52 protein-coding genes (2 of these 52 running past the window's edge) are annotated in these 56,794 nt (G+C 65.5%); 36 read left to right on the forward strand and 16 right to left on the reverse strand.

The window, feature by feature from the left end; translation table 11 throughout:
• The 7 genes from JY96_RS03425 to JY96_RS03455 all read left to right on the forward strand — a co-directional run.
• On the forward strand, positions 1-593 hold the 3' portion of the coding sequence (locus JY96_RS03425) for a glycosyltransferase family 2 protein (protein ID WP_052162089.1). The gene continues 439 nt to the left of window position 1, outside the view; only the last 593 of its 1,032 coding nucleotides appear in the window; its start codon lies off the left edge, out of view; it ends in the stop codon at positions 591-593.
• Positions 594-624: 31 nt separating this feature from the next.
• Positions 625-2,421, forward strand: a complete 1,797-nt coding sequence (locus JY96_RS03430; RefSeq protein ID WP_081961005.1) for a glycosyltransferase family 39 protein — start codon at positions 625-627, stop codon at positions 2,419-2,421.
• Entirely contained in the window at positions 2,411-3,172 is a 762-nt protein-coding gene (locus JY96_RS21905; RefSeq protein WP_052162090.1) for a phosphatase PAP2 family protein, read from the forward strand. The genes JY96_RS03430 and JY96_RS21905 overlap by 11 nt, the downstream gene beginning before the upstream one ends.
• Positions 3,169-4,311 (forward strand): quinolinate synthase NadA, encoded by a 1,143-nt coding sequence (gene nadA / locus JY96_RS03440; protein ID WP_081961007.1) that lies wholly within the window; start codon positions 3,169-3,171, stop codon positions 4,309-4,311. The genes JY96_RS21905 and nadA overlap by 4 nt, the downstream gene beginning before the upstream one ends.
• Before the next feature lie 70 nt (positions 4,312-4,381).
• Complete coding sequence (gene nadC / locus JY96_RS03445) at positions 4,382-5,290, forward strand: carboxylating nicotinate-nucleotide diphosphorylase (RefSeq protein WP_035034975.1); 909 nt, start codon at positions 4,382-4,384, stop codon at positions 5,288-5,290.
• 143 nt (positions 5,291-5,433) lie between these two features.
• Positions 5,434-5,718 carry a late competence development ComFB family protein gene (locus tag JY96_RS03450; protein ID WP_035041034.1) on the forward strand — a complete coding sequence of 95 codons (285 nt, stop codon included), beginning with the start codon at positions 5,434-5,436 and terminating at the stop codon, positions 5,716-5,718.
• A gap of 106 nt (positions 5,719-5,824) precedes the next feature.
• Positions 5,825-6,739: a hypothetical protein gene (locus JY96_RS03455; protein ID WP_152606349.1), complete on the forward strand. Its 915-nt coding sequence runs from the start codon at positions 5,825-5,827 to the stop codon at positions 6,737-6,739.
• Positions 6,740-6,773: 34 nt separating this feature from the next.
• On the opposite strand, the gene nadB is transcribed toward JY96_RS03455, so the two are convergent.
• A complete protein-coding gene (gene nadB / locus JY96_RS03460) occupies positions 6,774-8,408 on the reverse strand; it encodes an L-aspartate oxidase (RefSeq protein ID WP_035034977.1) in 1,635 nt (544 codons plus the stop codon).
• Positions 8,409-8,601: 193 nt separating this feature from the next.
• Here nadB and JY96_RS21910 point away from each other — a divergent pair, with 193 nt between their 5' ends.
• On the forward strand, positions 8,602-11,085 hold the full coding sequence (locus tag JY96_RS21910) for an ATP-binding protein (RefSeq protein WP_161784232.1): 2,484 nt from the start codon (positions 8,602-8,604) through the stop codon (positions 11,083-11,085).
• Here the strand turns inward: JY96_RS21910 and JY96_RS03470 are convergent.
• Positions 11,082-12,641 carry a glycosyltransferase family 39 protein gene (locus tag JY96_RS03470; protein ID WP_035041043.1) on the reverse strand — a complete coding sequence of 520 codons (1,560 nt, stop codon included), beginning with the start codon at positions 12,639-12,641 and terminating at the stop codon, positions 11,082-11,084. The two genes, JY96_RS21910 and JY96_RS03470, sit on opposite strands and share 4 nt — an antisense overlap.
• A gap of 91 nt (positions 12,642-12,732) precedes the next feature.
• On the opposite strand from JY96_RS03470, the gene JY96_RS03475 reads away from it, so the two are divergent.
• From JY96_RS03475 to JY96_RS03490, 4 genes are read left to right on the forward strand one after another with little or no spacing between them, the layout of a single operon-like run.
• Positions 12,733-13,626, forward strand: a complete 894-nt coding sequence (locus JY96_RS03475; protein WP_035034979.1) for a neutral zinc metallopeptidase — start codon at positions 12,733-12,735, stop codon at positions 13,624-13,626.
• 17 nt (positions 13,627-13,643) lie between these two features.
• A complete protein-coding gene (locus JY96_RS03480) occupies positions 13,644-14,621 on the forward strand; it encodes an NADPH:quinone oxidoreductase family protein (protein ID WP_035034982.1) in 978 nt (325 codons plus the stop codon).
• Between the two features lie 33 nt (positions 14,622-14,654).
• A complete protein-coding gene (gene yghU / locus JY96_RS03485) occupies positions 14,655-15,509 on the forward strand; it encodes a glutathione-dependent disulfide-bond oxidoreductase (RefSeq protein ID WP_035034985.1) in 855 nt (284 codons plus the stop codon).
• On the forward strand, positions 15,506-16,138 hold the full coding sequence (locus JY96_RS03490) for a glutathione S-transferase family protein (RefSeq protein WP_035034988.1): 633 nt from the start codon (positions 15,506-15,508) through the stop codon (positions 16,136-16,138). Before yghU ends, JY96_RS03490 begins: the two co-directional genes overlap by 4 nt.
• A gap of 20 nt (positions 16,139-16,158) precedes the next feature.
• On the opposite strand, the gene JY96_RS03495 is transcribed toward JY96_RS03490, so the two are convergent.
• Genes JY96_RS03495 through JY96_RS03505 form a run of 3 tightly spaced genes read right to left on the reverse strand, consistent with a single transcriptional unit; the run spans position 16,159 to position 19,931 of the window.
• On the reverse strand, positions 16,159-17,202 hold the full coding sequence (locus JY96_RS03495) for an XdhC family protein (protein ID WP_035034990.1): 1,044 nt from the start codon (positions 17,200-17,202) through the stop codon (positions 16,159-16,161).
• A 4-nt stretch (positions 17,203-17,206) separates the two neighbouring features.
• Positions 17,207-19,447, reverse strand: coding sequence for a xanthine dehydrogenase family protein molybdopterin-binding subunit (locus tag JY96_RS03500; RefSeq protein ID WP_035034993.1), 2,241 nt, complete (start codon positions 19,445-19,447; stop codon positions 17,207-17,209).
• 10 nt (positions 19,448-19,457) lie between these two features.
• Positions 19,458-19,931, reverse strand: a complete 474-nt coding sequence (locus tag JY96_RS03505) for a (2Fe-2S)-binding protein (RefSeq protein WP_035034995.1) — start codon at positions 19,929-19,931, stop codon at positions 19,458-19,460.
• 209 nt (positions 19,932-20,140) lie between these two features.
• Between JY96_RS03505 and JY96_RS03510 the strand changes: the two genes are divergently transcribed.
• Complete coding sequence (locus JY96_RS03510; RefSeq protein WP_035034998.1) at positions 20,141-21,037, forward strand: AraC family transcriptional regulator; 897 nt, start codon at positions 20,141-20,143, stop codon at positions 21,035-21,037.
• Between the two features lie 4 nt (positions 21,038-21,041).
• Here the strand turns inward: JY96_RS03510 and JY96_RS03515 are convergent, their stop codons facing one another.
• Complete coding sequence (locus tag JY96_RS03515; RefSeq protein WP_035035000.1) at positions 21,042-21,929, reverse strand: LysR family transcriptional regulator; 888 nt, start codon at positions 21,927-21,929, stop codon at positions 21,042-21,044.
• Between the two features lie 75 nt (positions 21,930-22,004).
• Here JY96_RS03515 and JY96_RS03520 point away from each other — a divergent pair, with 75 nt between their 5' ends.
• The gene (locus tag JY96_RS03520) at positions 22,005-23,210 is read left to right on the forward strand and encodes an MFS transporter (protein ID WP_052162094.1); all 1,206 of its coding nucleotides are present in this window, start codon (positions 22,005-22,007) and stop codon (positions 23,208-23,210) included.
• A 185-nt stretch (positions 23,211-23,395) separates the two neighbouring features.
• Complete coding sequence (locus JY96_RS03525) at positions 23,396-24,724, forward strand: lytic murein transglycosylase (protein WP_035035002.1); 1,329 nt, start codon at positions 23,396-23,398, stop codon at positions 24,722-24,724.
• A 12-nt stretch (positions 24,725-24,736) separates the two neighbouring features.
• On the opposite strand, the gene JY96_RS03530 is transcribed toward JY96_RS03525, so the two are convergent.
• Positions 24,737-24,973: a hypothetical protein gene (locus JY96_RS03530; RefSeq protein ID WP_035035006.1), complete on the reverse strand. Its 237-nt coding sequence runs from the start codon at positions 24,971-24,973 to the stop codon at positions 24,737-24,739.
• Positions 24,974-25,096: 123 nt separating this feature from the next.
• On the opposite strand from JY96_RS03530, the gene JY96_RS03535 reads away from it, so the two are divergent.
• From JY96_RS03535 to JY96_RS03570, 8 genes are all read left to right on the forward strand, one after another.
• On the forward strand, positions 25,097-28,021 hold the full coding sequence (locus JY96_RS03535; RefSeq protein ID WP_035035007.1) for a hypothetical protein: 2,925 nt from the start codon (positions 25,097-25,099) through the stop codon (positions 28,019-28,021).
• 95 nt (positions 28,022-28,116) lie between these two features.
• Entirely contained in the window at positions 28,117-28,440 is a 324-nt protein-coding gene (locus tag JY96_RS03540) for a helix-turn-helix transcriptional regulator (protein ID WP_235334020.1), read from the forward strand.
• Positions 28,427-28,906 (forward strand): SRPBCC family protein, encoded by a 480-nt coding sequence (locus JY96_RS03545; protein ID WP_035041048.1) that lies wholly within the window; start codon positions 28,427-28,429, stop codon positions 28,904-28,906. The genes JY96_RS03540 and JY96_RS03545 overlap by 14 nt, the downstream gene beginning before the upstream one ends.
• 64 nt (positions 28,907-28,970) lie before the next feature.
• Positions 28,971-29,336, forward strand: coding sequence for a YciI family protein (locus tag JY96_RS03550; RefSeq protein WP_035035009.1), 366 nt, complete (start codon positions 28,971-28,973; stop codon positions 29,334-29,336).
• Between the two features lie 127 nt (positions 29,337-29,463).
• Entirely contained in the window at positions 29,464-29,889 is a 426-nt protein-coding gene (locus tag JY96_RS03555) for a VOC family protein (RefSeq protein WP_200883427.1), read from the forward strand.
• A 12-nt stretch (positions 29,890-29,901) separates the two neighbouring features.
• On the forward strand, positions 29,902-30,327 hold the full coding sequence (locus tag JY96_RS03560; RefSeq protein ID WP_035035018.1) for a YciI family protein: 426 nt from the start codon (positions 29,902-29,904) through the stop codon (positions 30,325-30,327).
• Between the two features lie 30 nt (positions 30,328-30,357).
• The gene (locus JY96_RS03565; protein WP_035035020.1) at positions 30,358-30,768 is read left to right on the forward strand and encodes a VOC family protein; all 411 of its coding nucleotides are present in this window, start codon (positions 30,358-30,360) and stop codon (positions 30,766-30,768) included.
• Between the two features lie 21 nt (positions 30,769-30,789).
• Complete coding sequence (locus JY96_RS03570) at positions 30,790-32,058, forward strand: RNA polymerase sigma factor (protein WP_035035023.1); 1,269 nt, start codon at positions 30,790-30,792, stop codon at positions 32,056-32,058.
• A 97-nt stretch (positions 32,059-32,155) separates the two neighbouring features.
• On the opposite strand, the gene queG is transcribed toward JY96_RS03570, so the two are convergent.
• Complete coding sequence (gene queG, locus JY96_RS03575) at positions 32,156-33,247, reverse strand: tRNA epoxyqueuosine(34) reductase QueG (protein ID WP_052162095.1); 1,092 nt, start codon at positions 33,245-33,247, stop codon at positions 32,156-32,158.
• 78 nt (positions 33,248-33,325) lie between these two features.
• On the opposite strand from queG, the gene tsaE reads away from it, so the two are divergent.
• Together tsaE and JY96_RS03585 are read left to right on the forward strand one after the other, a co-directional pair.
• A complete protein-coding gene (gene tsaE / locus JY96_RS03580) occupies positions 33,326-33,931 on the forward strand; it encodes a tRNA (adenosine(37)-N6)-threonylcarbamoyltransferase complex ATPase subunit type 1 TsaE (RefSeq protein ID WP_081961009.1) in 606 nt (201 codons plus the stop codon).
• A complete protein-coding gene (locus JY96_RS03585) occupies positions 33,924-35,510 on the forward strand; it encodes an N-acetylmuramoyl-L-alanine amidase (RefSeq protein WP_035035032.1) in 1,587 nt (528 codons plus the stop codon). Before tsaE ends, JY96_RS03585 begins: the two co-directional genes overlap by 8 nt.
• An 87-nt stretch (positions 35,511-35,597) precedes the next feature.
• Here JY96_RS03585 and JY96_RS03590 read toward each other — a convergent pair whose 3' ends face one another.
• On the reverse strand, positions 35,598-36,251 hold the full coding sequence (locus JY96_RS03590) for a VTT domain-containing protein (protein ID WP_035035033.1): 654 nt from the start codon (positions 36,249-36,251) through the stop codon (positions 35,598-35,600).
• 68 nt (positions 36,252-36,319) lie between these two features.
• Here JY96_RS03590 and mutL point away from each other — a divergent pair, with 68 nt between their 5' ends.
• From mutL to JY96_RS03615, 5 genes are all read left to right on the forward strand, one after another.
• Positions 36,320-38,482 carry a DNA mismatch repair endonuclease MutL gene (gene mutL / locus JY96_RS03595; RefSeq protein WP_035035034.1) on the forward strand — a complete coding sequence of 721 codons (2,163 nt, stop codon included), beginning with the start codon at positions 36,320-36,322 and terminating at the stop codon, positions 38,480-38,482.
• Between the two features lie 28 nt (positions 38,483-38,510).
• Entirely contained in the window at positions 38,511-39,962 is a 1,452-nt protein-coding gene (locus JY96_RS03600; protein ID WP_052162096.1) for a pseudouridine synthase, read from the forward strand.
• The gene (locus tag JY96_RS03605) at positions 39,962-41,272 is read left to right on the forward strand and encodes a multidrug effflux MFS transporter (protein WP_081961010.1); all 1,311 of its coding nucleotides are present in this window, start codon (positions 39,962-39,964) and stop codon (positions 41,270-41,272) included. The genes JY96_RS03600 and JY96_RS03605 overlap by 1 nt, the downstream gene beginning before the upstream one ends.
• The gene (gene miaA / locus JY96_RS03610) at positions 41,269-42,276 is read left to right on the forward strand and encodes a tRNA (adenosine(37)-N6)-dimethylallyltransferase MiaA (RefSeq protein WP_052162097.1); all 1,008 of its coding nucleotides are present in this window, start codon (positions 41,269-41,271) and stop codon (positions 42,274-42,276) included. The genes JY96_RS03605 and miaA overlap by 4 nt, the downstream gene beginning before the upstream one ends.
• 146 nt (positions 42,277-42,422) lie before the next feature.
• Positions 42,423-43,193 (forward strand): MBL fold metallo-hydrolase, encoded by a 771-nt coding sequence (locus JY96_RS03615; protein WP_035035035.1) that lies wholly within the window; start codon positions 42,423-42,425, stop codon positions 43,191-43,193.
• A gap of 38 nt (positions 43,194-43,231) precedes the next feature.
• On the opposite strand, the gene JY96_RS03620 is transcribed toward JY96_RS03615, so the two are convergent.
• From JY96_RS03620 to JY96_RS03635, 4 genes are read right to left on the reverse strand one after another with little or no spacing between them, the layout of a single operon-like run.
• Positions 43,232-44,731 (reverse strand): DHA2 family efflux MFS transporter permease subunit, encoded by a 1,500-nt coding sequence (locus tag JY96_RS03620; protein WP_081961576.1) that lies wholly within the window; start codon positions 44,729-44,731, stop codon positions 43,232-43,234.
• A 55-nt stretch (positions 44,732-44,786) separates the two neighbouring features.
• The gene (locus tag JY96_RS03625) at positions 44,787-46,040 is read right to left on the reverse strand and encodes an efflux RND transporter periplasmic adaptor subunit (RefSeq protein WP_081961011.1); all 1,254 of its coding nucleotides are present in this window, start codon (positions 46,038-46,040) and stop codon (positions 44,787-44,789) included.
• Positions 46,037-47,548, reverse strand: coding sequence for an efflux transporter outer membrane subunit (locus JY96_RS03630; RefSeq protein WP_161784233.1), 1,512 nt, complete (start codon positions 47,546-47,548; stop codon positions 46,037-46,039). Before JY96_RS03630 ends, JY96_RS03625 begins: the two co-directional genes overlap by 4 nt.
• 34 nt (positions 47,549-47,582) lie before the next feature.
• Positions 47,583-48,125 carry a MarR family winged helix-turn-helix transcriptional regulator gene (locus JY96_RS03635; RefSeq protein ID WP_081961013.1) on the reverse strand — a complete coding sequence of 181 codons (543 nt, stop codon included), beginning with the start codon at positions 48,123-48,125 and terminating at the stop codon, positions 47,583-47,585.
• Positions 48,126-48,199: 74 nt separating this feature from the next.
• Here JY96_RS03635 and JY96_RS03640 point away from each other — a divergent pair, with 74 nt between their 5' ends.
• From JY96_RS03640 to JY96_RS03655, 4 genes are all read left to right on the forward strand, one after another.
• Positions 48,200-50,047 carry an ABC transporter transmembrane domain-containing protein gene (locus tag JY96_RS03640; protein ID WP_052162100.1) on the forward strand — a complete coding sequence of 616 codons (1,848 nt, stop codon included), beginning with the start codon at positions 48,200-48,202 and terminating at the stop codon, positions 50,045-50,047.
• 90 nt (positions 50,048-50,137) lie between these two features.
• Positions 50,138-50,797, forward strand: a complete 660-nt coding sequence (locus JY96_RS03645) for an OmpA family protein (protein ID WP_035041068.1) — start codon at positions 50,138-50,140, stop codon at positions 50,795-50,797.
• Positions 50,798-50,871: 74 nt separating this feature from the next.
• Positions 50,872-51,702: a thymidylate synthase gene (locus tag JY96_RS03650; protein WP_035035038.1), complete on the forward strand. Its 831-nt coding sequence runs from the start codon at positions 50,872-50,874 to the stop codon at positions 51,700-51,702.
• Between the two features lie 22 nt (positions 51,703-51,724).
• Positions 51,725-52,216, forward strand: a complete 492-nt coding sequence (locus JY96_RS03655; RefSeq protein ID WP_035035039.1) for a dihydrofolate reductase — start codon at positions 51,725-51,727, stop codon at positions 52,214-52,216.
• Between the two features lie 236 nt (positions 52,217-52,452).
• Here JY96_RS03655 and JY96_RS03660 read toward each other — a convergent pair whose 3' ends face one another.
• Both JY96_RS03660 and JY96_RS03665 read right to left on the reverse strand, forming a co-directional pair.
• Positions 52,453-53,331: a pirin family protein gene (locus tag JY96_RS03660; protein ID WP_035041070.1), complete on the reverse strand. Its 879-nt coding sequence runs from the start codon at positions 53,329-53,331 to the stop codon at positions 52,453-52,455.
• 74 nt (positions 53,332-53,405) lie between these two features.
• On the reverse strand, positions 53,406-54,023 hold the full coding sequence (locus JY96_RS03665) for an FMN-dependent NADH-azoreductase (RefSeq protein ID WP_035035040.1): 618 nt from the start codon (positions 54,021-54,023) through the stop codon (positions 53,406-53,408).
• Positions 54,024-54,162: 139 nt separating this feature from the next.
• On the opposite strand from JY96_RS03665, the gene JY96_RS03670 reads away from it, so the two are divergent.
• Together JY96_RS03670 and xth are read left to right on the forward strand one after the other, a co-directional pair.
• Positions 54,163-55,140 carry a LysR family transcriptional regulator gene (locus tag JY96_RS03670; protein WP_052162102.1) on the forward strand — a complete coding sequence of 326 codons (978 nt, stop codon included), beginning with the start codon at positions 54,163-54,165 and terminating at the stop codon, positions 55,138-55,140.
• Positions 55,141-55,188: 48 nt separating this feature from the next.
• The gene (xth, locus tag JY96_RS03675) at positions 55,189-55,980 is read left to right on the forward strand and encodes an exodeoxyribonuclease III (protein ID WP_035035043.1); all 792 of its coding nucleotides are present in this window, start codon (positions 55,189-55,191) and stop codon (positions 55,978-55,980) included.
• A gap of 3 nt (positions 55,981-55,983) precedes the next feature.
• Here the strand turns inward: xth and mutY are convergent, their stop codons facing one another.
• Positions 55,984-56,794, reverse strand: partial view of an A/G-specific adenine glycosylase gene (gene mutY / locus JY96_RS03680; protein ID WP_052162103.1) — the 3' portion only. The gene runs 287 nt beyond the window's last position; only the last 811 of its 1,098 coding nucleotides appear in the window; its start codon lies beyond the right edge, outside the window — the gene reads right to left on this strand; it ends in the stop codon at positions 55,984-55,986.

The raw sequence follows: 56,794 nt of genomic DNA on the forward strand, positions 1-56,794 counted from the left end.
GGCTGCGCAAGGTGCCCTCGCGCATCGCCAACCGCCTGATCCGCAAGATCACGCAACTGGAGTTCCAGGATCTGGGTTGCAGCCTGAAGGCCTACCGCGCCAGCGTGCTCAAGCGCGTGAGCCTGTATGGCGAGATGCACCGCTTCATCCCGGCCTGGATGGCCACGGTGACCTCGCCTGCGCGCATGGCCGAAGAACCGGTGAGCCACCATGCCCGCACGCGGGGTGAATCCAAATACGGCATTTCGCGCACGCTGCGCGTGGTGCTGGACTTGCTGGCCGTGAATTTCTTCTTGCGTTTCTCCGGGCGCCCGGGCCACTTCTTCGGTGGCGTGGGCCTCGCGGTCGGGCTCGTGGGTGGCCTGATCCTGAGTTACCTGGCCGTGCTGAAAATGCTCGGCCAGAACATCGGCGGGCGACCGCTGCTCTGGCTGGGCTTCTTTTGCGTGCTGGGTGGGCTGCAGTTCCTCACCACAGGCGTGCTGGCCGAGTTGCTGATCCGCATTTACTACGACCGAGGCGAAGTGGCGCCGTATCACACCAGTGAAGCGCCCCAGCTGCATGCCGACACCGCCTGGCACCAGCCGCATTGACGCTGTTTGTTGTTGTCATTGACCCCACACCATGAACCAACCCACCAATGCATTAGTTGTCTCCACTGGCGCTGCACCAGTGGCCAAACGCCCATCCGGGCAACGCTGGCCCAAGATCTGGGGGCCACGCATGTGGAAACTGCTGGCGCTGGTCGCCGTGCTGTTTGTGTACCGGCTGTGGGTGGTCAAGCACTCGGGCATCTCGCTGTTCTTTGACGAAGCCCAGTACTGGGATTGGTCCAAGCACCTGGCCTGGGGTTACTTCTCCAAGCCGCCCTTGATCGCTGGCTTGATCTGGCTGAGCACGGCCCTGTTCGGCTCGGGCGTGCTGGGGGTCAAGGCCATCGTGATGCTGCTCTACCCGGCCACCGCATTGAGCATGGTCGGGCTGGCGCGCGCGCTCTGGCCAACCAGCAGCGGCGTGCGCACCGGCATGGTGGCGGGCGCCCTGTTCATGACCATCCCCATGGTGGGCCTGATGGGCATGTTCGCGTCAACAGACGCACCCTTGATCCTGTGCTGGACCCTGGCTTCGTGGGCCTTGTGGCGCGCGCAGGTCACCAACCGGATGAGCCACTGGGCGCTGCTGGGCGTGGCATGCGGCATCGGCCTGATGGGCAAGTACACCATGGCGGCGTTCGCCTTGACCGCCGTCTGGACCCTGTGGGCCGTGCATGGCCCCGAGCGCGGCGTGTTCCGGCTCGGGCCCTGGTTGGCCGCTGCCATTGCCTTGGCGCTGCTGTCGCCCAACTTGATCTGGAATGCCCACAATGGCTTCCCGACCATGCAGCACACCGTCGAGCTGACGGCCCAATCCGATCGCTCGGGCGGCATCCTGCCGACGCTGGTCTTTCTGGCCGGGCAGGTGCTGATGCTGGGCCCCGTGGCAGTGATCGCCGGCCTGTGGCTGTTCAAGAGCACCCCCGCACCGAGCAACCCGAACACGGCGCCGACCAGCCAGTGGGCATCATCCAGCCAGATGATGCCGCCCAGCCAGTGGAAGCACTCCACCCAGGCGCAGCCTTCGAGCCAACCGGGCGCCACAGCTGATGGCACGCCTGTCAAACGCCCGGTGGTGCGCAACTCGGCTTACTACCTGGCCTCGGTGTCGAGCTACCGCTTCCTGTGGGCCATGAGCCTGCCGCTGCAGATCGTGGCCATCGTGCAGGCGCTGTATGCCGATGCGCATGTGAACTGGGCTGCGCCGTCCATGGTGGGCTTCACGCTGCTGATCGCCTCGCGCCTGAGCCGGCCACTGGTGCCGCTGGCCTCGCCCCGCCCCACCGGCTGGCTGGTGGCCGTGCTGGCCTCCAACCTCGTGCTGACGTCCATCACCCTGCACCTGCGCGATATCGTCGGGCCCACGCTGCCTTCCAAGTTCGATGTGCTGGTGCGCATGCGCGGCTGGCAGGAGGCTTTTGCCGACCTGGCGCCTGAGCTGGAAGACCCCGTGGTGACGGGCCTGCCAGTGCTGACGGATTCACGCCTGCTGATCACCGAGGCGGCTTACCACTGGCGCCGCTACAACGTGAAGACGCTGGCCTGGAACCCCAAGGGGCAACGCCACGATCACTACGAGATGACGCGCAGCCTGCCCAACAAGGTGGGTGCCGATGTGCTGCTGCTGACCAGCGACCCCAAGCCTGACGAGATCACCAAGCGCTTTGCCATCATCCGCCCGCTGAAGTCGACCCAGATCGCGGTGGGGCCTGATCGCAATGTGGAAATGCACCTGTTCTTCCTGCGTGGCTTCCTGGGCTATGACCAGAAGAGCTACCTGGAACAAAGTGGTGCGGACAGACCTGACACGACACCTGATGGACAGTGAGTTCCGGCGTCGTTCGCGGCGTCATCTTGAGGCAGACAACCCTGATGAGCTGGACACCCGGCTGATCTGGGCGGGCCTGTTCTTTTCGCTGGCGATCTTTGCCCAGTTCCCGGGGCTGGATCTGCTGGTGTCCGTGAACTACTACAGTGCCGAGCACGGCTTCTTTCACCGCGATGACGCCTTGGTGCGCGCGCTGTATGACTGGACGCCCTGGCTGGGCCGTGGCTTGATCGTGGTGCTGGCGCTGTTTGCGCTGCTGGCCCCGTGGATCGGCCGATTGTTCCGCAAGACGGGGCATCCGGATCTGGCTGAGCGCAGCACAGGCCCCTGGCGCCACCTGGCTACCGTGTCCGTTTGCGCGGCCTTGCTGGGCAATGGGCTGGTCATCGAGGGGCTTTGCAAGGGCCTCATGGGCCGCCCTCGCCCGGTTCAGGTCGAGCAATTCGGCGGGCAGGAAACCTACCGCGGCCCCTTCAACCCGGGCAGTGACCCCGCCCACCACCGCAGCTTTGTCAGCAGCCATGCCGCAGCAGGTTTCGCCTTGATGAGCCTGGGGCTGACCTGTGGCCCCGTCTGGCGCCGCCGCTGGCTCTTGATTGGCACACTCGCTGGTGGCATTGTGGGCATGGGCCGCATGATGCAGGGGGGGCACTTCCTCAGCGACATCATCTTTGCCTTCTACGCCATATGGTTATCGTGTGAACTGGTAGCCTGGGTTGATCGACGCCGTCTTTCCCGTTCGAGATCATGAGTTCCGCTCCTACCTCCGCCAACACCGCCAATTCGGTTTCATACGACTACGACCTGCAGGACGCCAATGGTGCGACCTGCACGGCCCACGCCTGGGCCAAGGTGCCCGCGCCCTTGAGCGCCGAGGCCAAGGCCGAGATCAAGGCGCGCATCAAGGCCCTACTGAAAGAGCGCAATGCCGTGCTGGTGGCCCACTATTACGTGGACGGCGACCTGCAGGACCTGGCCCAGGAAACCGGCGGCTGCGTGTCGGACTCGCTGGAGATGGCGCGTTTTGGCCGTGACCACAGCGCCCAGACCCTGATCGTCGCGGGCGTGAAGTTCATGGGCGAGTCGTCCAAGATCCTCAGCCCCGGCAAGCGCGTGCTGATGCCCGACCTGGACGCCACCTGCTCGCTGGACCTGGGCTGCCCTGCTGAAGACTTCGTCAAGTTCTGCGATGCCCACCCGGACCGCAAGGTGGTGGTCTACGCCAACACCAGCGCAGCCGTGAAAGCCCGCGCCGACTGGATGGTGACCAGCTCGTGCGCCCTGTCCATCGTCAAGCACCTGAAGGACCAGGGAGAGAAGATCCTGTGGGCGCCTGACCGCCACCTGGGCCGCTACATCCAGAAAGAAACCGGCGCCGACATGCTGATGTGGAACGGCGCCTGCATCGTGCACGACGAGTTCAAGGGCCTAGAGCTGGACCTGCTCAAGAAGGACCACCCCAAGGCCCTGGTGCTGGTGCACCCCGAATCGCCCGAAAGCGTCGTGGCCCAGGCCGACGTGGTGGGGTCGACCTCGCAGTTGCTCAAGGCCGTGGTCGAGTCCGACGCGCCCGAGTTCATCGTGGCCACCGACAACGGCATCCTGCACCGCATGCGCCAGATGGCACCCCACAAGGTGCTGATCGAAGCGCCCACCGCTGGCAACAGCGCCACGTGCAAGAGCTGCGCGCACTGCCCCTGGATGGCCATGAACGGCCTGCAAGGCGTGCTGGACTGCCTTGAGAAAGGCACCGGCGAGATCACTGTGGACGAAGCCATCCGCGTGAAGGCCCATGGTTGCATCGACCGCATGCTCGATTTCGTGGCCAAGAACCCCGCGGCCATCACCAAGCCGGCCCAAGGCTTCGTGCCCAACATCGGCGCGGCCTGATCGCCCCCGGCTGGCCGCTGATCTGTCGCCCCAGCCTGGCACCTGCTCGACTTCCTCGATATAGACCATCATGTTCGACCACAACGAGACCCTGCAAGAAGCCCGTGAACGCAATGTGCGCGACGCCCTGTTCGAAGACGTGGGTGTGTGCGACTGGACGGCGCAACTGGTGCCCGCCGGCCAGCGCGTGAAGTCGCGCCTGATCGTGCGCGAAGAGGCTGTGTTGTGCGGCCGTGAATGGTTCGAAGCCTGCCTGTTCAGGCTGGACCCGAAAGCATCCATCACCTGGGCGTATGCCGAAGGTGCGCTGATGGCGCCGGACACCGAGGTCTGCCTGATCGAATGCGATGCGCGCGCCATGTTGACGGCCGAGCGCCCGGGCATCAACTTCCTGCAGACGCTGTCGGCGGTGGCCACCCTCACCCACCGCCACATGAAGGCCATTGAAGGCGCCTCGCCCAACCCGCGCGGCTGCGTGGTGCTGGACACCCGCAAGACCCTGCCCGGCTTGCGTCTGGCCCAGAAGTACGCCGTGCGCGTGGGCGGTGGCGCCAACCAGCGCCTGGCCTTGTACGACGGCATCCTGATCAAGGAAAACCACATTGCCGCAGCCGGCAGCGTGACCGCCGCCGTGAAGAATGCGCAGGCCCTGGTGGCCGCGCAGCCCTCGCCCCAGCGTGAGCAAATCACCATCCAGGTGGAAGTCGAGAACCTTGACGAATTGCGCGAAGCCCTGGCTGCGGGTGCCGTCAGCGTCCTGCTGGACAATTTCACCTACGACATGATGCGGGCCGCCGTGGCCCTCAACAAGGAGCTGGCCAAGGGCGAGGCCCTGCTGGAAGTCTCCGGTGGTGTCACCCTGGACCAATTGCGTGACATCGCCGTCACGGGCGTGGACCGCATCTCGATCGGCAAGCTCACCAAGGACGTCAAGGCGGTGGACTTCTCGCTGCGCGTGCTGGAGCGCATTGGCGGCTGAACGACGCCGAATAGGCCTGGGTACCTGTCTGGCACCTGGGCGCGCCAATCAACAAAGGGGCCAAGCAGGCCCCTTTTTCACGACACAGCAAGCCCAGGCTGGGCGACACTGTCCGGTGTACTTCCATCGAGATGGGCCCCGCCATGGCATCCGATTTCACGACGCTGCACAACTACTACGAGAAACAGGTGGTCGACCTGGTTCTGGAACAGGCCGCCCATTACCCCTTGCTGGACAAGGACCACCTGCCTGACGTGGCCTGTGTGGCGCTCAACCGGCTACCGCCGCGCTACATCCGCCACCAGGTGGACCTGGCTTTTCACATGACCGAGAAAGAGCGCCAGGACAGCGAGCAGTTGATCCAGGACGCGGTCAAGTTCGCGTTCGAGTTCGTGCAGGCCCGCTACGCGATGCGCGCCAGACGCTGAACGCGCCCGGGTTCCCCCGAGGCACACAAACCCGTATTTGTCGACCCACCGACATCATCGTCAGGTGCTTGGCGCCAGCATGGGCCACTTTCAAATGGAGTCGCCCATGAACAAGCTTGCATCCGGCCTGCGTGGCCCACTCACCAAACTCGTTCGCCTTGCCACGATCACCCCGCTGCTTGCGGCCATCCTGGCGCTGGCCTTGCCTGCACACGCGGCCACATCAGACTTCACGGCCAGCTACAAGGGTGGCTCCAGCAGTTGCGGCACCACGTACCAGATCAAGGGCAAGGAGCCTGCCGATCAGAACAAACACCCGGTGTTCATCTACATGGTGGGCACCAGCGACACCTACGACAACGCGCAGGCCATGACCGCCGTGCAGGGCATGGCCGATCGCGGTTATGTCGCGGCCACCATCGAATATCCGAACGCGGCAATGGGCTTTTGCAACACGCTGACGGCGCGCAGCAAGTGCATCTTCGACCAGTCGAGTGCCCAAAGCGCCGTGGCAGCCCTGTGTTCGCGTGAGCACGCCGATTGCGGCAAGGGCATGGTGGTGGGCGGTTTCAGCCAAGGCGCCTTGCTGAGCATCCTGGCCAAGAACTTCGATAACCGGGTCGAGGCGGTCTATGCCACGGGCGCCCACAAGAACTACATCATCTACAACGTCAATGCCTGCGTAGGCAATGGCAAACGCGTGTTGCCATCGTCACGCTTGCGCGTGGTCAACGGCGAGAACGACCTGTATGGCGGTGGCACGCAGGCCGGCGTGCGAAGCAGCAGCGAGGCGCTCACGGGCTACCAGTGCAATGGCACGAGCTGCCTGCAAGGCAATGGCAGCGGCTGGCGCATGGTGCTGAAAAGCGAGGTGCAGGATGGCTCGGCTGACCACTGCTACATCCGCGCCAACAGCTGCCTGAGCAATCAGAACAACCTGGACCCAGGCTGGGCGACCGGAACCGCCGAGTGGACGCTCAACGGCAACCTCGACTGGTTGACGCAGTTCACGGCGCGCTGAGCCCACCCTCAGGAAAAGATGCCGACCGGCCGCCTCAAGGCAACCAGGCATCCTTTTTCTTGGGCTTCTTGCACAGGATGGTCGGGAAGCTGACCGGCAAGGTGCGCGGGTAGTCGCGGCTGAAATGCAGGCCGCGGCTTTCCTGGCGTGACAGGGCCGAGCGCACGATGAGCTCGGCGCAATCCACCAGGTTGCGCAATTCCAGCAAGTCGCGGCTGACGCGGAAGGCCGCGTAGTAATCGTCGATCTCGTGGCGCAGCAGCTTGATGCGGTGCAAGGCGCGCTCCAGGCGGCGCGTGGTGCGCACGATGCCCACGTAGTTCCACATCACCAGGCGCAGTTCGTCCCAGTTGTGGGCGATGACGACTTCCTCGTCGGCGTCCGTCACCTGGCTTTCGTCCCAGTCGGGCACCTTGGGCGCCGAGGCGGGGATCTGCCCCTGGATGTCTTCGGCGCACGTGCGGCCCAGCACCACGCATTCCAGCAAGGAGTTGCTGGCCAGGCGGTTGGCGCCATGCAGGCCGGTGTAGGTGGTCTCGCCCACGGCATACAGGCCCGGCAGGTCGGTGCGGCCGTGCAGGTCGGTCACCACGCCGCCGCAGGTGTAGTGCGCCGCCGGCACCACGGGAATGGGTTGCTTCGCGATGTCGATGCCCAAGGACAGGCAGCGCGCGTAGATGGTCGGGAAGTGCTCTTTGAGGAAGGCTTCGCCGAGGTGCGTCGCATCCAGCCAGACGTGGTCCACGCCGTGCTTCTTCATCTCGAAGTCGATCGCGCGGGCCACGATGTCACGCGGGGCCAGTTCGCCGCGCTCGTCGTGGTCGGGCATGAAGCGCGTGCCATCGGGCAGACGCAGGATGCCGCCTTCGCCACGCAGGGCTTCGGTGATCAGGAAGCTGCGCTCTTGCGGGTGGTACAGGCAGGTCGGGTGGAACTGGATGAACTCCATGTTGCCGACGCGGCAGCCTGCGCGCCAGGCCATGGCGATGCCGTCGCCCGTGGACGTCTCAGGGTTGGTGGTGTAGCGGTAGACCTTGCCCGCGCCGCCGGTGGCCAGCACGACCGCCGAAGCAGCCAGGGTTTCGACGCGGTGGGTTTCAATGTCCAGGGCATACACGCCATGGCAGCGTTGGGCTTCCTGCTGCTCTTGCGCAGATTTTTTGAGGTGGCGGTTGGTGATCAGGTCGACCGCCATCCACTTTTCGCGCAGCTGGATGTTGGGGTGGCGCTTGACCTCGGCCAGCAGCACGTCGTGGATGGCCTTGCCGGTGGCGTCCGCTGCGTGGGCGATGCGGCGCACGGCATGGCCGCCTTCGCGGGTCAGGTGCAGGCCCAGGGGGCCATCGGGGTCAGGCGAGAACGGCACACCACGGGCCACCAGCCATTCAACGGCCTGGGCGCTGTGGCGGGCGATGAACTCGGCGGTGTGCTCGTCCACCAGACCGGCGCCGGCCTCCTGTGTGTCGCGCACGTGCGAGGCGATGCTGTCGTCGCTGCCCAGCACGCCGACGATGCCGCCTTGCGCCCAGGCGGTGGCGGCCTCTTCAAGCTGGCGTTTGGCCAGCACGATCACGGGCTGGGTTTCCGCCAGGTGCAACGCCACCGTCAAACCGGCCAGACCGGCCCCGATGATGACAACAGGCAAGGACGAATCCGACGCAGCAGACATAAATACTCGCGAGCCGTGAGGCAAAAGGTAGGCGCTGATTCTATCGCCGGAGCTCCCTTTCATAGGCGCAAGCAAACCGATGCGCAAGGCTGGGTATTCCTCTGCCCTCATTTATTGGCAGGCGCTAGAACAATGGGGTAGCCTGCCTGTTCACCCCACTGCTTCGGCTCAAGCCCCCTGCATATCCACTGACATGACCAGCGCATCCCCCGCATCCAGGCCGAATCTGGTCCGGTTCTCGCTGTATGTCTGGCTGACGATCGCCATGTTTGCCGTGGTGATCGCCTGCTTCGTCGTCTATGTACGCGCCGAAAAACGGATTGACGCGGCCAACGAGGTGCGCGTTCAGTCGCTGGCCTTGTCCGATGAGTTGCGCCGCTCATCTGACGACCTGACGCACATGGTGCGCATCTATGTGGCAACGGGACAACCTATCTTCAAGCAGCACTACCAGGAGATCCTGGACATCCGCGACGGCAAGGCACCTCGCCCGGTGGATTACCAGAACGTGTATTGGGATCTGGTCACACCAGACAACCAGCGGCCTCGTCCCATGGGGCCGGCCATCCCCTTCTTGAAGCTGCTGCAGCAGGCCGGCTGTACCGAAGCAGAGTTTGCCAAGCTCGCGCAAGCCAAGGCCAGATCGGATGCCCTGGCCCGGACCGAGTTTGCGGCCATGGCCTTGCTCGAATCCAGCCATCCGATCGCGCCTGCGCAGCAAATCAAGGCGCAGGAGATGTTGACCAATGCGGCCTACCAGGAGGCCAAGGCCGGCATCATGCGCCCTATCAGCGAGTTCAACAGCCTGGTGGCCACACGCACGCTGCAAGCCGTGCGGGACGCAGAAGGCCATGCGGCCACCATGCGTGCGATCCTGATCGCACTGGCCCTGGTCCCCATGGTGCTGTTGTGGCGCACGAGCCAGAGCCTGCTGGCGATTCTGGGGGGGCCGGTGAACGAGGTCTTCACCAGCATCGAGCGCCTGGGGGGCGGGGATTTCTCCAGCCCCATCCCGGTGGCCAAAGGCCGGGAAAACAGCGTGCTGGGCTGGCTGCGCGCCACCCAGCTGAACCTGGCTCAGCTGTACGCGCAGCGCACACAGGCCGAGGACGCAGTCCGCCTGTCCGAGCAACGCTTCCACCAGGCGCTGGATGACATGCTGGAAGGCTGCATGCTCATTGGCTTTGACTGGACGATCCTGTATGTCAATGAGGCTGGGGCACGCTTCGCCCAGCAGCAGCGTGACGAACTCATGGGCCGCAAGCTGACGGAGGCCTTCCCCGGTATCGAGCAGTCGGAGGTGTTTGCGCTGTACCAGCAGGTCATGCAGGAGCGGGCGCCGCTGCGCCAGGAGGTGTGCTTCCAGTTCCCGGATGACGGCGTCAAGTGGTTCGAGCTCTGCGTGGCGCCAACCCAGGAGGGCATCAGCTCCTTGGGGCTGGACATTTCCGAGCGGCGCCAACTGGCCCAGCGCCAGGAGATCGCCAACGCGCAACTGGAACAGCAGGTGGCCGAACGCACGGCCGATCTGCAGGCCGCGCTGGATGCGGCCCACCAGGCCAGTGCGGCCAAATCGACCTTCCTCTCGGGCATGAGCCATGAGCTTCGCACGCCCATGAACGCGATTCTGGGCTTCTCTCAGTTGCTGCAGATGCAAGCCTTGCCTGACAAGCAGATGGGCATGGTCACCGAGATCCGCCGGGCCGGCCAGCATCTGCTGGCCCTGATCGATGACCTGCTGGACCTGACCCGCGTCGAGTCAGGCAAGGTGGCTTTGTCCATCACGCCGGTTGCGCTGACCGAGGCCGTGAACGAGGCCTTGAGCATCACGCAGGACCACATCAAGGCCATGCACCTTGAACTGGTGAACCACTGCAGCACACAGGCCCGCGTGCTGGCCGATGCTGTCCGGCTCAGGCAGGTCATCGTGAACCTGTTGACCAACGCCGCCAAGTACAACCGGGAACATGGCCGCATCACCATCGACACGGCGGTGAACGGTGGCCATCGCCTGCGCTTGTCCATCCGCGATACAGGGCAAGGCCTCACACCCGCGCAACTGCCCCTGCTGTTTCGCACGTTCGAGCGGCTGGGGGCCGAGCGCTCGGGCATCCAGGGCAGTGGCATCGGGCTGGCGCTGTCCAAACAGCTGACGGAGCTGATGGGTGGCGAGATCGGGGTGTCGTCCACCGTGGGGGTGGGCAGCACCTTCTGGATCGAGCTGCCGCTGGCCCAGCCTGACACCGCGGCCGATGTGGCTGCGCTGCCGCAGGTGGACGAGGCCCGGCCAGCCGCGCCGCTGAGGGCCCTCTACATCGAAGACAACCCGGCCAACCTCCAGGTTGTTCAGGCATTGTTTGCCCTGCGACCTCACTGGCATCTGGCAACGGCCGAGAGCGGCCCGGCCGGCCTGGCCTTGGCCACACGGGCACCGCTGGATGTCATCTTGCTGGACATCCACCTGCCGGGCATGGATGGCTACGAGGTCTTGCAAGCACTGCGGGCCGACGACCGCACCCGCGCCATCCCCGTCATCGCCTTGTCAGCCGATGCCATGCCCGAGCAGGTGGAGCGTGGTTTGAAAGCGGGTTTCAAGGCCTATCTGGCCAAGCCGCTGGACCTGCAGCAGGTGATGGCGGCGCTGGATGCACTGGCCGACCAGGCCATCAGCGCTTAGTTGCAGCGGGCCTTGCCGCACAGCCGCTCGCAGAACGCGCAGCCCCTCACTGGCAGCCAGGCCGGGAAGTTGTAGTAGCGCCGGTTGACTTCGGCCATCACCACATCCTTGTAGATGGCGTAGTGAAAGTTGACGCCTTCGACCGCGTAGAAGGTGGCGCCGTCCTGCTGGAAGGTGAGCAGGCGGACCTGATCGAAATACGGCCGGTAGTCGTCAACGGACGGCTCGCGCGTGGCCATGACGCGGATGGTCTTGCCCTCGAACTGGCTGTAGTCCACGATCAAATCATCCTGGCGGGCGTGCACGCTGCCCATGCCCAGCACCGGCACATGGGCCTTGGCCGCATAACCAAAAATGGCCGCGGACGAATAGCCGTTGGAGGCCAGCACCACGCCGGGCGCCCTCACCTGCTGCACCATCTGTTCGCTGCGGGCAGCTTCAACCAGGCGGTGGTAATACTTGAAGTGCTGCCATTGATGCAAGCCCAGCACCGCCAGCACCACCGAAGCCACCAGGTGCAGCGCGAGAATCAGGCCCAGGCCCTTGGCCGCGCGGGCCATGGACTTGCCATCCGGCAAGGCCCATGCAAACAGCAGGAAGATGAAGGGATAGAAGCCCATCACCCAATGCAGGCCGATGACCTTCTTGGCCGACATCAGGCCAAACAGCAGCAGCGGAACCACGGCCATGCAGGTCAGCAAGGCTTGGCGGCGCGCCACCTGCCCCAGAGCCTGACGATGGCGCCAGCCCATCCACAGCAGCACGGGGCTGATCAGGTAGGCCATCATGCCCACGTAGCTGAACACCGTGTCCCACGAGGCCACCGCGTCTTCATTGCGGTTGAACAGGTTGAACATGATGTTCGTCCAGCAATGGTTCAGGTTCCAGACCAGATTGACGGCCGCGCCCGGCAAGGCGAACAGCACCATCATAAGGAACCCGCGCCAGTGAGGCCGCGCAAACAGCATGAAATAGACGACGTAGGCCACGCCCAGCAGCACGGCAAAGTACTTGGACAGGAAGGCCGCGCCCATGAACAGGCCGCTGAGCGCGTACAGCTTGTGCAAGGCCCAGCCCGTGCGCCCCTGGGACGCCGCCTGCTCGGCACGCGCCATGGCCGCAGCAGACCAGGCTGCCCACAGGATCAGGGGCGTGTCGGTGGCGATCAGGGCATTGAGCCAGTTGACGGGCGTGAGCCAGTACAAGAGCACGGCCCAGGCCGCCCGTTCGCGGTTGACAGGCGACCAGCCCCACCACATGGCCCAGCCCACGCCCAGCGGCAGCAAGGTGGCCGGCAGCCGCACCGCCCAGGCCGCATCACCAAACAAGGGGCGCATCGCCGCAATCCACCAGGCCACCATGGGCGGGTGGTCGTAATAGCCGTAATCCAGATAGCGGGCCCACCAGTAAAACAGGGCTTCGTCGCCAGTCAAGGGCAAGGCCGCAGACACCCACCAACGCCAGCCCAGCGACGCCAGCGCCACCAGCCACAGCCATCTGGCGGGAGAGCTCAGCACCAGGGGGTGCGAGGAAGCGAGCGAGGGGGAATCGGACAAGGCGGACTTCATAGGCCCCGCGATTCTAGGTTCTTGGCGCGCGGCCTAGAATCCTCGGGGCACGATACCTGACACCAACGAGGAACGCACCATGCGCTGGCAAGGCAACCGAGAGAGCGACAACGTGGAAGACGTGCGTGACGACGCTGGCGGTGGTGGTGGGCCAGGCATGTCCTTCGGGGGGCGCGGCATCGGGCTGGGCTCGGTGGCGATTGCCCTGGTGGCCAGCTACTTTCTGGGCGTGAACCCGATGACGGTGCTCAACCTGCTCGGTGGTGGTTCGGGCGGCAGCGTGGGCGTGCCCTCCGGCAACCAGGCCGCTCGCCCGCACCCTCCGGCCAATGACGAGCAGACCAAGTTCGTGCGCACGGTGCTGGCCGATACCGAAGACGTCTGGCACCAGTTGTTCAAGGAAGCCGGCGGCGAGTACCGTGACCCCAAGCTTGTGTTGTTCCGTGGCGCGGTGCCGACCGCCTGCGGACGCGGTGAAGCGGCGACCGGCCCCTTCTACTGCCCCGGCGACCAGAAGGTCTACATCGACCTGGACTTCTACGATGTGATGCGCGACCGCCTGGGTGCACCCGGTGACTTCGCGCAGGCCTACGTCATCGCGCACGAGATCGGCCACCACGTGCAGAACCTCGTGGGCACATCGGCCAAGGTGGACGCCATGCGCCAGCGCGTCAGCAAGGTGCAGTACAACGCACTGAGCGTGCGCCTGGAGTTGCAGGCCGACTGTTATGCCGGCGTGTGGGCCAACCACGCGCAAAAGGCCCGCCAGATCATCGAAGCAGGCGATGTGGAGGAAGCACTGAACGCCGCCTCGCAGATTGGCGACGACACCTTGCAGCGCAATGCCACAGGCCATGTGTCCCCGGAGACCTTCACGCACGGCAGCAGCCAGCAACGCGTGACCTGGTTCAAGCGCGGGATGGACTCCGGCGACATGAAGCAATGCAACACCTTCGCCAAAGACGCGGTTTAACAACGGAGACAAACACCATGCAAGCCTGGACCTGTAGCGAACTGAGCGGCCCTGACGCCCTGACCTGGCAGGAAAGCCCCACGCCCGAACCCGGCAAGGGCGAAGTGCGCATTGCCATCAAGGCAGCCAGCCTGAACTTCCCCGACCTGCTGATCGTGCAGGGCAAGTACCAGATGCGCCCGCCCCTGCCCTTCGTGCCTGGCGCCGAATTCGCCGGCGTGGTGGAAGCCGTGGGTGAAGGCGTCAAGCACCTGGCCGTGGGCACGCATGTGGCCGGCTTTGCGGGCACGGGCGGCTTTGGCACGCACACGGTCGCGCCGGCTGCGATGCTGATGCCCCTGCCCCCGGTGTTCTCGTTTGAAGACGCCGCGGCCTTCCTGTGCACCTATGGCACCACCTACCATGCGCTGATGGACCGCGCCACGCTCAAGGCCGGTGAAACCGTGCTGGTGCTGGGCGCCGCCGGTGGCGTGGGCACCGCCGCCATCCAGATTGCCAAGGCCGCTGGCGCCAAGGTGATTGCCGCCGCTTCGACCGACGAGAAGTGCGCGCTGTGCCGCGAACTGGGCGCCGACGCGTCCATCAACTACACCAGGCAAAACCTGCGCGACGAGCTCAAGGCCATCACCGAAGGCAAGGGCCCGGACGTGGTCTATGACCCCGTGGGTGGCGACCTGACCGAGCAGGCCTTCCGCTCCATTGCCTGGCGCGGCCGCCACCTGGTCATCGGCTTTGCCAATGGCCCTATCCCCGCCCTGCCCTTGAACCTGGCCTTGCTCAAGGGCGCGTCGATCATGGGCGTGTTCTGGGGCGAGTTCGCCAAGCGCGAGCCGCAGAACAACGCCGCCTGCCTGATGCAGCTGGCCGCCTGGTACATGGAGGGCAAGATCAAGCCCGTCATCGAGCACAAGCTGCCCATGTCGCAACTCAAGGAAGCCTTCGCGCTGATGGGGTCGCGTCAGGTGCGCGGCAAAGTCGTGCTGGTCAACGGCTGATCATCAGCAGATCAAACACGGGGAGCCCCCAGCATGAGTGATTCATCCCACTACACACCGCCTGCCGTCTGGACCTGGAACAAGGCCAACGGTGGGCAGTTCGCCAGCATCAACCGGCCCGTTGCAGGCCCGACCCACGAGAAGGCACTGCCGGTTGGCAAACACCCGCTGCAGCTGTATTCACTGGCCACGCCCAATGGCGTCAAGGTCACCGTGATGCTGGAAGAGTTGCTGGCGCTGGGCCATGTTGGCGCCGAATACGACGCCTGGCTGATCGACATCAAGGAGGGGCAGCAGTTCGGCAGCGGCTTCGTGGACGTCAACCCCAACTCCAAGATACCCGCCTTGATGGACCACAGCGGCGACAAGCCGGTGCGGGTGTTCGAGTCCGGCGCGATCCTGCTGTACCTGGCAGAGAAGTTCGGCGCCTTCCTGCCGACCACCATGCCCCAGCGCGCCGAGTGCCTGTCGTGGCTGTTCTGGCAGATGGGCAGCGCGCCCTTCCTGGGCGGGGGCTTTGGCCACTTCTATGCCTATGCCCCGGTCAAGATCGAGTACGCCATCGACCGCTACGCGATGGAAGTCAAGCGCCAGCTGGATGTGCTCAACCGCCGCCTGGCCGAGAGCCCGTATCTGGCGGGTGACGACTACACGATTGCCGACATGGCCGTGTGGCCCTGGTATGGCGCGCTCGTGAAAGGCCAGTTGTACAGTGCAGGTGAGTTCCTGCAGGTACAGGACTACACCCACGTGGTGCGCTGGGCCGATCAGATCGCGCAACGCCCGGCAGCGCAACGCGGCCGCAAGGTCAACCGGACCTGGGGCGAGCCCTCCAGCCAGTTGCCCGAACGCCATGACGCCAGTGACTTTGACAAGCTGCCCACATGATCACCCTCTATGACTGCGCCACGGCGCCCAGCCCTCGCCGCGCCCGCATCCTGCTGGCTGAAAAAGGCATCGTGCATGAAACGGTTCAAGTGGACTTGCGCGCGGGCGAGCAACTCAGCGAATCCTTCCGCAAGATCAACCCGCAGTGCACCGTGCCGGCGCTGCGAACCGAAGAGGGCCTGATCCTGACGGACAACGCCGCGATCACGGCCTACGTGGAAGCGCGTTACCCGGACCCACCGCTGCTGGGCGTGACGCCCACCGAAAAGGCCGAGATCGCGAGCTGGAACTGGCACGTGGAGTTCGAAGGCCTGCTGGCCATTGCCGAGGCTTTTCGCAACAGCACGCCGGCCATGGCCAACCGCGCCTTGCCCGGGCCCGTGAACTACGTGCAGATTCCGGAACTGGCCCAGCGAGGCCTGACGCGTGTGCAGCAGTTCTTCGCCGGGCTCAACGAGCGCCTGGCCGAGCGTGAGTTCATCGCCTCGGACCGCTTCAGCGTGGCGGACATCACGGCCGTGGTGGCGGTGGACTTCGCGCGTATCGTCAGGGTCAAGCCCGATGAGCAGCACCCGCATCTGGTGCGCTGGCGTGCGGCCATGGCGCAAAGGCCATCGATGTCGCTGTAGATCGCGTTTTCAGGCGACGTTCAAGCAACGCCGCACGAGGGCGCCGTCACGCTCGACCGTGTGCTCAGCTGCGATTTGCCGGCCTCGACCGGCACGGTAGCGCCCACGCCGACGCCGTTCTTCACGGCCACGATTTCGGCCAGGATGGACAAGGCAATCTCGGCCGGCGTCTTGCTGCCGATGTACAAGCCGGCTGGCCCGTGCAGGCGCTGCAAGGCGTCTTCCGGGATGTCGAAATGCGTGCGCAGCCGCTCCCGGCGATGCTGGCTGTTGCGGCGTGAGCCAATCGCCCCCACGTAGAAGGCATCAGACTGCAAGGCATCGATCAAGGCCAAGTCATCCAGCTTGGGGTCGTGCGTCAAGGCCACCACGGCGGTGCGGGCATCGGGGCGCAAGCGTTGAACGAGGTCGTCCGGCATCTCGTGGCTGACTGCAACGCCCGGCATGCCCCAGCTGGCGCGCTGCTCTTCGCGCGGGTCGCACACGATGACCTCGAAACCCACGCTCAGGGCCATCTCGCACAGGTAGCGTGACAGGTCGCCCGCACCGATCACGATCAGGCGCGCCTGCGGCCCGAGATAAGTGACCAGCTGATGCTCGTCCACATGCGGCACGCCATCACGCTGGCCTGGGCGCAGGTCAACATGGCCAGTAGCCAGATCCAGCACGCGCTCGGTGCTGCGACGCTGTTGGCAGGCCAGCAAGAGCTCATCGAGCCGGCTGTGCGGGGCGACAGGTTCCAGCACCAGTTCCACGGTACCGCCACATGGCAGGCCGAAGCGGTGTGCTTCATCGGCCGAGATGCCATAACGCAGCACGGCCGGCGTGGAGGTGGCGCACGCTGCCTGCACGCCGCCCTCGCGGATACCGTGGATGAGGTCATCCTCGATGCAACCGCCTGACACCGAGCCCACCGTTTCACCACGGCCATTGATGGCCATGAGCGAGCCGGGTGGCCGGGGTGATGAGCCCCAGGTGCGCGCCACGGTGACCAGCACCACGGGCAGACCAGCAGCCTGCCAGCTCACGGCGGTGCGCAAGACCAGGGTGTCAAGGTCTTCCATGAAATCAGGCCAGCTTGAAAGGCAGATTGCGCACAGGCTTGCCCGTGAGCTTGGCAATCGCATTGGCAAACGCCGGCGCCAAGGGAGGCAAGCCCGGTTCACCCATGCCCGTGGGCGCATCCGCACTGGGCACGATGTGCACGGCGATCTCGGGCATGTCGGTGATGCGGGGCACCACGAAATCGCCGAAGTTGCTTTGCTGCACTTCACCGTCCTTGAGCGTGATGGCGGCACCAGGCAGGCACATCGACAAGCCCATCAAGGCGGCGCCCTGCACCTGTGCCTCGATGGTGCGCGGGTTCACGGCCAGGTTGCAGTGCACGGCGCCGGTCACCTTGTGCAGCACCGGTTGGCCCTGCTTCACCGAGGCCTCGACCACGTAGGCCACCACGGTCTCGAACGATTCGTGTACCGCCACGCCCCAGGCGCGGCCGGCGGGCAGGCGCTTCTTGCCGTAACCGCTCTTGTCCACGGCCAGCTGCAAGGCGGCGCGATGGCGCGGGTGCTTGTCGCCGAACATCTGCATGCGGTAGGCCACCGGGTCCTGCTTGGTGTTGCGGGCGAGCTCGTCGATCAAGGTCTCCATCACGAAAGCGGTGTGGGTGGAGCCCACGCTGCGCCACCACAGCACCGGCACGTTCACCTTGGGGTGGTGCACGGTGAGGCGCATGGGGATGGGGTAAGGCTCACGCATGCCTTCGACCGCGGTGGCATCGATGCCGTTCTTGACCATGCCGCCTTCGAACATCGTGCCGGTGGTGATGGATTGCCCCACCAGCACGTGCTCCCAGGCCAGCACCTTGCCCTGCTCGTCAAAGCCGATACGGGCCTGGTGCAGGTGCATGGGGCGGTAGTAGCCACCACGGATGTCGTCCTCGCGGCTCCAGACCATGCGCACGGGTGCATTCAAACCAGCCGCACGCGCGGCCTTGGCAATCTCGCAGGCCTCGACCACGTAGTCGCTGGTGCCCACCGCGCGTCGGCCAAACCCGCCACCGGCCATCTGCACATGCATGCTCACCTGCTCGGGTTTGAGACCCAGCACGCGCGCAGCGGCGTTGCCATCCACGCCCGGGAACTGCGTGCCCACCCACAGGTCGGCCTTGCCGTCTGCCAGCTGCACGGTGCAGTTCAAGGGCTCCATGGGCGCGTGGGCCAGGTAGGGGAAGACGAACTCGGCGTCGATGTGCCGGGGCGCCTTGTCCATGGGTGCCATGTCGGCGTCGAACTGACGGGGGCCTGACTGTTTGGCCAGCTCGCGGTACTGGGCGAGCTGCTTGTCGCTGTCGACTTTCTCGACCGCAGACGTGTCCCACTGCAGCTTGAGCGCATCGCGCCCTTGCTTGGCGGGCCAGTAGCCATCGGCCACCACGGCCACGCCCTCGGCACCACGGTCCAGCGGCACGCGCAGCACGGCTTTCACGCCCTTGATGGCGCGTGCGGCGCTGTCATCCACCGATTTCAGGCGTGCACCGAACACCGGCGGGTGAGCCACCACGGCGGTCAGCTGGCCGGGCAGGTGCACGTCGATGCCGAAGTCCTGGCGGCCGCTGCTCTTGGCTTTGGCATCCAGCCGATTGGTAGGCTTGCCGATGAGGCGGAAGTGCTTGGGGTCCTTCAGCGCGACCTTCTGGGGTACGGGCTGAGCCATCGCAGCCTCGGCCAGCTCGCCATAGCTCGCCTTCAGGCCGCCCGGACCGATGACCGAGCCAGACTGCGTGTGCAGCGCGGCCGCATCCACCTTCCAGCGTGCAGCAGCAGCGTTGAGCAGCATGGCCCGCGCGCGTGCGCCCAGTTCGCGGTATTGCGTGAAGCTGTGCTTGATCGAGTTGGAACCACCCGTGAGATGGATGCCCCAGAGCGGGTCGGCATAAGCCGGGTCACTGGAGCCGTGTTCCGCACGCACCAGGCTCCAGTCGGCATCCAGCTCTTCAGCCAGGATCATGGGCAAGGCCGTCAGCACGCCTTGACCAAACTCCAGGCGGTTGATGACGACGGTGACCTCACCGTTGGGCGCGATCCGCACGAAGGCCGATGGCTGCTGGGTGGGCTTGAGGGCGGTGTCTGCGGTGCCGCCCCCTTGCGCTGCAGCGGTCAAGGGGAAGGCGCCGATGGCCAGGCCGCCGATACCGGCGAGCTTCAGGAAGCTGCGGCGCGGCAGGTTGGCTGCGTCCTCGCCTTGCTGGCGTGCCAGCAGGTGTTGCAGGGCGCGCGGGATCTCATGTTGGTCGATGTAGCTCAGCATGGCGGCTCCTTCAAGCAAGGGCGCGGGCCGCATCGGCCACGGCAGCGCGGATACGGGCGTAGGTGCCACAGCGGCAGATGTTGCCGGCCATGGCCGAATCGATTTCAGCGGCGCTGGGCTGCTTGCCACGCGGCAGCGATTTGAGGAAGGCCGTCGCGCTCATGACCTGGCCGCTCTGGCAATAACCACACTGGGCCACGTCGTGCTTGACCCACGCGGAGAGCACAGCAGCACCGACGCGGTCGTGCCCATCGGTCACTGCTTCGATGGTGGTGATCTTCTTGCCCTCGGCCGCCGCCATGGGCGTCACGCAGGAACGGATGGCCTGGCCGTCCAGGTGAACGGTGCAAGCGCCGCACTGGGCCACGCCGCAGCCGAACTTGGTGCCCGTCATGCCCAGCGTGTCACGCAAGGCCCACAGGATGGGGGTGCCGGGGTCGGTATCGACCGTGTGCTCCCGGCCGTTGACGTTGAGCTTGCTCATGGTGGTCTCTCTCCGTGAAGTGGGCACAAATGGACTGCAGCGCTGCATGCTAAAGGAGTTTGGAGTGTGCCCGCCATGCCCCTGCTAGGTTTGCCGTTTTTGCGGCTTGTCTTGCCTTTTTCAACGAGTCTTCACCCGGCAGCCACACGCCCTGCCATCTGCCCCGTTAAAGTCGCGGCCAAGACATCATCTTCATCGAAAGGTTGGCCATGCCCGTTGACACCCTGGCCATGGCGCTGGGCCAGATTGCCCGAACTGACGGCCGCCATGAAACGGGCATCCCCGAGTTGTCCGTTTACCGCAGCAGCGTGAAGACCGAGCCCATGGCCTGCTTCTACACCTTGGGGCTGGCCATTGCCGCGCAGGGCGACAAGCAGGTCACGCTGGGGGATCAGGTGATCACCTATGGCCCCGGGCAGTCCTTGCTGACCACGGTGGACCTGCCCGTGATCGCCCATGTCACACGGGCGAGCCTGGCCCAGCCTTATCTGGGGATGCTGCTGACGCTGGACACGCGGGCCCTGGTGCAACTGGCCACCGAGATGGACATGCCACCGCTGCCGCGAGAACAGGCTCCCAGGGCGATCTCGCTGTGCACGCTGGAGCCGCCCTTGCTGGACGCGGCCATCCGGCTGGTTCAGGTGCTGGAGCAGCCTCGCGTCATGACGCACCTGGCGCCTTTGATCCAGCGAGAGATCATGGTGCGGCTGCTGACCGGCCCGCATGGCCCCTATCTACGGCAATTGCTGGCCACCGGCTCACCCAGCCACCAGATTGCCCGCGCGATGGCCTGGCTCAAGCAGCACTTCCGCGACGACGTGCTGATGGATGAACTGGCTGCACATGTCCACATGAGCCCGTCCACGTTCCGCCAGCACTTTCGCAACCTCACCGGCCTGAGCCCCTTGCAATACCAGAAGCAACTGCGCCTGCAAGAAGCCAGGCATTTGATGCTCAACCAGGAGCTGGACGCCAGCAGCACGGCTGCCCGCGTGGGTTATGAAAGCGCCTCGCAGTTCAGCCGTGACTACAGCCGCCTGTTCGGTGCGCCACCACAGCGCGACATCAAACGCATGCGGGACGGGCAGACCGAAGCACAGGCTTGAGCCCTCAATTCAAGCCTTGTCTGCAAGCCAGCACGAAGTTGCGCACGGCAGGTGCGGTGTTCTGGCGGTGCACGGCCAAACCCAGCGTGGCAACGGGTGCGGGCCCGCTGATGTCGACATAGTTGACCCCAGCCAGGTGGATCTGGGACAAGGAAGCCGGCACGATGGACACGCCCATTTCCGCAGCAACCAGGTTGATCACCGAGGCCAGCTGAGGCGCCTCCTGCCCCAACTGGGGCACGAACCCTGCAGCCTTGCAGGCCTCGATCACCGAGTCGTAAAGACTCAGCCCCACCGAACGGGGAAACAGCACGAAGGGGTCATCGGCCAGACGGCCGAGCTCGATGCGCTTGCGCCCCGCCAGAGGGTGCGACGACGGCAGCGCCACCTTCATGGGCTCATCCTTGAAGCGCAGCACATCCATCTCGGCCAGACCGGATGAGGCTGGCCGCAGAAACGCGGCGTCCACCGCACCATGAAGCAGGCGCTCGGTCAGTTTGGTGGTGTTGTTTTCTTCCAGGATGAGCTGCACGTCCGGCCACTGGCGGCGGAAGTCCCGGATGGTGCGGGCCACCACCGGATGGAAGGAGGCAGACCCCGTGAACCCGACACGCACCGTGCCGGTCTGGCCTCTGGAGGCCCGCACCGCCGCAAGGCGAGCCTGCTCGGCAGCTTGCAAGGTGCGCTGAGCCTCCTGCCGGAAAGCCTCGCCCGCCGCGGTCAAGGACATGCCTTGCGGCGTGCGATGGAACAGCTCGACCCCCAACCCGCGCTCCAGCTCTTTCAACTGCTGGCTCAAGGGTGGCTGGCTGATGCCAAGTCGGGCAGCCGCCCTGGTCACGTTGGATTCGGCCGCGACCGCCAGGAAATATCGAAGGTGCCTCAGCTCCATTGCCATACGCCAAACATATGAATACGTCATCAATAATATATTGGACATATTGAAAGCACCACCAGACAATGGGCCATGTCTTCTGGTTCATCGATCAGGCAAGGCCCTCTGGCCCTGTTTCTGATTGGCTTTGTCACCTTCGCCCTGCTTTACGCCGTGCAACCGCTCATGCCGGTGTTTGCGCGTGAGTTCCACACCAGCGCGGCGGGCAGCGCCCTGGCCTTGTCCATGTCCACGGGCTTGCTGGCCGTGTCCATCCTGGCCAGTTCCTTGGTGGCCAGACGGTTCGAGCGGCGGCGCCTCATGATCAGCGCGATCCTGCTGGCCACGGTGCTCAATGCTCTTTCCGTGATCTGTACCGACTGGTGGCAGGTGCTGCTCTGCCGGGCCTTGCTGGGCGTGTTCCTCGGCGCGGTGCCCGCCACGGCCATGGCCTACCTGGGCGACACGGTCGAGCCTTCACGGCTGGCCAAGACCATGGGGCTGTATGTCGCTGGCACCGCCATGGGCGGCATGAGCGGTCGGGTCGGCATCGCACTCGTGGCGGACCTGTTTGGCTGGCGCACGGCGCTTTTGGGCATGTCCGTCCTGTGTCTGCTGGCCGCTTTGGGGATCGCGCTCATGATGCTGGGCCAAAGCCCGCGATCCACGCCTGTCACGCCCCCTCGCCAAATGCCGCTCGCGCCTTGGCATGATGTCCTGTTCCACCCGACGCTGCCCAAGCTGTTCCTGTGCGGTGGTATCGCCTCGGGCATCTTTGTCACGGCCTACAACTACGCAGGCTTCCATCTGCTGTCCGCACCATTCGCCTTGCGCCCTGCACAAGTGGGCCTGATCTTCAGCTGCTACCTGTTCGGCGTGGCCTCGTCCAGCCTCAGCGGGCGCCTTGTGGACGCCTGGGGCAGCGCGCGCGTGCTGACAGGCTCGTGTGCCACCACGGCCATAGGCCTGGCCATCACACAGACCAGCCAGCTGCCCGCCTTCATCCTGGGGCTGTGCCTGATGACCGCCGGCTTCTTCGCCATGCACGCCGTGTGCTCAGGCCTGGTGGGCAAGGTGGCGGGCCCTCGCAAGGCACAAGCCACCTCCCTGTATTTGCTGGCGTATTACGTCGGCTCCAGCGTGCTGGGTTATGCCGGTGGCTGGCTGTGGGACCACGGTGGCTGGCCCGTGCTCAGCATCGGTTTGCTGGCCACATTGGCCTTGTTCATGTGGCTGGTTCATGCCATGGCACAACAGCCGGATGCGCCCCTGGCCTCGGCGCCTCGCGCGGCCAGCTGACACAAGCTCCTGGCGGCACCGCTCACATCAAGCCGCCCCCTTAGCCAGCCATGCAGCCTGCCCCCTGCACCGCCGCGGGCAGCCCTGCTGTGGCATGCTCGGCCCAGGCCACACCGGCCACCACTTGTCACCAGAAGACCGGACACGGGCCCGCTGCCCGCCGTCTTCTGCATTTCGGAGCCCTCATGCCATCCAGGCTTTCTCGCCTCAACACCCCAGCGCTCACATGGGCCCCATGGTTGATCCTGGCCGCGCTCTCCGGCTGTGCATCCGGCCCGGCCCCAAACGCATCCCCCCGCGCCACCAGTCCCGCGGCATCCGCCCAGCCCGCATCGTCTGCTGAACCCGGCGCCACCCTGCAGACCAAGGCCACCGACACCACGTCGACAGACGAGCGTTTCGCGCAATGGATCGCGAACTTCCGCGACACCGCGCGCGCAGCCGGTATCGACGAGGCCACGCTGCACGCAGGGCTTGATGGCGTGCGCCTGCGCCCACGCGCGGTCGAGCAGGACCGTACCCAGCCGGAATTCACACGTGCCTTGTGGGACTACCTGGATGCCATCATCTCGCCGCAACGCATTGCAGCAGGCCAGCAAAAGCTGGCGCAATTCCAGCAAGAGGCCGATGCGGCCAGCACGCGCTATGGCGTCCCCGGGCCCATCCTGATGGCGGTGTGGGGCCTGGAAAGCAATTACGGCAGCAACTACGGCGATGTGCCCGTCTTCGATGCCTTGGCCACCCTGGGCTTCGAGGGGCGACGCGAGGCCTGGGCGCGCAGCGAGCTGCTGGCCGCGCTCAAGATCCTGCAACGCCATGACATCGAGAAGGACCGCATGATCGGCTCCTGGGCCGGTGCCATGGGGCAGACCCAGTTCATGCCTTCGTCCTACCTGGCGTATGCCGTGGATGCCGATGGCGACGGGCGCCGCGACATCTGGGGCAGCATGGCCGATGTGCTGGCCTCCACCGCCAACTTCCTGGCACGCTCAGGCTGGCGCGCCGATGAAGCCTGGGGCGCCGAAGTCCAACTGCCGGCGGGCTTCGACCCGGCCCGTGCCGATCCAGGGCTGCGCCAAACCTCGGCGCAATGGGCTGAGGAAGGGGTGCGCACCATGGACGACACCCCCCTGCCCACCCTGGCCGATGCAGCCATCCTGCAACCTGCAGGCGTACGTGGCCCGGCCTTCCTGGTCGGACGCAACTACCGCACCATCCTGCGCTACAACAACTCGACGAGCTATGCGCTCACGGTGTGCCTGCTGGCGCAACGCATTGCGGGTGGCGCTTCAGTTCAAGCGAGCTGGCCACGAGACCTGCGCGCGCTCAGCCGCAGCGAGGTCCAGGCCCTGCAAACCGCTCTGAATCGCAAAGGCTTCGAGAGCGGCAAGCCGGATGGCCAGATAGGCCCGGCCACGCGCAGTGCCCTGCAGCAATACCAGCGCAGCATCGGGCTGCCTGCCGACGGTTTCCCGACCGCCGACCTGCTCACGCGTTTGCAACAGGCGCCCTGAGGGCCAAACGCTTCAGCAGCGGCCAGAGCGTCTGCTGCGTGGGTTCAGCTTGTCCAGCTCGGCCAGCTGCTGCTTGAGCAGGATCACCAAGGTGCGCGCATCGTCAACGGGCAGCGACAGGCAGCTGACCACAGCGCCTTCGTCGCGAGCAGGGCGAGGCAGGACCAGCACATCAACGCCCAGCTCGATCAGGCCTTTGTCATGGCGGGCCGATTTCAGGCGCTGGATTTCGATGTTGTAGGTTTTCATGGGGGTTCTTCTTCGGATAGGTCAAGGCGACATTGTCAGGGCAATCGGCAACGCTGCACAGCGCCTGGAACCGCTATCCTCCCAATCCAGAAGCCCTGTCCACCAAGGGCTCAAGGGAGACAAATGACCAAGCACGCACGCGCCTGGCTGTTCAGATGCGCACAGGCTGCGCTGGCCATCGCGATCATCGCCGCCACAGCGTTCGCCGACCTGCCTGAGGCCAGCGCCCAGACGAGCAGCGACCGGAACCTGCCCTTATCGCCACCAGAATTCGATGCCGTGATCAACGAGATCCAGCGGATGGTGGTCACCAAGGACAACGATGTTCACCGCTTTGTGGTGCACGAGGCCACGCCCGAGCGCATTCAACGGCTCTACAACATGCCGGCGCTGCTCAAGCAACGCACGGTCATCCGGGAAAACGGGCTGATCTTCGCCGGCCAGGGCACGCTGCTGAGCTTTGACAAGCCCTCTGACGTGATCAACAAGGTCGCCAGCTGGTTTCCCGAAGAAGTGGCTGCGGCTCGCCAGGCCCCTGAGCTGCGTTTTTTCACACACCTGCACCTGTACGGCCCCTACGCCTCCTGGCAGGATGAACCAGCAGCCTTCATGGCAATGTGGAACTGCATGCCCCAGATCGCCTGGCTCACACCAGATGCAGACCCGTTCCGTCGCCGGCTGAAGATCAGCTCATTGACCATGTGGGGCGTTGCCGCTACCAGTTCAGACCCGCAAGAAGGTGACTTTGGCTTTTGTGTTCGCGAGCGCAGTGGGCTCCGCCCCGCCGAGACACCAGCAGCGCGCCAGGCCAATCAGCAGGAAGTTCGCAGCATTGGCGAGCGAGTAACCGCTACCTTGCCCGGCAAGTTCTCGCGCTTCCTGGCCAGACAGGGCTGCAGCGGCACGGGGCCCGATGACTGCGTCTTGGTGTTGCACCTTTGGGCCAGCCTGGCTCCGGTTGATCCGGATCTGGCTTCGGCCCTGGCACGCCTGGAACCACTGGTGCAGCTTGATGCCCCCTTGCCTCCGCTTCAAAAGCCGGCGGCCCAATACGGAGCGGGTGGTCAGGAGGGCGAGCCCCGCTTCGACGCAGTGTTGAGGCAAGGCGCCTTTTTGCGGGCCAAGCTGGCATCCGTTTTGAAGCAGCCTGCGGCCTGGCCAACCGATGCGTTGGCCAGCACCCTGCACCAGATGACGACGCTCGAGCGGAAGATGGCTCAAGCCATCGACCACCGCTGGTACTACTACGAGCTGGGTTACTACAACGCCCTCGTCAACCCATGGGGCCCGCTGGGGCACTACCTAGCCGAATCGCCCACCGTCCGCGATGCCGTGATGGCCGAGATCAATGCCATCGGCGAGGATGACCAGGACTGCAACCTTCACCGCTCATGGCTGGATAGCTACCCCGACCTGCTCAACCGCTTCGTGTTGCAGCACCTCCAGGAGGCCCCGTCCAACCGATGCGCCAAGCCGGATTGGTCGCGCATCAAGGCCGGTGCCACGCCGCAGGCTGTCGAATTGCGCCAGCAATACCTGAATCTGCTGGCGCGCACCCCGTCCGACGCGACGCGCGACGAGATCCTCAGCCAGTTCACCAGCAATGGCGACGACTGCTTCAACGCGCAAGGCAAGCCCGCATTGAAGTGGCAGGTCGACCTGTGCCGAGCCTGGATCCATGAGCCTCAGCTCACCCCGCTGGCCCTCCGGCACAGCAAGCTCACGCTGGATAAGCGCCACCAGTTTGACAAGGTGATCCGTCAAGCGCCCACGGCGGGCGAGAACGGTGCCATCAAGCCCGATCAACGCGCATGGCTGGGCACCCTGACCCAGGGCATGCATGCCGATGCGGTGGCCAGCATGCGGACCTATGCCGAAGCCCTGTGGCAACAACACCGCTTGGTGCGACAGGCCACCCATTGGCGCCACCCCGGGCACAGCCGCTCACTCATCGAACTTGATCTGGCAGACAACGAAGGCACCCGGATCGACCTGATCCTGACGCCACACGGGCTGCAGGAGTTGACCGTGCCTTCGCGCCTGTACTGGCCGCAAGACCGGCCGGACATCGTGCGGGTGTCTGATCTGGATGCCGACGGCCATCTTGAGCTCTGGTGGTCCAAGCCATTTGATGAATGCCACGGTGACAGCAGCGATCTGGCGCGCAATCTGGACTGTTCGGCCACCAGTGCCATGAGCGCAACCATGGGGGAAGCGAACAGAAATGGCGTCTCCTACTTTGTTGACGATCGCCCTACCCACCCCACAGTCCCCGCTGGCGAGAACTGGCGCTCGCGCCCCAACGGGATCACGACCAAGCGCCCCGATCAAATCCCCGAAGAGCGCCCGACCTGCAACCGCATCTTGCTGGGTTCGTTCCTGTCAGACCAACTGGAAGTTTCCTTCTCCGAGCCACAGGAAGAATCATCCGGCTACCCCCGCCTGATCGACCTGACCTGCAAGCCCCACCCCTTGCACCCGAACCTGGCACTGGTGGCCCTGTTCCATGAGCTCCGTGAAGAACCCAACGCCGATGGCAACACAGCAAAAGGCTTCGTCATGGCGGTGGTCGATATCCAGCGCCGTCGGCTGATCAGGTTGTACCGCGACAAAATCCTGGAAGATGCTGGCACTCGCATCAGCGAGTTCAGCCTGCACCTGGACACGGCGCCCTACAACATCGCGCCGGGTGTGCGCGCCTTCGGTGTGCGCATGAACATTGGGTACAGCCCTCGCTACGCAGAAGGCGGCGAGAGCGACTACCTCACACTGTTCATCGAGCACGGCAAGACCTTGCGGCCCATCATCCAGAACATGCCCATGAGTTCATGGCGAATGGTGGGTGACACGGCCCATTGCTTCGACGATGCCGAAACGGGTTGCGCCATCGAAAACAAGGCCGTGCGCCTCGCCCTGGCATCGACCTCCACCCATGGTTGGCGTGATCTGGAAGTGATCACCACAACCAGCATCGGTGACACGAACACCCAGAAAGCGCGCGTCCAGGTGACAGGCAAGCTGCGTGCGCAAGCCTGCGTTTACCACTGAGCCACGCTCAGAGCAGGGCCTTTTCATTTGACATGCAGGCAAATACTTGCATATTATTGCCCCAACGCACCCAGCCCCATCAACCCATTTTGGACATCGACAAAGTTTTCAAGGCGCTGGCAGACCCGACACGCCGCCAACTGCTGGACCTGCTGCACGCCGACAACGGCCAGACGCTCACCGCCTTGTGCGAACACATGGCCATGACGCGCCAGGCCGTGACCCAGCACCTGCAACTGCTGGAGCAGGCGCAGCTCGTTGCGGTTGTCTGGCAGGGGCGGGAAAAGCTGCACTACCTCAACCCGGTGCCCCTGCACGAGATCTACGAGCGCTGGATCGGCAAGTTCGAACGCAGCCGCCTGAGCGCGCTGCATGCCCTCAAACAGAAACTCGAAGGTGATGAAGATGAGCAAACCTAGCTTCGTGTACGTGACCTACATCGCCACCACGCCCGAGAAGGTGTGGCGGGCCTTGGTCGACACCGACGTGACGCGCCAGTACTGGGCGGACCCGATCGGCAACTGCGCCCCTCATGTCAACGTGTCGGACTGGAAAGCCGGCTCGCCGTGGGCGCATCAACGCGCCGACGAGACAGGCGCCATCGACATGGTCGGCAAGGTATTGGAAAGCCGGCCGCCCCAACGCCTGGTGATCACCTGGGCCAGGCCCGCCGAGGTGGATGACGAACGCAAGCATTCGCGCGTCACGTTCGACATTGCCGCGCATGGCAACCAGCTCGTCTGCCTGACCGTCACCCATGAGGATCTGGAACACGACCCGCAGATGCTGGCCGGCATTTCGGGTGGCTGGCCCAAGGTGCTGTCCAACCTCAAGTCCCTGCTGGAGACAGGGCATGCGTTACCACGGGTTGCATTGGCAGCCTGAGCCCGGGCGCCCCTTTGTGTAGCATGCCGACATCGCCCAAACCGCCCTGCCGGCTGCACACCCCATGTCCTACATGCTGCTGATCATCGAACCCGTGGGCCAACGCGCCATGCGCACCGAGGCCGAAGGCCGTGAGGCTTATGCCGTGATGCAGCGCTTCGCCGAAGGGCTGGCCACGCAAGGCAAGCTCAAGGCCGTGGAGTCGCTGGCCTCCCAGGCCCAGGCCGTGCGCATCAGCCATGCCGGTGGCAAACCACAAACGCTGGACGGCCCCTTTGCGGAGGCCAAGGAAATGATCGGCGGCTTCTTCCTGCTGCAGAACGTCACCCGCGAGGAAGCCATCGCGGCGGCGCATGCATGCCCTGCGGCCCAGTGGGCCACCGTGGAGGTACGTGCCCTCGCCCCCTGCTTTGACGAGAGCCACGCATGATCAGGGTTTCCACCCAGATCAAAGCTGTCGATTTTCGCCAGCCTGCTTCGTCGTACTCAAGACGACGCGATTGAAGCACCGGGCACCAGGCACCGGCCAGGACGTCGTTCAAGTGGAGAGACTCACCATGACGACCCCCAGCGTTCCCATGTGCCCCGTGGTGCACTTCGAGATGCCCTACCGCGACCGTGATCGCGCGGCCCGTTTCTACGCCGAAGCCTTCGGCTGGCAATGCCAGAAGCTGGGCCCCGAGATGGGCGACTACCTGCTGGTCACCACCGCGCCACCGGGCACACGCCCCGGCCTGCCGCCGCAGGCCCCCGTGGGCGCCATCAACGGCGGCCTGTTCCCATTCAAGCCGGACGTCCCCATGCAGTACCCGGCGGTCGTCATGGGCGTGGACGACATCCGCGCGGCCATGAGCCGCGTCAAGGCAGCAGGCGGCGAAGTGATGGGCGAACCCATGACCATTCCCGGCGTGGGCGACTACGTGTCTTTCGTGGACACCGAGGGCAACCGCAACAGCATCATCCAACCCCTGATGCCCGCTTGAAGGGAGCACCTCATGCGATTCATGATCATCGTGAAGTCCTGCCCCGAGTTTGAAGCCGAGGTGCAACCCGATCCGGACCCCGAGGTGATGGCCGCCATGGCCAAGTACCACGAGGAACTGGCCAAGGCCGGCGTGCTACTGGACGGCACCGGCCTCAAGCCGAGCCGCACCGGCTGGCGCATCCACTATGGCAAGGAAGGTCGCCGCGTGGTGGACGGCCCGTTTGCCGAAGCCAAAGAACTGATCGCGGGCTACACGCTCATTCAGGTTCGCTCGCGCGAAGAGGCCCTGGAATGGAGCCGGCGCTTTCCCAACCCCGTACGCGAAGGCGCCGAGGCCATCGTCGAAGTGCGCGAGTTGTTCGAGCTGGAAGACTTCACCCCCAGCGAGGCACTCGACAAGTTCAAGGCCATGGACGCCATGAACAAGCACGCCTGAACCACACAGCCCCCACACAGAAAGCCCATCATGCTCAGACAGATTTTCGTCAACCTGCCCATCAAGGACATGGCCCGCTCGCAAGCCTTCTTCAAGGCGCTCGGCCTGAAGTTCAACCCGCGCTTCACCAATGAACAAGGCGCCAGCCTGGAAATCGCCGAAAACATTTACGCCATGCTGCTGGTCGAGCCCTTCTTCCAGGGCTTCACCAAACTGCCCTTGTGCGACGCCAGGAAGGCCACCGAGGTGCTGATCGCCTTGTCATGCGACAGCCGCGAGGAGGTCGAGGACATGGTGCGCAAGGCCGTGGCCGCTGGGGGCACCACGCCCAACGAGCCGAAGGACTACGGCTTCATGTACCAGCACGGCTTTGCCGATCTGGACGGGCACCAGTGGGAGGTGTTCTACATGAACATGGACGCCGCCCCGGCGCAGATGTAAGGCTGGGTGTAGAACGCAGGCATGCACTCCCAGGTCCACGACACCATCGCCGCGGTGTGGCGCATTGAATCGGCACGCATCGTGGCCACGGTGGCGCGGCGCGTGCACGACCTGGGCGTGGCCGAAGAGCTGGCGCAGGACGCCCTGGTCGCGGCGCTGGAGCGCTGGCCGCTGGATGGCCTGCCCGACAACCCGGCCGCGTGGCTGATGACCACGGCCCGCAACCGCGCGCTCGACCACCTTCGCCACCGGCAGATGGCCGAGGCGAAGCACGAGAACCTGGCCCGAGACCTCGATGCACTGGAGGCCCTGACCGTGCCCGACTTCGTGGATGCGCTGGACGAGGCCCGGCAGGACGACATCGGCGACGACCTGCTGCGCCTGATCTTCACGGCCTGCCACCCGATCTTGTCCACCGAGGCGCGAACGGCCTTGACGCTCAAGCTGCTGGGCGGCCTGAGCACGCACGAGATCGCCCGCGCCTACCTCGTGCCCGAGCCCACGGTGGCCCAGCGCATCGTGCGGGCCAAGCGCAGCCTGAGCGAAGCCAGCGTGCCGTTCGAAGTCCCTCGCGGGCCTGCCCTGCCCGAGCGCCTGCCCGCCGTGCTGGAGGTGGTCTACCTGATCTTTAACGAGGGCTACACCGCCACCAGCGGCGCCGACTGGATGCGCCCGGCCCTGTGCGACGAAGCCTTGCGCCTGGGCCGCATGCTGGCCGAACTGGCGCCTGATCTGGCCGAGGTGCACGGCCTGGTCGCGCTGATGGAGGTCCAGGCCTCGCGCCTGGCCGCCCGCGTGGACGCACAAGGCCAGGCCATCTTGCTGGCAGACCAGAACCGCGCGCGCTGGGACCACCTGCTGATCCGCCGGGGCCTGGCGGCGCTGGCACGTGCGCAAGCCTTGCAGCAAGCCATTGGCAGCTATCGCCTGCAGGCGGAGATTGCGGCCTGCCATGCCCGCGCCCCCAGCGCCCCCGCCACCGACTGGGCGCGCATTGCGGCGCTGTATGCCCAACTCATGCAGGTGGCGCCCTCGCCGGTCGTGGAGCTCAATCGCGCGGTGGCCGTCAGCATGGCGCAAGGCCCAGCTGCAGGCTTGACCGTGATCGAGCCCCTGCTGGCAGACAAGGCACTGCGGCGCTACCACTGGCTGCCCGCCGTGCAAGGCGACCTGCTGCACAAGCTGGGCCGTGTGGACGAGGCACGTGCTGCCTTTTCGCGTGCCGCTGAACTGGCGAGCAACGAGCGCGAGCGGGCTGTGCTGCTGGCGCGGGCGCAGTCGGCGTTGTGAAGCTGCCGCCAGACGCATCGGCCCATCAAGCCGGGTGATCCGAGGTGCGTGCGATCAACGATGCGCGCGATTTCCCTCTGCGCCTAAAGCACCCGGATCAAGCCGTGGGCGCTTGCGCCAGCGCCCACTCAACGTGCTCGCCAACCAGCGCCGCATCCGTCCCTGCTGGCGGTGTGCTCAACCACGCGCTCAACGCATCCCGCATCGCCACGCGCACAGCCCCATCCAGCTGGCCCCGCAAGGCATTGCCCATCGCCACCGCGATGTTGCGCTGCCAGCTTGCAAAACCGATGCGCCGGATCGGGCTGCCCTCCGTCAGGCGCAGGAAGGTGGCCTCATCCCACGACCACAGCTGCAGCAGATCAGGGTTGGCCAGCGCAGGCCGCACATCGAAATCAGGCAGCACGGCGCGGCGGGCGAACTTGTTCCAGGGGCAGATCAGCTGGCAGTCATCACAACCGTAGATGCGGTTGCCCATCAGGGGGCGCAGCTCAGGCGGGATTGGCCCGGCTTGTTCGATCGTGAGGTAAGAAATGCAACGGCGCGCATCCACCAGGCGCTCACCCACGATGGCTTGCGTCGGGCAGACATCGATGCAGGCCTGACAGGAGCCGCAGTGCGCGGTTTCGGCCTCGGTCAACGGCAAGGCAATGTCCACAAATATCTCGCCCAGAAAGAACGCCGACCCGGCCTCGCGAGACAGCAGCAGCGTGTGCTTGCCCCGCCAGCCCAGGCCACTGCGGCTGGCCAGCTCCACCTCCAGCACGGGTGCGGAGTCGGTGAACACGCGGTGCCCGAAAGGCCCGATCAGCTCGGCCAGTTTGTCGGCCAGCTTCTGCAGCCGGGCCCGCAACACCTTGTGATAATCCCGTCCTCGGGCATACATGGACACGGCCGCGGCCGTGGGCCGATGGAGCCGATCCCATTCGATGCGCTGCCATTCGCCAGGCAGTGGCGGCAGGCTCGCAGGCAAATAATCCATGCGCGCCGTGATGACCCGCACCGTGCCCGGAACCAGCTCCGCAGGCCTGGCCCGCTTCAATCCATGGCTGGCCATGTAGTGCATCTCGCCGTGGAAACCGCGCGCCAGCCAGTCCATCAAAGGGGCCTCGGCACTTGACAAATCCACATCAGCTACGCCAATCTGAGAAAATCCCAGTTCTGTCGCCCATTGGCGCAAGCTCGCCATGACCAAAGCGAGGTCGGCCGTCCGGCCCGGATTCCCCGAATTCCCCGGATAAGCGCCCGGAATAGGTGACTGAAGTACATGACGCATGTGACGATCGTAGCAAGCCCTGCCAGCCCGCAGGCCAAACCGCCTGTCGCGGTGGGCGACTTCATCTGGACCGATGAAGCCGCATGCGCAGCCATGGCCGCAGACCTGGCCCACGCCTTGAAACCGAGCCTGCTGGCCGGTGATTCAGCCTATATCGAACTGCATGGCACGCTGGGTGCCGGCAAAACCACGTTCACCCGCCACCTGTTGCGCGCCCTGGGGGTGCAAGGGCGCATCAAGAGCCCCAGTTATGCCGTGGTCGAGCCGCACGATGTACCCGGCATGGCCATCCACCATTTCGATTTCTACCGTTTCAATGACCCGCAGGAGTGGGAAGACGCCGGTTTTCGTGATCTGTTCGCCGCCCCTGGCCTGAAACTCGCCGAGTGGCCCGAAAAGGCCGCCGGCCTGCTGCCGCGCGCGGACTTGCAAATCCATATCCAGCCACAACCTCAGACCGATCAGGGCGAGCAACGCACGGTTCGCATCGAGGCATTCAGCCCTGCCGGGCAGCAAGCCTTGATGGCCTTGCAGGTGTCTGAGGCCTTGAACGCCAAGCCGGCTGTAGAACCAGCGGGGGTGCAAGCCCATGGATAAAGCACATCAAGCACATCGCCGCAGCCTGCTCAAGCAGGCGCTGGGCGGCACCCTGATCATGGTGCTGGGCCCCAAGGAGCTCGCCTTTGGCGCGCAGCTGCTGGCCGTGCGCGTCTGGCCTGCGGCCGACTACACCCGCGTCACGCTGGAGTCGGACATCCCGCTCAACGCCACCTTCTTCTCGGTGGCCAACCCCACCCGCCTGGTCATCGACATCGAAGGGCTGGAGATCAGCCCCCAGCTGCGCGAGATCGTCAGCAAGGTGCGCGCGGACGACCCCTACATCGCCGGCGTGCGGGTGGGCCAGAACCGCCCCAAGGTGGCCCGACTGGTGCTGGACCTCAAGCAGGCCATCAAGCCGCAGGTGTTCGGCCTGCCGCCTGTCGCGGCCTACCAGCACAGGCTGGTTTTTGACCTGTACCCCACCCAGGCAGCGGACCCCAAGCTGGCCTTGCAACAAGCCCCCGCAGCCTCGCCCCAGCCATCCGCTGCGGCCAGTGGCGCCAGTGCGGCGGCCAGCAATGCGCCCACCAATGGCAATGGCAATGCCACCGCCTCGACGGGCAGCAGCCCCGGCGCCTACATGTCGGCACCCGGCGCGCCGGGCAACGCGGCGCGCCCCGCCCTGCCCAATGCCCAGTCCGATCAGGCGGCAGACGCCATGAACGACGCGCTGGGCGACTTCATTGGCGGCCTCAAGCGCCCGCCACAGGGCGGTGACAAGGCCGTGGCCAAGGCCACGCCCGCGCGCCCCGGCGACAAGATCGCGGCTGACAAGCCCACGGACAAAACAGCCGACAAGCTGGCCGACAAAGGCCCGGACAAACCTGCTGACGAGCCCCCAATGGGCAACGCCAAAGCCGGCGCCCAGCGCCTGGTGATCGTCGCGCTGGACGCAGGCCATGGCGGCGAAGACCCGGGCGCCATCGGCCCCAGTGGCCTGTTCGAAAAAGACGTGGTGCTGAAGGTGGCGCACAAGCTGCGCGCCCTGATCAATGCCCAGCCGGGCATGCGCGCCATGCTCACGCGCGAATCAGACTACTTTGTGCCGCTGCACGAACGCGTGGTCAAGGCGCGCCGTGTGCAGGCCGACCTGTTCGTGTCCATCCATGCCGATGCCTTCATGAACCCGCAGGCGCGGGGCGCATCGGTGTTCGCATTGTCTGAAACCGGTGCTTCCAGTGCCGCCGCGCGCTGGATGGCCAAGCGCGAAAACGCATCCGATCAGGTCGGTGGCGTCAACATCAAGAACAAGGACGCCACGGTGATGCGCGCCCTGCTGGACATGTCCACCACGGCCCAGATCAAGGACAGCATCAAGCTGGGCAATGCCGTGCTGGGCCACCTGGGCAAGATCGGCAGGCTGCACCGGGGCAAGGTCGAACAGGCGGGTTTTGCCGTGCTCAAGGCGCCGGACATCCCCTCCATCCTGGTGGAAACGGGCTTCATCTCGAACCCCGAAGAAGAATCCAAGCTGCAAGACGACGACTACCAGAGCGACTTGGCCGATGCGCTGCTGCAAGGCATCCAGCGCTACTTCGCCAAGAACCCGCCACTGGCGCGCAACCGCGCCCTGTGATTCAGGTGGCGCCCGTCCGGGGCATCACCTGTGCGCTCGTACAGCGCCCTTCGTCAGCGATTCAAGCCGCGCTTCAGTTTGAACCGCTCAAGCGGCCGTCGCAGCCGCCTTGCGGCCAGCGCGCCAGGCACCGAAGATGGCCAGCGCACCCGGCACCAGGATCATCGCCCAGATGATCTTGTCCAGGTGCGTCTTCACAAAGGGGATGTTGCCGAAGAAGTAGCCCGCCAGCGTGACACCGGCCACCCACAACGTGCCGCCGCTCACGTCATACATCGTGAACTTGCCGCGGCTCATGGCCGACACGCCCGCCACGAAAGGCGCAAACGTGCGCAAGAAGGGCATGAAGCGTGCGATCACGATGGTGATGCCACCGTACTGCTCGTAGAAAGCATGAGCCTGCTCGAACGCCTTCTTGTTGAAGAAGCGGGACTGCTCCCACTGGAAGACCTTGGGCCCCAGCTTGCGCCCGATGGCGTAATTGCTCTGGTTGCCCGCGATGGCCGCCACCGTGAGCAGGCCGATGGACAGGGGCAGACTCATCATGCCCAGGCCGCACAGCGTGCCCACCACGAACAGCAGCGAATCACCCGGCAGGAAGGGCATGACCACCACACCGGTTTCCACAAAGATGATCAGGAACAGCAGGGCATAGACCCAGGGCCCGAAATCCTGGACAAACATCATCAGGTGCTTGTCGACGTGCAGGATGAAATCAATCAGAAAGTGTGCGATGTCCATGGCGGCGCATTATGGCCGGGAATGGTGAAGGCCCCTCCCCCAGGGCAAGGGCCTCCTACAATAGCGGGATGACGCCTGAGCCCGCCCGCGACCCCGCTTTTTCGGATAACGCAACCGACCCCGGCCAAGCCGCGCCCCGCCGCACCATCCAGGAACTGCCCGACGAACTGATCAGCCAGATTGCCGCGGGTGAGGTGATCGAGCGCCCGGCCTCGGTGGTGCGCGAACTGGTCGACAACGCGCTGGACTCCGGTGCCAGCCAGATCACGGTCAAGCTGCTGGCCGGTGGTGTGCGCCAGATCCTGGTCGAAGACGATGGCTGCGGCATCCCCGTGGCCGAGTTGCCGCTGGCGCTGCGTCGGCACGCCACCAGCAAGATCCGCTCGCTGGATGACCTGGAGCACGTGGCCACCATGGGTTTCCGAGGCGAGGCCTTGGCCGCCATTTCATCGGTGTCGGACACCTCCTTGTCCAGCCGCACGCCGGATGCGGCGCATGCGCATCGGCTGGATGCGCGCTCCGGCGAGTTGAGCCCCGCCGCACGTGCCGTGGGCACCAGTGTGGAAGTGCGCGAGCTGTTTTTCAGCACCCCTGCCCGCCGCAAGTTCCTCAAGAGCGACGCCACCGAGCTGGCGCATTGCCTGGAAGCCGTGCGCCGCCATGCCCTGGCACGGCCCGACGTAGGCTTCAGCGTCTGGCACGAAGGCAAGCTGGTGGAACAGTTGCGCCCTGGCACCCCAGCCCAACGCCTGGCCGACGTGCTGGGCGACGAATTCGTGCGCACCAGCCGTGAGGTGGATCTCGCCATCGGCCCCATGCGCATCCACGGCCGCGCCGGCCTGCCTGATGCGGCCCGCTCACGTGCCGACTGGCAGTACTGCTATGTGAACGGCCGCTATGTGCGCGACAAGCTGCTGGCGCACGGGGTGCGCTCGGCTTATGAAGACGTGCTGCACGGCTCGCGCCAGCCTACCTATGCGCTGTTCATCGAGATCTCGCCAGAGCTGGTGGACGTGAACGTGCACCCCACCAAGATCGAAGTGCGCTTCCGTGATTCGCGCCAGGTGCACCAGGCCGCGCGCCGCGCGGTCGAATCCTCGCTGGCGCTGTCGCGTGCCGCTGCGCCGCAGGCAGGTATGGGCGCGGGCGTGGGAGACATGAGCGCGGGGGGCAGTGCCACGCCTGGATTGGCTGCCGCGTCTGCATCAGCGTCCAGCACCGCCCTCGGTGCCTCGTCCGCTCAGGCGGTTGAAGCTGTCCGCAACAACCCAACCCAGCAAACCGCGCTGCCCTGGACGCGTGCGCAGGACAGTGCCCCCGAGCGCCGCTGGGCGGGGTGGCCTGGTCAACAGGCTGCGCCCTCGGGCCCCACGGTCTTGTCGACTGCATCCAGCGCCTCGGTACCTGATCCCTTTGCCGACCTGAGCCTGCCGCGCGTCGTGGCCGCAGCGCAAGATGAGGGCATGGTTATGGCGCCGCGCGACATGGATGCGGCGAACACGCCCAGCTTGTCGCAGCAACGCAGTGATGCGGGCTGGGCTGGCGAAACGGCGGCGCGCTTGGCAACGCCGGCAGCACAGCCGCAGATGCCTCAAGCAGGGCTGGCGCCGCAAAGCGCCCAGGCCACACCCATGGACGACAGCCACGAATGGCCCCTGGGCCGCGCCGTGGCGCAGATCGGCGGCATCTATGTGCTGGCAGAAAACGCCAAGGGCCTGATCATCGTGGACATGCACGCTGCGCACGAGCGCGTGGTGTACGAGCGCCTGAAAGCGCAACTGGCGCATGAGCGGCTGGAAAGCCAGCCCCTGCTGATCCCGCTGACCTTCGCTGCCAACCCGCAAGAGGTGGCCACCGCAGAATCCCAGCGCGAGGCCCTGCTCGCCCTGGGCCTGGACGTGGACGCCATCGGCCCCGGCAAGCTGGCCGTGCGCTCCCTGCCCATGGCCCTGACGCAAGCCGACGGCGTGGAACTCGCCCGCTCGGTGCTGGCCGAGCTCGCCCAGATCGATGCCAGCGACGTGATCAAGCGCGCGCAGCATGAGCTGCTGGCCACCATGGCCTGCCATGGCGCCGTGCGCGCCAACCGCCGCCTCACCCTGACCGAGATGAATGCCCTGCTGCGCGACATGGAAGCCACCGAACGCGCCGATCAGTGCAATCATGGCCGCCCCACCTGGCGCCAGCTCACGTTGAAAGAACTCGACGCCCTCTTCCTGCGTGGTCGCTGACCCACGCTGCCGCTCTGCCGGACCCCTTATGACCGAACGCAAGAAACTGAGCCTGACCAAGCCGGACCAGGCCCCCACCGACGCCACGGGCGGCACCCACCGCAAGCCACCCGTGCGCGGCGCGGGCAGCGCGCCCCGTAAGCGCATGACGGCCGCGGAAGCCGCCGAAGCCGCACGGGCGCGCGAAGAAGCCGCCAAGCGTGAACAGCAGGCGCCGCGCCGTGAGGAGCAGGCACCCCGCGGGGCTTACCGCGATGAGCGCAGTGCCCCACGAGGTGACCGCGGCGCGCCTCGAGGCAATCGCCCCGACCGCGACGGGTCTGGCGCAGACGTGCACGGCGCGCTTCGTGGTGACGCGCGCCGTGCGCCACGCGACGAGCCACGTCGTGATCCGCGTGACGCCCGCCAGGATGCAAGCCGCGCCCCGCAAGGCGACAGGCGAGCCGCGCCAGACCGGGCACCGCGAGGTGCGGGAGGCTGGGATGTTCGTGGTGAGGGTCGCGGGGAAGGTCGTGGTGATCGCCGCGATGACCCACGTGGAGACCAGCGTGGCGACCCTCGCCAGGCCTCCCGCGGCGCCTACGACGACACCCGCCCCGTGGACCAGGCCCCCCCGCGCCGGGACCACCGCCGCGCCGATGGCCGTGACGCCTCCCGCCCGCCGCGCGAAACCAGTGCCCACCAGGCCACCCCGCCAGCCGCCCCCCGCGAAGACGATGGCCGCCTGCGCCTGTCCAAGTTGATGAGCGAAAAAGGCCTGGCCTCGCGCCGTGAAGCGGATGAGTGGATCGAGCAAGGCTGGGTCCGCGTCGATGGCGAAGTGGTGGCCGAGCTGGGCACACGCGTCTTCCCCGATCAGGTCATCACCATCGACCCGCTGGCGCGTTCACAACAAGCCCAGCGCGTCACCATCCTGATCCACAAGCCCATCGGCTATGTGAGCGGCCAGGCCGAAGATGGCTATGAACCCGCCGTGGCCCTGATCAAGCCCGAGAGCCGCTGGAGCGACGACAAGCTGCCCATCCAGCTGACGCGTGGCCACCTGAGAAACCTGGCCCCCGCAGGCCGCCTGGACATCGACTCCACCGGCCTGCTTGTGCTCACGCAGGATGGCCGCGTCGCCAAGCAGCTGATCGGCGAGGACTCCGGCATCGAGAAGGAATACCTGGTGCGCGTGGTCGCCATGGGGCAGGAAGAGGCTGAAAACGTGTCCGCCATCGTCCCGCCCGAAGCCATCGAGCAACTGCGTTTTGGCCTGGAGCTCGACGGCCGCCAGCTCAAGCCGGCGCAGGTGTCGTGGCAGAACGAACAGCAGCTGCGCTTCGTGCTGCGCGAAGGCCGCAAGCGCCAGATCCGCCGCATGTGCGAACAGGTCGGCCTCAAGGTCGTGGGCCTCAAGCGCGTGCGTATGGGCCGCATCACCCTGGGCAAGTTGCCACAAGGGCAATGGCGCTTCCTGAGGCCTGACGAGCGATTCTGATGAGCGCATCTGAGGCCCAGGCCGCTTCGGCGGCGCGCAGCTCCTCACCCGCGTCACCGCCTCCCGCGTCGCATGTGGGCGGGCTGCCAGACTGGGTCATCGTGGCCGCACTGGGCATGCTGACCGGACTGCAACCCGTCACCACCGACCTCTACCTGCCGGCCCTGCCGCAGATGCAGCAGGCATTGGGGCTGACGACCGCTGCCGCGCAGTGGACGCTGTCGGTGCTGATCTTGTCCTTCGGCATCGGGCAACTGGTGTGGGGGCCGATCTCCGACCGCTTCGGGCGCCGCCCCGTGTTGCGCTGGGGCCTGGGGCTTTACGTGGTTTCCAGCCTGGCCGCCACGCTGGCCAATGACCTGCCGGTGATGCTGCTGGCGCGTGTCGTGCAAGGCGTGGGCCTGTCTGCCTCGGTGATGTGTGGCCGCGCCATGATCCGCGACCTGTATGCGCCCGAGCAAGGCGCACGCATGATGGCACGCGGCATGTCAGGCCTAGGCGTGATCGCGCTGCTGGGCCCCATCCTGGGCGGGCTCACGGCCACCTACCTCGGCTGGCGCGCCACGATGAGCGTACTGGCCATCTTCGGCGGCGTCATCCTCGTCTTCGTGTGGCTCAAGCTACCCGAGACCTTGCCACCCGCGCGCAGGCAGGCCCACCTGCACTGGGGCGCCATGGCGCGCAACTGGTGGGGCATCGCGCAGCACCCCACCTTCCGCGCCCACACGCTGCTGACCTCGTCCACCTATGGCGGGCTGTACGCCTACCTGGCGCTGTCTTCGTTCGTCTTCATCAATGTGCTGGGCACCAGCCGCACGCTGTTTGGTGTGGCCATGGCCAGCATCTCGCTGTCTTACCTGGGTGGCACCATCCTGTGTCGGCACTGGCTGCCCACGCACGGCCTGACAGGCACGGTGCGGCTGGCCGGCTGGTGCTCGCTCACCGGGGGGCTGCTGCTGGTGATCATCTCGGGCTGGCAATGGCTCATGGGCCACCACGTGCCTGCCTGGACGCTGCTGCCCGGCATGTGGGTCTATGCCTTTGCCCACGCCACGCACCAGTCCTGCGGCCAGACGGGCGTGGTCTCGGCCTTTCCCACGCGCGCTGGCGCCGCATCGGCCCTGTCAGGCTTCCTGCTGTCTGTCACGGCCTTTGTGATCGGCACCCTGCTGTCACTGTGGACGGCCCTGCCCGGCTGGGCCGACACCATCCACCCGATGACACTCAGCATGGGCCTGGGCGGCGCCATCACGGCCTGGATCGCCTTGGGTCGCGTGCAACGGCACGGCCTTTCCACCGACGACGCATGATCCAAGCCACGCCACCCGCCACGCCCGCTGTGAAGCCCATCACCACGCCCACCACGATGCCGGCCACCTGGATCCTCGCCGGCCCCACCGCCTGCGGCAAAACCGCGACCGCCCTGGCCCTGGCCCACGATGTGGACATCGAGATCATCAGCGTGGACTCGGCCCTGATCTACAAAGGCATGGACATCGGCACCGCCAAGCCCAGCCCGCAAGAACTGGCGGCCGTGCCCCACCACCTGATCGACATCCTCGACCCCACCGAGAGCTACAGCGCCGCGCGCTTCGTGAGCGACTGCACCCGCTTGATCGACGAGATCCGCTCGCGTGGCCGCACGCCGCTGCTGGTGGGCGGCACCATGCTTTACATCAAGGCCCTGCTGGAAGGTCTGGACGACATGCCCGCTGCCGACCCGGCCATCCGTGCCATGCTCGACGCCCAGATGGCCGAGCGTGGCAGCCCTGCCCTGCATGCCGACCTCGCCCAGGTGGACCCGATCACCGCCGCGCGGCTGGCCCCTGGCGACACCCAGCGCATCCAGCGTGCATTGGAGGTGTGGCACAGCACTGGCCAACCCTTGTCGAGCTTCCACAAGCGTGCGGAGCAAGCCGATGCGCAGCCCGCCCACCATGCCATCCTCGTCTCCCTGGAACCCACTGACCGCGCCTGGCTGCACCAGCGCATCGCGCAACGTTTCGAGCTGATGATGCAAGCCGGCTTCATCGACGAGGTCATGCGCCTGCGCCAAAGGCCCGATCTGCACGTGGGCCTGCCCTCGATCCGCTGTGTGGGCTATCGCCAGGTGTGGGAAGCGCTGGATGCCGGCCTGGACCTGGGCCAAGCCGCCGTACTCAAGGACGTGATGGACAAAGGCATCGCCGCCACGCGCCAACTCGCCAAGCGCCAGGTGACCTGGCTGCGCAGCATGCCGCTGCGCATCGTGGTGCCGGCCGACCAGCCCGGCGCGCTGGATGCCGTGCGGCGCGCATTCCTGAACAAGCCCTGACCACGCCCGCAACCAATAGACACGCAGGCTTTTCGTCAAGAAGCCACACGCGTCAAGAACCAGGCTGTCAAATCCGACAGGTCTTGATGTGGGTTAACGATGGCAAGCGTTTAACTCCTTAAGCTGGCGGCTCACTGAGAACCACCATGCCGCACGAACTGTTTCGCCACAAGGGCCACGCCTGCCTGATGTTTTCCGATCTGAGCGACGAAGGGGGCGGCGCGGTACAGGCCAACCAGTTCCTCATCGTCAACGACGACACCGGCGCCATCATCGACCCGGGCGGCAACCTGGCCTACAGCGAGCTGTACCTGGGCATGACGCGGCATTTCCCGCCCAACCGGCTGTCGGCCATTCTGGCCTCACACGCGGACCCGGACATCATCGCTTCGCTCGACCGATGGATGACGGCCACGCCCGATGCCAAGCTGTATGTCTCGACCTTGTGGGAGCGCTTCGTGCCGCACTTCTGCAAGCCGGGCAAGACCACCGGCCGCGTGGTGGGCATCCCCGATCAAGGCATGCGCATCCCCATTGGCAACAGTGAACTGATCGCCCTGCCCGCGCACTTCATGCACGCCGAAGGCAACTTCCAGTTCTACGACCCGCTCAGCCGCATCCTGTTCTCGGGCGACCTGGGCGTGTCCTTCACCACCGGCAAGCAGGCACAGCAGGCCATCACCTCGCTGATGCCCATGCCTGCTGGCATGGAGGCCTTCCACCGCCGCTACATGGTGTCCAACAAGGTGCTGCGCTTCTGGGCACGCATGGTGCGCCAGCTGCCCATCGACATGATCGTGCCGCAGCACGGCGCGCCGCTGCAAGGCGCCGCCATCCAGCAGTTCATCGAATGGGTGGAAGGCCTGTCGTGCGGCGTCGACCTGATGACCGACGCCAGCTACGCCATCCCGCGCTGATCAGCGCATTCACCCCGAGCACGCCCTTTCAAAGGCAATCAGTGCGCCCCGCCCGCGTCCACCGCAGCGGCAGACTTCTTGGGCTTGGCCAACCACACAACCGGGATCAGCAACAAAAACAGCACCGATGAAATCAGGTAGACGTCATCGGCTGCCCGCGTGAAGGCCTGCTGGTCGATCATGCGGCTGATCTGGGCGGCGGCCTGGTCAAAGCTCATGCCCGAACTCATCAAGGCATTGATGCCATCCATCGCACCCGGGTTGGTGCGCGACACGTTCTCGGCCATGTGCACGTGGTGCAGCGTGGCGCGGTCGTCCCAGATCGTGGCCACGGCGGAGGTGCCCATGGCACCCGCCGTGATGCGCACGAAATTGCTCAGGCCTGAGGCAGAAGGGATGCGATCCGGCGTCAAGCCATTGAGCGTGATGGCGCTCAGCGGGATGAAGAAGAACGCGATCGCCCCACCCTGCAGGATGGTCGGCACCATGATCGTGTCGAAGTCGACCAGGGTGCTGAAGTGCGAACGCATCCACATCACCAGGGCAAAGCCCAGGAAGGCCACCGTGGCCAGCCAGCGCGCGTCAACCCTGTTCACGTTCTTGCCCACCAGCGGCGACAGCAAAATGGCCAGCAAGCCCACGGGCGCCACCGCCATGCCCGCCACCGAGGCGGTGTAACCCATGTACTGCTGCAGCCACATGGGCAGCAGCACCACGTTGCCGAAGAACAGCCCATAGGCCACCGACAAGGCGATCACCCCGAACAGGAAGTTGCGGCTGGCAAACAGGCGCAGGTCGACCACCGGGTGCTCTTGCGTGAGCTCCCACACGAGGAAGACGGCAAAGCCGATCAGCGCCACCAGGCCCAGCATCACGATCTGGCTGCTCTCGAACCAGTCCAGCTCCTTGCCCTTGTCCAGCATGATCTGCAGGGCGCCCACCCACAGAACCAGCAAGGTGAGCCCCACCGTGTCGATGGGCAGCTTCTTGGTGGGCGTCTCGCGCCTGGCATAGATGCGCCAGGTCACCAGTGCCGCCCCCAGGCCCACCGGGATGTTGATGTAGAAGATCCAGGGCCAGGACATGTTGTCCGTGATCCAGCCACCCAATAGCGGCCCGGTGACCGGCGCCACCAGCGTCGTCATCGCCCACATGGCCAGCGCCATGCCGGCCTTGGCAGGCGGGTAGCTGCTGAGCAACAAGGTCTGCGACAGCGGGATCATCGGGCCCGCGACCAGGCCTTGCAGCACGCGAAACGCGATCAGCATCTCCAGCGACGAGGCCAGGCCGCACATCCATGATGCCAGCACGAACATCAGCACGCTGGCCGTGAACAGCCGCACCGCGCCAAAGCGCTGCGTGAGCCAGCCCGTCAAAGGCACGGCGATGGCGTTGGACACGCCGAAACTGGTGATGACCCAAGTGCCCTGCGTCGGGCTCACGCCCAGGTTGCCGGCGATCGCGGGCAGCGACACGTTGGCGATGGACGAATCCAGCACGTTCATGAAGGTGGCCAGGGACAGGGCCACCGTGCCCATGATCAGGTCACCGCCATGCAGCGGCTTGGGTGCGTGCGATGGCGCGGCACTCAAGTCAGGCTCCCGAACTCACGGCACGGCCTGTTGCGGCGTGCACCGAGCGGCCCAGGTTGGCCGAGATGATGCGGTCCACCAACTGGTCGGCATCCTTTTGCAGGTTGTCGAACACCGCGGTCTGCGCCACAGCCTGGGTGCGCGGCGCCTGGGCCAGCATCTGGCCATCCTGCTTGCCCACGTCCACTTCGACTTCCATCGACAGGCCCACGCGCAGGGGGTGTGCCTTGACCTCATCGGGCTGCAGCGTCACGCGAACGGGCACGCGCTGCACGATCTTGATCCAGTTGCCTGTGGCGTTCTGCGCAGGCAGCAGCGAGAACGCCGCACCCGTGCCTGCACCCAGGCCGCTCACGGTGCCGTGGTAGACCACCTTCTGGCCGTACACGTCTGCGGTCAAGGTGGCGGGCTGGCCAATGCGCACGCGCTGCAACTGGCTTTCCTTGAAGTTGGCGTCCACCCAGGGCTGGTCCAGCGACACCACGGTCATCAGCGGCGAGCCGGCCTGCACGCGCTGGCCCACCTGCACGCTGCGCTTGGCCACATAGCCGTCCACCGGCGCCAGCAGGCTCACGCGCTTGAGCGCCAGGTAAGCCTCACGCACGCGGGCAGCGGCGCGTTGCACATTGGGGTGCTGCACCACCGAGGTCCCGTCCGTCAGGGACTGGTTGGATGCCAGTTGTTCACGCGCCGTGATCAACGCGGACTCGGCTGCCGCCAAGGCGCTGCGCGCGGCGGTCAATTGCGACTGGGCATGGTTGAACTCTTCCTTGCCCACCGCACCGCTGGCCAGCAAAGGCGCACGGCGGTTGACATCGTCCTGCGCGCGGGCCACTTCGTTTTGCGCCTTGCTCACGTCGGCCTGGCGCATCTGGATCTGCGATTGCAGGCTGCCATTGTTGGCAAACAGGGTGCGCACTTCGCGCACGGTCTGTGCCAGCTGGGCCTGCGCCTGGTCCAGCGCCACCTGGGCATCGACGGCGTCCAGCTTGATCAGCAACTGGCCAGCCTTGACCACATCGGTGTCATCGGCATGGATGGCCAGCACGGTGCCCGACACCTGCGGCGTGATCTGCACCACATTGGCTTGCACATAGGCGTTGTCGGTGTGTTCGTAGTGGTTGGCCACCAGCGCGTAGTAAGCGCCATAAGCACCACCACCCAGCAGCACGGCCAGGGCAATCGCAGTGAGGGCCTTCTTGCGCGCAGGCTGGGCGTTGTCGGTATCGGTCACTTGGTTATCAGCGGTGCTCATGAACGGTCTCCGGCCTGCGAGGCGGCCTTCGTGTTGTCGGTAGATGCGGTGGGGGCGCTGGGGGCGCTGGGGGCGCTGGGCGCTGCGGGCTGCAGTTGCCCGCCCAGTGCGCGGATCAGGTTGAGTTGCGTGTCGAGGGCTTGCGTCAGCAGATCAATGGCTTTGTGCCTTTGCGTCAGCACCGAGGACTCCACGCTCAACACCGTCAGGTAGTTGCCCAGGCCAGCCTTGTAGCGCGCCACAGCCAGCTCATAAGCCGCCTCGACGCTCTTTTGCGCCAGGCGTTGGTCCTGCCGCTGGCGTGCCACGGATTGCGTGGTGCTGATCTGGTCAGCCACCTCCTGCACGGCCTGCAGGATGGTCTGGTTGTAGTTGGCCAGTGCCACATCCTGATCAGCGAGCTTGCCTTGCAGGTTGGCCACGCGCTGCTGGCCATCGAACAGGGGCAGGTGGATCGCTGGCATCAGCCCCCATTGCCAGCTGGTGGGCTTGATGAGCTGATCCAGGCCGATGGCGTTGTAGCCGGCATAGCTAACCAGGTCCACGTTCGGGTAGAACATGGCACGCGCGGCGTCCACCTGGTGGCCCGCTGCTTGTGCACGCCACAGCGCCGCCATCACATCAGGGCGGCGGGCCAGTGCATCCACGGGAATGTGCTCGGGCGAAGGCAGCGGCTCCACCACGTCCTTCACCAGCAGATGGGCCAGCGCATCCGGCGCCTGGCCGGTCAGCATGGCCAGTGCATGGCGCATGCGGGTGAGCTCGTCACCCCAGGCTTCGATCTGGGTGCGGGCTTCCGGCAAGGCGCCTTCGCCCTGCTTCAACTCCACGTTGGTATCCAGGCCGGCCTGCACACGCTGGCGGATCAGGCCCAGCATCTCTTCGCGTTGCGCCAATGCGCGTTCACTCACCTCGCGTTGGAATTGCGCGCGGCCCAGCTCCAGGTAGGCTCGCGCCACATTCCAGCTCAGCACCAGGCGCGCGGTCTGTACATCGGCCTGCGCAGCGCGCTTCTGGCCCACCAGCGCCTCGATCTCGGCATGCTGGCGGCCGAACAGGTCCAGCTCCCACTTGCCTTCGAGCTGCAAGGTGCCCGATGTCAGCGAGGCACCAGCCAGCGGTGGCGGGTACATGCCATGGCGAGAGAAATGCTGGCGGTCGACTTCTGCAGAGGCCTGGATCTGCGGTTGATCTGCGCCGCGCGAAGCGGCCTCCATGGCCTCGACCCGACGCAGCCGGGCCTGCGCCACCTGCACCGTCGGGTTGCCCGCCAAGGCCTGCTTCATCAAGGCATCGAGCTGCCGGTCGCCATAGGCTTCCCACCAGGCAGGCAGCGTGTCGCCAGGCTCTTTGGCTTGCACGCCCTGCACGCCCAGCTTGCCGGCATCCAGCACCTGCACATCGGCCTGCAATTCAGGGTGGGTGGAACAGGCCGTCAAGGCGGCCAGCGTCAACGCAGACAAGGGCACAAGGCACGCCCTGCGAAGACGCGAAAATCGATCTGACATGGGAAGCTCCAGCGGGATCTTGTTGTTGTGGGATTCAACCGTGCCGCTCGGCATCGGTCTCTTCTCGCATGGCCTCGGCATTGGCCAGCAAGCGCCGCATCAAGGTCATCAAGGTCTGCCATTCATCGCGGGTGAAGCCATCCAGCAAGCGGTTGGACACTTCGCACAACACCCCTGGCACGGGTGCAATGGCCGCTTCGCCTTCCGGCGTCAGGGCCAGGTGCACCACACGGCGGTCTTCGGTCGAGCGTTCGCGCTTGCACAGGCCCTTGGCTTCCAGGCGATCCAGCGTGCGCGTCAAGGCGCCGGCATCCAGCTGCAACTCGCGCGACAAGGCTGCCAGCGTGTTGCACTCGCCCTTGCTGATCATGAACATCGGCGTCCATTGCGCCTGGGTCAGCCCATGGGTGTCCAGCCGCTTGTCTGCCTGGCTCACCATGATCTGCACCACGCGGCGCATGAGGTAGCCGAAGCTGTTTTCCCGGGCCCAGTTGCCCTTGCTGTAAATCGGCGCGGCGGGGGCCGAGCCTGCCTCCGCACCACAGGCGTCGGCTGAAGAAGTTGACGAATCAGTCATGGCGTTAATTTATTTGCCTACGCAAATATTGTCAAGGCATGATAATGGGACAAGTTTCACGAGTCAGCCCCCTCATGCCCCGCACTGCCACTGCTCAACCACCTGCCGGCAAGTCTGTCCGGTCGCTCAACGACCTCAAGCCCTTCCTGCAGCCCTACAAGACCCGCATCGCCCTGGCGCTGCTCTTCTTGTTGATGGCGGCCTTGACCACCCTGGTGCTGCCGATTGCCCTGCGCACCCTGATCGACCAGGGCATGGTGGCCGCCGACCCGGGCCAGCGCGTGATGGCCATGCGCGACCACTTCCTGGCCCTGTTCGGCGTGGGCGTGGCCATGGGCCTGTTCTCGGCTTCGCGCTACTACTCGGTCACCTGGCTGGGCGAGCGCATCACGGCAGACATCAAAAGCGCCGTGTATGGCCACGTGCTCAAGCAAAGCCCCGAATTCTTCGAGACCACGCAAAGCGGTGAAGTCCTGTCACGCCTGACGGCCGACACCACCCTGATCCAGACGGTGGTGGGCACCAGCGTGTCCATGGGCCTGCGCAACGCCATCATGGCCGTGGGCGCCCTCACCATGCTGATCGTCACCAACCCGTATGTGATGGCCCAGGTGCTGGGTGGGCTGGTGCTGGTCGTCATGCCGGCGATCATCTACGGCCGCCGCGTGCGCCGCCTGTCGCGCGCCAGCCAGGACCGCGTGGCCGACTCCAGCGCCATCGCCGCCGAGGTGCTCAATGCCGTACCCGTGGTGCAAAGCTACACAGCCGAGGGGCGCGAGGCCACACGCTTCATCAACGCCACCGAAAGCGCCTTCAAAACCGGCGAGCGCCGCATCCGCGCCCGCGCCGTGCTGGTGGCCTTCATCATCATCGCCACCACCGGCGCGCTGCTGTGGGGGCTGTACCAGGGCACGCAAGCCGTCATGGACGGCAAGATCAGCGCCGGCCACATGGGCCAGACCGTCGTCTACGTGATCCTGCTGCTGAGCTCGGTGGCAGCCTTGTCCGAAGTCTATGGCGACATCCTCCGCGCCGCAGGGGCTACCGAACGCCTGATGGAGCTGCTGGCTGCGCGCTCCCCGATCCAGTCGCCGGCACAGCCCAAGTCGCTGCCAGCGCCCAGGGGCGGCTCACGCCTGACGCTGTCTGACGTGTCTTTCCACTACCCATCCCGGCCCGGCCAGACCGCACTCGATCACTTCAAGCTGGTGGTCAACCCCGGCGAAACCGTGGCCCTCGTCGGCCCCAGTGGTGCAGGCAAGAGCACGGTCTTCCAGTTGCTGCTGCGCTTTTACGATCCGCAAAACGGCCGCATTGAACTGGATGGGGAATCCGTGACGCAACTGAGCCTGGAAGACCTGCGCCAACGCATCGGCATCGTGCCGCAAGACAGCACCATCTTCTCAACCACCGCGCTGGAAAACATCCGCTACGGCTGCCCCGGCGCCACGGATGAACAGGTCCACGCAGCGGCACGCGCCGCCCACGCACACGACTTCATCACCGCCCTGCCCGAGGGCTACAACACCTTCCTGGGCGAGCGCGGTGTGCGCCTGTCTGGCGGCCAGCGCCAGCGCATCAGCATCGCGCGGGCCATCTTGAAAAACGCGCCGCTGCTGTTGCTCGACGAAGCCACCAGTGCGCTTGACACGGAGAGCGAACGCGCCGTGCAGGCCGCGCTGGAAGAGGCCATGAAAGACCGCACCACGCTGGTCATCGCCCACCGCCTGAGCACGGTGGTCAACGCCGACCGCATCGTGGTGCTGGATGGCGGGCAGATCGTCGACGTGGGCTCGCATGCGGAACTCATGGCGCGCAATGGGCTCTATGCCAAACTGGCTGCGATGCAGTTTGACCAGGCTGCGCCCGCCACCGGGGATGACGCCAACGATGGCGAGGCTCCACAAGCCTTGTCAGCCTGAGCCCCAACCGATGCGTTGAGGATGCATGACTTAGACAGTGCATCCACGATGCACGCCCTTCAACCGAGCCCACATACCAACATGCCCACCATGCAAACCACTCGCACCCTGATGATCTCAGCCCTCAGCTCGGCCGTCCTGCTCGGCGGCTGCGCCAACATGGACGAAACCCAGCGCGGCACAGCCCAGGGCGCAGCCATCGGCGCAGTGGCGGGCGCGGTCATCGGCCAGGTGGCCGGCAAGAACGCCGCAGCCGGTGCGGCCATCGGCGGCATCGCCGGCGCCGTGGCGGGCAACGTCTGGTCCAAGCGCATGCAGGCCCAGCGCGAAGCCATGGAACAGGCCACCCGCGGCACCGACGTTGAAGTCACCCGCACGGCCGACAACCAGCTGAAGGTGAACATTCCCAACGACATCTCCTTTGCCACTGGCAGCGCCGCCATCAAGCCCGAGTTGCGCTCCGTGCTGGAGACCTTTGCCAGCGGCCTGAGCAAGGATGGCTCCGGCATGCATGTGCGCATCGTCGGCCACACTGACAGCACCGGCTCGGAAGCCGTCAACAACCCGCTGTCGCGCGAACGAGCTGAGAGCGTCAAGAACTTCCTGGTTGACCGGGGCGTGCCATCCAGCCACGTGGAAACCGTTGGCCGCGGCGAGCGCGAACCCATCGCCAGCAACGAAACCGCCGAGGGCCGCGCCAAAAACCGCCGCGTCGAAATCTTCCTGCGCGATCCGGAACAGAAGTCCTGATCCCCACGACTTGGTCAAACCAGGCAGCCGGGCAGAGATAATCCCGGCTGTTGTCATTTTCGAGGACGCCCCAGGTGAGCCGCCCCATTCGCAGTCAATTTGAAGACTTCATGCGCCACGTCCACACCACGGGCGTGCTCAAGGCCGACCGCACCGGCACCGGCACGCGCAGCGTGTTTGGCCACCAGATGCGTTTTGACCTCAGCGAAGGCTTCCCCCTGGTCACCACCAAGAAGGTGCACCTGAAGTCCATCATCGTCGAGCTGCTGTGGTTCCTGCGTGGCGACAACAACGTCAAATGGCTGCAAGAGCGCGGCGTCACCATCTGGGACGAATGGGCCCGTGAAGACGGCTCGCTGGGGCCCGTGTACGGCGTGCAGTGGCGCAACTGGCCCAAGCCCGATGGCGGCCACGTTGACCAGATCAGCGAGGTCGTCAAGCAGCTCAAGACCACGCCGGATTCCCGCCGCATCATCGTCAGCGCCTGGAACCCCGGCCAGATCGAGCAGATGGCCCTGCCACCTTGCCATGCCTTCTTCCAGTTCTACGTGGCGCCGCCGCAAGCCGAAGGCGAACGCCCCAAGCTCAGCTGCCAGCTGTACCAGCGCAGTGCCGACATTTTCCTGGGCGTGCCCTTCAACATCGCCAGCTACGCCCTGCTGACCCACATGCTCGCGCAGCAGTGCGACATGGACGTGGGCGACTTTGTCTGGACAGGCGGCGACTGCCACCTCTACAGCAACCACACCGAGCAGGTCGAGCTGCAACTCAGCCGCACGCCCTACCCTTACCCGGTGCTGAACATCAAGCGCAAGCCCGCCTCGATCTTTGACTACGAGTACGAAGATTTCGAAGTGCTGGAGTACCAGCACCACGCGGCCATCAAGGCACCCGTGGCGGTCTGACGCGAGCACATCGACTTCGCACATGACCACACTCAGCCTGATCGCCGCCGTGGCCCGCAATGGCGCCATCGGCAAGGACAACGCCCTGCTGTGGCGCCTGTCCGAAGACCTGCAGTTCTTCAAGCGCACCACCATGGGCTGCCCCGTGATCATGGGCCGCAAGACCTATGACTCCATCGGGCGCCCGCTGCCTGGCCGACGCAACATCGTCATCACGCGCAACCCGCAGTGGTCTGCCCCCGGCATTGAAGGCGCGCCCTCGCTGCAAGCGGCGCTAGCCCTGCTCGACAACACGGTCGACAAGGCCTTTGTCATCGGCGGTGCACAAATCTATGCCGAAGCCCTGCCGCTCGTGCAGGAAATCGTGCTGACCGAGATCGACCGGGATTTCGAGGCCGATGCCTTCTTCCCGTCCTGGGACAAGGCGACCTTCACGGAAGTGGCACGCGAAACCCACCACGCCCCCGCACCCAACGATTTCGACTACGCCTTTGTGACCTACCGTCGCAACTGAGCCGCCGCATCAAGAAGACCGAAGCATCCAACCAATGGAACGACTAACCAGGCCAAGCGCAGCAAGCAAGGCCTGGCCTCCGCCCTGGTGGTCGATGACGGCAAGTGCGCGTTCTACCAAAAGGAAGCCGAGTCCAGGCACTTCGATGAGCTGGGTGACGCGCACATGCACGAGCACCACCGCCTGGTTCCACCTGCCAGCCAGGCGACACCACGCCGGCGACGCTCAGACACCCGTCAGGCGAACTGCCCGGCCTTGAAGTCCGCCACCGCCTGGAAGATTTCCTCCTGGCGGTTCATCACGAAGGGCCCGTACTGCGCGATGGGCTCGTTCAAAGGCCGGCCCGCAATGAGCAAGGCCCTGGTGGCCCCTCGGGCAGACAAGCTCACCCCGTCTCGATCAACCTGGTTTTTCAGGATGGCCATGCGCTGCGCGGGCACCACCGTATCCCCCAAGGCCAACTCACCCCGGTACACATACACAAAGGCGTTGTGCTCGGGCGGCAGCAACTGATCAAAGCGCGCGCCATCGGGCAAGTGCAAGTCCAGATACAGCGGTGCGGTCGCTTCGCGTTGCACGGCCCCCTCGACACCATGGCTGCTACCGGCGATCACGCGCACGGTCACACCGGCATCGGTCGTGAACTCAGGGATGTCTGCGCTCTGGATATCGCGGTACCAGGGCGCCGTCATCTTGTCCTTGGCAGGCAGGTTCAACCACAGCTGGAAACCTTCCATGCGCCCAGCTTCCTGCTCGGGCAACTCCGAGTGGATCACCCCACGCCCGGCGGTCATCCATTGCACGCCGCCGTTTTGCAGCAAGCCCTCATGGCCAGCACTGTCGCGATGGCGCATGCGACCAGCGATCATGTAGGTCACGGTCTCGAAGCCGCGATGCGGGTGGTCCGGAAAACCGCCGATGTAGTCGTCCGGGTTGTCCGTGCCGAACGCGTCCAGCATCAGGAAGGGGTCCAGCCTGCGCTGCAAGGGCTGCGTCAGCACACGCGTGAGCTTGACGCCCGCGCCGTCCGACGTGGCCTGGCCTGCGATCAGGCGCTCGACGTCCCGAGGATTGGTCACGCTGCTTGACCGGACGATCTCATTGACCTTGCTCATGCTGGACTCCTGATGCGCATCGACCTGCGCCCGGCGCGGTCGATGCAGACGAACATTGTCGACCACACCCGGCATCAAGCCAGGGCAGCCTCACCGATGCCCAGTTCATCGATCTGGGCATGCGCCGACGCCAACGCATCCTGCTCGGCCTGCGACCCCAGGGCCATCCCTTCGGCGTACACGAACTGCACGTCCGTCATGCCCAGGAAGGCCAGCACCGTCCTCAGATAAGGCACCTGCGTATCGGCTGGCGTATTGCGGTACTGGCCACCACGTGTCAGCGCCACATACACCTTCTTGCCGGTCAGCAAGCCCACGGGCCCCTTATCGGTGTAGGTGAAGGTGACGCGGGCACGGGCGATCGCGTCGATCCAGTTCTTGAGCTGGGCGGGCACGCCGAAGTTGTACATGGGCACGCCCAGCACCAGCACATCGGCTGCCTGAACTTCGGCGATCAGCGCGTCGTCAATGGCCACGCGGGCAGCCTGTTCGGCCGTGCGCTGTTCGGCGGGTGTGAACAAGGCCTGCAGGGCAGGCTCATCCAGCTCGGCCAGTGGCTGGCGCCCCAGATCACGCACGGTCAGCGCGCTGCCGCCATTTGCAGCCGCCACGCGTTGGGCGATCGTGCTGGCCAGGCGGCTGGAGTGCGAAGCATCAGGGCGGGCGCTGGAGTTGATTTGCAGGATGTTCATGATGGGTCCTTCGGTTGGAAGTGAATGTCGATGGGCCCACTTTAATTATCCCAAACAGAACACAGAAGCCATCGAAATGGATAACATTGTTCCACCCAAGAAACAATCATCCTGATCCATCCTGATCGGCCCGACCCCTATGAACATCGAGCCCAATGACCTGCTGCTCTTTGCCCGCGTGGTCGATGCCCACAGCTTCAGCCGTGCCGCCGAGCAATTGGGCCTGCCCAAATCCACCGTGTCCCGCCGGGTGGCGGGGCTGGAAGCCCAGTTGGGCGAGCGCCTGTTGTTGCGCACCACGCGCAAGCTCACGCTCACGGATTTCGGGCACACCGTGCTGGAGCACGCCCAGCAAATCGTCGCCGAGGTCGATGCGGCCTCCAGCCTGGCGCAGCACCGGCAGGCGCAACCCAGCGGCCGACTGCGCGTGACCATGCCATCGGACTTCGCCAGCATGATGCTCGCCCCCATGATGGCCGACTTCGTTCGCCAGTACCCCGCCATCTCGCTGGAGCTGGACCTCACCCCACGCCGCGTCGATCTAATCGGCGAGAACATGGACCTGGCCATCCGCATGGGCGACCTGCCGGATGACGCCTCGCTGGCGGCCAGGCGCCTGGCCGTGTTCACCACTGGCCTGTACGCCTCACCCGCCTACCTGGCCGCGCGAGGTCATCCGTCCGAACCGGAGGCCCTCATGGAGCACGACACGCTGCGCCTGCTGGGTCGAGATGGCGACGCCATCCCTTGGGTGTTGCAACGCGATGAGGCGCACTGGACGGGCATCCCCCCGGGTCGTGCCACGGCCAACTCGCCCGACCTGCTGATGCGCATGGCCCTCGCCGGGGCGGGCGTCGCGCTGATCAACGACTACTTCGCCGAGGCGCATGTGCGCAGTGGCGATCTGCAGCCGGTGCTGCCCGACTGGCGTGCGCCGTCCACCTCAGCCTGGGCCGTCTTCCCTGGGCGTAGGCTGATGCCCGCACGCACAAGAGTCTTTCTGGATGCGCTACAAGCCAAACTGTCTGGCGAACACTGCCAGGAGGCAGCCAACCGCATTGCACAAACCTTGCACACAGCCAGGCAAACGGCCAGGCGGGCGGCGCATCGAAACTAAACTACGCTCCTCGCCGACGACACCGCGTTGGCCCCCACACCCACGCGCATGAAACTCGCTACCTGGAACGTCAACTCCCTGTCCGTACGCCTGCCGCAACTGCTGGACTGGCTCGCCGCCAACCCGGTCGATGCGCTGGTGCTGCAGGAAACCAAGCTCACCGACGACAAGTTCCCGCATGCTGACCTGGAAGCCGCCGGTTATCAGAGCCAGTGGTTTGGCCAGAAGACCTACAACGGCGTGGCCCTGCTGACCCGCGCAGACAGCACGGCAGGCAGCACCGACATCGTCAAGAACATCCCCGGCTTCAGCGATGAGCAGGCGCGTGTGATCGCCGGCACGGTTCAGGATGCGCAGCTGGGCAACGTGCGCGTGATCGGCTGCTACTTCCCCAATGGCCAGGCCCCCGACAGCGACAAGTTCAGCTACAAGATGAACTGGCTGGACGCGCTGCAAGCCTGGATCAAGCAGGAGCTGCAAACCCACCCGCACCTCGTGTTGATGGGCGACTTCAACATCGCCCCCACCGACGCCGACGTGTACGACCCGATCGCCTGGAAAGACCAGATCCACTGCACGCCACAAGAGCGCACCCACTTTCAGCAACTGCTGGACCTGGGCATGCATGACGCGTTCCGGCTGTTCGAGCAGCCACCCAAACCCTGGAGCTGGTGGGACTACCGCAACCTGGCCTTCCGCAAGAACCAGGGCCTGCGCATCGACCACATCCTGATCAGTGACGCCCTGAAAGCGCACACCACGGCCTGCGTGATCGACAAGGCGCCGCGCAAGAACGAGCGGCCGAGCGACCACGCACCGGTGATCGTCACGCTGGGCTGACCCTCAACCCTGCAGCAGGCGCCGCAGCGGCGCGGGCAAGCCCCAGTTATCGAGGTCGGCCACAGGCACCCAACGGCCGCTGGAGGCCATCTCGGTCAAGCTGCGCTGCAAGCGTGCGGCCACCGCCGCATCACCCAAGACAAGGCGGCGCGGGTTCAGGTACCAATCGAGGTGCGTCAGCACGTGTTTCGTGCGTGGCTGCGGCTCGATCAACGCCCCCAGCTTGTCGCCCAGCAGCGCCATCAAGGTTTGCTCGTCATCGAGCAAGGGCAGCGTCCACAGGCCCGCCCATACGCCCTTGTCAGGCATCTGTTGCAACCACACCTGATCCTGCCATTGCAACCACAACAACCAGCTCTCGCGCTCACTGCGCTTGAGCTTGCGCGTCTTGACCGGGTAACGCTCGGGGTCCCCCTTCACGCGCGCCTGGCAGATGTCGGACCAGGGGCAAGTCAGGCATGCAGGCTTGCGTTGCGTGCACAAGGTGGCACCCAGGTCCATCAAGCCCTGCGTGTACGAAGGCATGTCGCCCTCACGCGCTGGCAACACGGCTTGCGCGGCTTCCCACAAGGCACGCTCATGCGTCTTGACGGACAGATCCTGATCCCATCCCAGCACACGGCTGAGCACCCGCTTGACATTGCCATCCATGATGGAGATGCGCTCGTCAAAGCAGAACGCCGCGATGGCCGCTGACGTGGAGGGGCCAATGCCCGGCAGCGACTGCAAGGCCTCGCTGCTGCGCGGGAACACGCCGCCATGCTGGCTCACCACGGCCTGCGCACAACGATGCAGATTGCGAGCACGGCTGTAG

This window comes from Aquabacterium sp. NJ1, from assembly GCF_000768065.1.
GTDB lineage: Bacteria > Pseudomonadota > Gammaproteobacteria > Burkholderiales > Burkholderiaceae_C > Aquabacterium.

Coding starts and splice junctions, on each gene's coding strand:
- nadC (WP_035034975.1), top strand. CDS start 4,382: ATGTTCGACCACAACGAGACCCTGCAAGAAGCCCGTGAACGCAATGTG.
- JY96_RS03565 (WP_035035020.1), top strand. CDS start 30,358: ATGCTCAGACAGATTTTCGTCAACCTGCCCATCAAGGACATGGCCCGC.
- mutL (WP_035035034.1), top strand. CDS start 36,320: ATGACGCCTGAGCCCGCCCGCGACCCCGCTTTTTCGGATAACGCAACC.
- JY96_RS03495 (WP_035034990.1), bottom strand. CDS start 17,202: ATGGAAGACCTTGACACCCTGGTCTTGCGCACCGCCGTGAGCTGGCAG.
- JY96_RS03430 (WP_081961005.1), top strand. CDS start 625: ATGAACCAACCCACCAATGCATTAGTTGTCTCCACTGGCGCTGCACCA.
- JY96_RS03530 (WP_035035006.1), bottom strand. CDS start 24,973: ATGAAAACCTACAACATCGAAATCCAGCGCCTGAAATCGGCCCGCCAT.
- JY96_RS03475 (WP_035034979.1), top strand. CDS start 12,733: ATGCGCTGGCAAGGCAACCGAGAGAGCGACAACGTGGAAGACGTGCGT.
- JY96_RS03570 (WP_035035023.1), top strand. CDS start 30,790: ATGCACTCCCAGGTCCACGACACCATCGCCGCGGTGTGGCGCATTGAA.
- JY96_RS03550 (WP_035035009.1), top strand. CDS start 28,971: ATGTCCTACATGCTGCTGATCATCGAACCCGTGGGCCAACGCGCCATG.
- JY96_RS03635 (WP_081961013.1), bottom strand. CDS start 48,125: ATGACTGATTCGTCAACTTCTTCAGCCGACGCCTGTGGTGCGGAGGCA.
- JY96_RS03505 (WP_035034995.1), bottom strand. CDS start 19,931: ATGAGCAAGCTCAACGTCAACGGCCGGGAGCACACGGTCGATACCGAC.
- JY96_RS03450 (WP_035041034.1), top strand. CDS start 5,434: ATGGCATCCGATTTCACGACGCTGCACAACTACTACGAGAAACAGGTG.
- JY96_RS03620 (WP_081961576.1), bottom strand. CDS start 44,731: ATGGGCACGGTGGCCCTGTCCCTGGCCACCTTCATGAACGTGCTGGAT.
- JY96_RS03535 (WP_035035007.1), top strand. CDS start 25,097: ATGACCAAGCACGCACGCGCCTGGCTGTTCAGATGCGCACAGGCTGCG.
- JY96_RS03640 (WP_052162100.1), top strand. CDS start 48,200: ATGCCCCGCACTGCCACTGCTCAACCACCTGCCGGCAAGTCTGTCCGG.
- JY96_RS03585 (WP_035035032.1), top strand. CDS start 33,924: ATGGATAAAGCACATCAAGCACATCGCCGCAGCCTGCTCAAGCAGGCG.
- JY96_RS03590 (WP_035035033.1), bottom strand. CDS start 36,251: ATGGACATCGCACACTTTCTGATTGATTTCATCCTGCACGTCGACAAG.
- JY96_RS03520 (WP_052162094.1), top strand. CDS start 22,005: ATGTCTTCTGGTTCATCGATCAGGCAAGGCCCTCTGGCCCTGTTTCTG.
- JY96_RS03665 (WP_035035040.1), bottom strand. CDS start 54,023: ATGAACATCCTGCAAATCAACTCCAGCGCCCGCCCTGATGCTTCGCAC.
- JY96_RS03525 (WP_035035002.1), top strand. CDS start 23,396: ATGCCATCCAGGCTTTCTCGCCTCAACACCCCAGCGCTCACATGGGCC.
- xth (WP_035035043.1), top strand. CDS start 55,189: ATGAAACTCGCTACCTGGAACGTCAACTCCCTGTCCGTACGCCTGCCG.
- JY96_RS03480 (WP_035034982.1), top strand. CDS start 13,644: ATGCAAGCCTGGACCTGTAGCGAACTGAGCGGCCCTGACGCCCTGACC.
- JY96_RS03645 (WP_035041068.1), top strand. CDS start 50,138: ATGCAAACCACTCGCACCCTGATGATCTCAGCCCTCAGCTCGGCCGTC.
- JY96_RS03510 (WP_035034998.1), top strand. CDS start 20,141: ATGCCCGTTGACACCCTGGCCATGGCGCTGGGCCAGATTGCCCGAACT.
- JY96_RS03455 (WP_152606349.1), top strand. CDS start 5,825: ATGAACAAGCTTGCATCCGGCCTGCGTGGCCCACTCACCAAACTCGTT.
- JY96_RS03660 (WP_035041070.1), bottom strand. CDS start 53,331: ATGAGCAAGGTCAATGAGATCGTCCGGTCAAGCAGCGTGACCAATCCT.
- JY96_RS03500 (WP_035034993.1), bottom strand. CDS start 19,447: ATGCTGAGCTACATCGACCAACATGAGATCCCGCGCGCCCTGCAACAC.
- JY96_RS03630 (WP_161784233.1), bottom strand. CDS start 47,548: ATGTCAGATCGATTTTCGCGTCTTCGCAGGGCGTGCCTTGTGCCCTTG.
- miaA (WP_052162097.1), top strand. CDS start 41,269: ATGATCCAAGCCACGCCACCCGCCACGCCCGCTGTGAAGCCCATCACC.
- JY96_RS03545 (WP_035041048.1), top strand. CDS start 28,427: ATGAGCAAACCTAGCTTCGTGTACGTGACCTACATCGCCACCACGCCC.
- JY96_RS03615 (WP_035035035.1), top strand. CDS start 42,423: ATGCCGCACGAACTGTTTCGCCACAAGGGCCACGCCTGCCTGATGTTT.
- tsaE (WP_081961009.1), top strand. CDS start 33,326: ATGACGCATGTGACGATCGTAGCAAGCCCTGCCAGCCCGCAGGCCAAA.
- JY96_RS03560 (WP_035035018.1), top strand. CDS start 29,902: ATGCGATTCATGATCATCGTGAAGTCCTGCCCCGAGTTTGAAGCCGAG.
- queG (WP_052162095.1), bottom strand. CDS start 33,247: ATGGCGAGCTTGCGCCAATGGGCGACAGAACTGGGATTTTCTCAGATT.
- JY96_RS03670 (WP_052162102.1), top strand. CDS start 54,163: ATGAACATCGAGCCCAATGACCTGCTGCTCTTTGCCCGCGTGGTCGAT.
- JY96_RS21905 (WP_052162090.1), top strand. CDS start 2,411: ATGGACAGTGAGTTCCGGCGTCGTTCGCGGCGTCATCTTGAGGCAGAC.
- JY96_RS03555 (WP_200883427.1), top strand. CDS start 29,464: ATGACGACCCCCAGCGTTCCCATGTGCCCCGTGGTGCACTTCGAGATG.
- yghU (WP_035034985.1), top strand. CDS start 14,655: ATGAGTGATTCATCCCACTACACACCGCCTGCCGTCTGGACCTGGAAC.
- JY96_RS03600 (WP_052162096.1), top strand. CDS start 38,511: ATGACCGAACGCAAGAAACTGAGCCTGACCAAGCCGGACCAGGCCCCC.
- JY96_RS03625 (WP_081961011.1), bottom strand. CDS start 46,040: ATGAGCACCGCTGATAACCAAGTGACCGATACCGACAACGCCCAGCCT.
- JY96_RS03655 (WP_035035039.1), top strand. CDS start 51,725: ATGACCACACTCAGCCTGATCGCCGCCGTGGCCCGCAATGGCGCCATC.
- JY96_RS03515 (WP_035035000.1), bottom strand. CDS start 21,929: ATGGAGCTGAGGCACCTTCGATATTTCCTGGCGGTCGCGGCCGAATCC.
- JY96_RS03490 (WP_035034988.1), top strand. CDS start 15,506: ATGATCACCCTCTATGACTGCGCCACGGCGCCCAGCCCTCGCCGCGCC.
- JY96_RS21910 (WP_161784232.1), top strand. CDS start 8,602: ATGACCAGCGCATCCCCCGCATCCAGGCCGAATCTGGTCCGGTTCTCG.
- nadA (WP_081961007.1), top strand. CDS start 3,169: ATGAGTTCCGCTCCTACCTCCGCCAACACCGCCAATTCGGTTTCATAC.
- nadB (WP_035034977.1), bottom strand. CDS start 8,408: ATGTCTGCTGCGTCGGATTCGTCCTTGCCTGTTGTCATCATCGGGGCC.
- JY96_RS03605 (WP_081961010.1), top strand. CDS start 39,962: ATGAGCGCATCTGAGGCCCAGGCCGCTTCGGCGGCGCGCAGCTCCTCA.